The sequence below is a fragment of the Rhizobium sp. YJ-22 genome (assembly GCF_029601685.1).
Taxonomy (GTDB): Bacteria; Pseudomonadota; Alphaproteobacteria; order Rhizobiales; family Rhizobiaceae; genus Metarhizobium.
Genome location: NZ_JARRIR010000008.1, coordinates 1 through 52,601 on the forward strand (window position 1 = coordinate 1; position 52,601 = coordinate 52,601).

Annotated in this window: 69 protein-coding genes, 1 tRNA gene and 3 pseudogenes (1 of these 73 running past the window's edge); 42 read left to right on the plus strand and 31 right to left on the minus strand. The window is 60.3% G+C overall.

Features of this window, described 5'->3' with window-relative positions; genetic code table 11:
* The 5 genes and pseudogenes from P7F60_RS18300 to P7F60_RS18320 all read right to left on the minus strand — a co-directional run.
* Nucleotides 1-830: pseudogene (locus P7F60_RS18300) on the minus strand (IS3 family transposase); the annotation flags it as partial.
* 393 nt (nt 831-1,223) lie between these two features.
* Entirely contained in the window at nt 1,224-1,376 is a 153-nt protein-coding gene (locus P7F60_RS18305) for a hypothetical protein (protein ID WP_277919199.1), read from the minus strand.
* 87 nt (nt 1,377-1,463) lie between these two features.
* A tRNA-Ser gene (locus tag P7F60_RS18310) sits at nt 1,464-1,553 on the minus strand.
* 77 nt (nt 1,554-1,630) lie between these two features.
* Nucleotides 1,631-2,785 carry a site-specific integrase gene (locus P7F60_RS18315; RefSeq protein WP_277919200.1) on the minus strand — a complete coding sequence of 385 codons (1,155 nt, stop codon included), beginning with the start codon at nt 2,783-2,785 and terminating at the stop codon, nt 1,631-1,633.
* Nucleotides 2,782-3,108, minus strand: coding sequence for a hypothetical protein (locus P7F60_RS18320; RefSeq protein WP_277919201.1), 327 nt, complete (start codon nt 3,106-3,108; stop codon nt 2,782-2,784). The genes P7F60_RS18315 and P7F60_RS18320 overlap by 4 nt, the downstream gene beginning before the upstream one ends.
* Before the next feature lie 277 nt (nt 3,109-3,385).
* On the opposite strand from P7F60_RS18320, the gene P7F60_RS18325 reads away from it, so the two are divergent.
* The 16 genes and pseudogenes from P7F60_RS18325 (at nt 3,386) to P7F60_RS18400 (ending at nt 13,280) form a co-directional block, all read left to right on the plus strand.
* The gene (locus P7F60_RS18325; protein WP_166096734.1) at nt 3,386-3,592 is read left to right on the plus strand and encodes a DNA-binding protein; all 207 of its coding nucleotides are present in this window, start codon (nt 3,386-3,388) and stop codon (nt 3,590-3,592) included.
* Nucleotides 3,589-3,825 (plus strand): hypothetical protein, encoded by a 237-nt coding sequence (locus tag P7F60_RS18330; protein ID WP_166096732.1) that lies wholly within the window; start codon nt 3,589-3,591, stop codon nt 3,823-3,825. The genes P7F60_RS18325 and P7F60_RS18330 overlap by 4 nt, the downstream gene beginning before the upstream one ends.
* A gap of 182 nt (nt 3,826-4,007) precedes the next feature.
* A complete protein-coding gene (locus tag P7F60_RS18335) occupies nt 4,008-4,301 on the plus strand; it encodes a hypothetical protein (RefSeq protein WP_166096731.1) in 294 nt (97 codons plus the stop codon).
* Entirely contained in the window at nt 4,298-4,492 is a 195-nt protein-coding gene (locus tag P7F60_RS18340; RefSeq protein WP_277919202.1) for a hypothetical protein, read from the plus strand. The genes P7F60_RS18335 and P7F60_RS18340 overlap by 4 nt, the downstream gene beginning before the upstream one ends.
* A gap of 175 nt (nt 4,493-4,667) precedes the next feature.
* A complete protein-coding gene (locus P7F60_RS18345; RefSeq protein ID WP_277919203.1) occupies nt 4,668-5,723 on the plus strand; it encodes a hypothetical protein in 1,056 nt (351 codons plus the stop codon).
* Complete coding sequence (locus P7F60_RS18350) at nt 5,710-5,892, plus strand: hypothetical protein (RefSeq protein WP_166096728.1); 183 nt, start codon at nt 5,710-5,712, stop codon at nt 5,890-5,892. Before P7F60_RS18345 ends, P7F60_RS18350 begins: the two co-directional genes overlap by 14 nt.
* 94 nt (nt 5,893-5,986) lie before the next feature.
* Entirely contained in the window at nt 5,987-6,574 is a 588-nt protein-coding gene (locus P7F60_RS18355; protein ID WP_277919204.1) for a hypothetical protein, read from the plus strand.
* Nucleotides 6,571-6,858: a DUF6074 family protein gene (locus tag P7F60_RS18360; RefSeq protein WP_166096724.1), complete on the plus strand. Its 288-nt coding sequence runs from the start codon at nt 6,571-6,573 to the stop codon at nt 6,856-6,858. The genes P7F60_RS18355 and P7F60_RS18360 overlap by 4 nt, the downstream gene beginning before the upstream one ends.
* Nucleotides 6,859-6,998: 140 nt before the next feature.
* Nucleotides 6,999-7,151: pseudogene (locus tag P7F60_RS18365) on the plus strand (ClpX C4-type zinc finger protein); the annotation flags it as partial.
* On the plus strand, nt 7,151-7,330 hold the full coding sequence (locus tag P7F60_RS18370) for a hypothetical protein (protein WP_277919205.1): 180 nt from the start codon (nt 7,151-7,153) through the stop codon (nt 7,328-7,330). The pseudogene P7F60_RS18365 and the gene P7F60_RS18370, both read left to right, overlap by 1 nt.
* Complete coding sequence (locus P7F60_RS18375; RefSeq protein WP_166096721.1) at nt 7,327-8,037, plus strand: hypothetical protein; 711 nt, start codon at nt 7,327-7,329, stop codon at nt 8,035-8,037. The genes P7F60_RS18370 and P7F60_RS18375 overlap by 4 nt, the downstream gene beginning before the upstream one ends.
* Nucleotides 8,038-8,047: 10 nt before the next feature.
* Nucleotides 8,048-9,112 carry a winged helix-turn-helix domain-containing protein gene (locus P7F60_RS18380; RefSeq protein ID WP_166096720.1) on the plus strand — a complete coding sequence of 355 codons (1,065 nt, stop codon included), beginning with the start codon at nt 8,048-8,050 and terminating at the stop codon, nt 9,110-9,112.
* Nucleotides 9,109-9,387: a hypothetical protein gene (locus tag P7F60_RS18385; RefSeq protein ID WP_166096719.1), complete on the plus strand. Its 279-nt coding sequence runs from the start codon at nt 9,109-9,111 to the stop codon at nt 9,385-9,387. The genes P7F60_RS18380 and P7F60_RS18385 overlap by 4 nt, the downstream gene beginning before the upstream one ends.
* Nucleotides 9,388-9,484: 97 nt before the next feature.
* Nucleotides 9,485-9,718, plus strand: a complete 234-nt coding sequence (locus P7F60_RS18390; protein WP_277919206.1) for a hypothetical protein — start codon at nt 9,485-9,487, stop codon at nt 9,716-9,718.
* Nucleotides 9,715-11,523: a hypothetical protein gene (locus P7F60_RS18395; protein WP_277919207.1), complete on the plus strand. Its 1,809-nt coding sequence runs from the start codon at nt 9,715-9,717 to the stop codon at nt 11,521-11,523. The genes P7F60_RS18390 and P7F60_RS18395 overlap by 4 nt, the downstream gene beginning before the upstream one ends.
* The gene (locus tag P7F60_RS18400) at nt 11,523-13,280 is read left to right on the plus strand and encodes a hypothetical protein (RefSeq protein ID WP_166096713.1); all 1,758 of its coding nucleotides are present in this window, start codon (nt 11,523-11,525) and stop codon (nt 13,278-13,280) included. Before P7F60_RS18395 ends, P7F60_RS18400 begins: the two co-directional genes overlap by 1 nt.
* Here P7F60_RS18400 and P7F60_RS18405 read toward each other — a convergent pair.
* The 3 genes from P7F60_RS18405 to P7F60_RS18415 all read right to left on the minus strand — a co-directional run bounded on the left by P7F60_RS18405 (nt 13,245) and on the right by P7F60_RS18415 (nt 15,568).
* Nucleotides 13,245-13,541 (minus strand): hypothetical protein, encoded by a 297-nt coding sequence (locus P7F60_RS18405; protein ID WP_277919208.1) that lies wholly within the window; start codon nt 13,539-13,541, stop codon nt 13,245-13,247. The two genes, P7F60_RS18400 and P7F60_RS18405, sit on opposite strands and share 36 nt — an antisense overlap.
* A gap of 21 nt (nt 13,542-13,562) precedes the next feature.
* Nucleotides 13,563-13,988: a hypothetical protein gene (locus P7F60_RS18410; protein WP_166096711.1), complete on the minus strand. Its 426-nt coding sequence runs from the start codon at nt 13,986-13,988 to the stop codon at nt 13,563-13,565.
* Nucleotides 13,989-14,737: 749 nt separating this feature from the next.
* Nucleotides 14,738-15,568 carry a hypothetical protein gene (locus tag P7F60_RS18415; RefSeq protein WP_166096710.1) on the minus strand — a complete coding sequence of 277 codons (831 nt, stop codon included), beginning with the start codon at nt 15,566-15,568 and terminating at the stop codon, nt 14,738-14,740.
* 743 nt (nt 15,569-16,311) lie between these two features.
* Between P7F60_RS18415 and P7F60_RS18420 the strand changes: the two genes are divergently transcribed.
* The gene (locus P7F60_RS18420; protein WP_277919209.1) at nt 16,312-16,545 is read left to right on the plus strand and encodes a hypothetical protein; all 234 of its coding nucleotides are present in this window, start codon (nt 16,312-16,314) and stop codon (nt 16,543-16,545) included.
* Nucleotides 16,545-16,835: a hypothetical protein gene (locus tag P7F60_RS18425; protein ID WP_166096707.1), complete on the plus strand. Its 291-nt coding sequence runs from the start codon at nt 16,545-16,547 to the stop codon at nt 16,833-16,835. Before P7F60_RS18420 ends, P7F60_RS18425 begins: the two co-directional genes overlap by 1 nt.
* Before the next feature lie 26 nt (nt 16,836-16,861).
* On the opposite strand, the gene P7F60_RS30830 is transcribed toward P7F60_RS18425, so the two are convergent.
* Nucleotides 16,862-17,092, minus strand: a complete 231-nt coding sequence (locus P7F60_RS30830) for an AlpA family transcriptional regulator (RefSeq protein WP_166096706.1) — start codon at nt 17,090-17,092, stop codon at nt 16,862-16,864.
* 178 nt (nt 17,093-17,270) lie between these two features.
* Between P7F60_RS30830 and P7F60_RS18430 the strand changes: the two genes are divergently transcribed.
* The 4 genes from P7F60_RS18430 (at nt 17,271) to P7F60_RS18445 (ending at nt 20,492) form a co-directional block, all read left to right on the plus strand.
* Complete coding sequence (locus P7F60_RS18430) at nt 17,271-18,065, plus strand: DUF3800 domain-containing protein (RefSeq protein WP_277919210.1); 795 nt, start codon at nt 17,271-17,273, stop codon at nt 18,063-18,065.
* Between the two features lie 911 nt (nt 18,066-18,976).
* Nucleotides 18,977-19,504 carry a thermonuclease family protein gene (locus P7F60_RS18435; protein ID WP_235914656.1) on the plus strand — a complete coding sequence of 176 codons (528 nt, stop codon included), beginning with the start codon at nt 18,977-18,979 and terminating at the stop codon, nt 19,502-19,504.
* Between the two features lie 166 nt (nt 19,505-19,670).
* Nucleotides 19,671-19,967, plus strand: coding sequence for a hypothetical protein (locus tag P7F60_RS18440; RefSeq protein WP_166096703.1), 297 nt, complete (start codon nt 19,671-19,673; stop codon nt 19,965-19,967).
* Nucleotides 19,968-20,219: 252 nt separating this feature from the next.
* On the plus strand, nt 20,220-20,492 hold the full coding sequence (locus P7F60_RS18445) for a hypothetical protein (protein ID WP_166096702.1): 273 nt from the start codon (nt 20,220-20,222) through the stop codon (nt 20,490-20,492).
* A gap of 18 nt (nt 20,493-20,510) precedes the next feature.
* Here P7F60_RS18445 and P7F60_RS18450 read toward each other — a convergent pair whose 3' ends face one another.
* The 3 genes from P7F60_RS18450 to P7F60_RS18460 all read right to left on the minus strand — a co-directional run bounded on the left by P7F60_RS18450 (nt 20,511) and on the right by P7F60_RS18460 (nt 21,874).
* Nucleotides 20,511-20,879: a response regulator gene (locus P7F60_RS18450; protein ID WP_166096701.1), complete on the minus strand. Its 369-nt coding sequence runs from the start codon at nt 20,877-20,879 to the stop codon at nt 20,511-20,513.
* Nucleotides 20,880-21,140: 261 nt separating this feature from the next.
* Entirely contained in the window at nt 21,141-21,620 is a 480-nt protein-coding gene (locus P7F60_RS18455) for a hypothetical protein (protein WP_166096700.1), read from the minus strand.
* On the minus strand, nt 21,617-21,874 hold the full coding sequence (locus P7F60_RS18460; RefSeq protein WP_166096698.1) for a helix-turn-helix domain-containing protein: 258 nt from the start codon (nt 21,872-21,874) through the stop codon (nt 21,617-21,619). The genes P7F60_RS18455 and P7F60_RS18460 overlap by 4 nt, the downstream gene beginning before the upstream one ends.
* A gap of 95 nt (nt 21,875-21,969) precedes the next feature.
* Between P7F60_RS18460 and P7F60_RS18465 the strand changes: the two genes are divergently transcribed.
* The 8 genes from P7F60_RS18465 to P7F60_RS18500 all read left to right on the plus strand — a co-directional run bounded on the left by P7F60_RS18465 (nt 21,970) and on the right by P7F60_RS18500 (nt 24,835).
* On the plus strand, nt 21,970-22,317 hold the full coding sequence (locus tag P7F60_RS18465; RefSeq protein WP_166096697.1) for a hypothetical protein: 348 nt from the start codon (nt 21,970-21,972) through the stop codon (nt 22,315-22,317).
* A gap of 50 nt (nt 22,318-22,367) precedes the next feature.
* On the plus strand, nt 22,368-22,859 hold the full coding sequence (locus P7F60_RS18470; RefSeq protein WP_277919211.1) for a hypothetical protein: 492 nt from the start codon (nt 22,368-22,370) through the stop codon (nt 22,857-22,859).
* 133 nt (nt 22,860-22,992) lie between these two features.
* A complete protein-coding gene (locus P7F60_RS18475) occupies nt 22,993-23,313 on the plus strand; it encodes a hypothetical protein (protein WP_166096694.1) in 321 nt (106 codons plus the stop codon).
* Complete coding sequence (locus tag P7F60_RS18480; RefSeq protein WP_166096693.1) at nt 23,310-23,525, plus strand: hypothetical protein; 216 nt, start codon at nt 23,310-23,312, stop codon at nt 23,523-23,525. The genes P7F60_RS18475 and P7F60_RS18480 overlap by 4 nt, the downstream gene beginning before the upstream one ends.
* The gene (locus tag P7F60_RS18485; RefSeq protein ID WP_166096691.1) at nt 23,522-23,740 is read left to right on the plus strand and encodes a hypothetical protein; all 219 of its coding nucleotides are present in this window, start codon (nt 23,522-23,524) and stop codon (nt 23,738-23,740) included. The genes P7F60_RS18480 and P7F60_RS18485 overlap by 4 nt, the downstream gene beginning before the upstream one ends.
* Nucleotides 23,733-24,071, plus strand: coding sequence for a hypothetical protein (locus P7F60_RS18490; protein ID WP_166096690.1), 339 nt, complete (start codon nt 23,733-23,735; stop codon nt 24,069-24,071). Before P7F60_RS18485 ends, P7F60_RS18490 begins: the two co-directional genes overlap by 8 nt.
* Nucleotides 24,068-24,316, plus strand: a complete 249-nt coding sequence (locus P7F60_RS18495) for a hypothetical protein (RefSeq protein ID WP_166096689.1) — start codon at nt 24,068-24,070, stop codon at nt 24,314-24,316. The genes P7F60_RS18490 and P7F60_RS18495 overlap by 4 nt, the downstream gene beginning before the upstream one ends.
* Nucleotides 24,317-24,385: 69 nt before the next feature.
* Nucleotides 24,386-24,835 (plus strand): hypothetical protein, encoded by a 450-nt coding sequence (locus P7F60_RS18500; RefSeq protein ID WP_277919212.1) that lies wholly within the window; start codon nt 24,386-24,388, stop codon nt 24,833-24,835.
* A gap of 301 nt (nt 24,836-25,136) precedes the next feature.
* Here the strand turns inward: P7F60_RS18500 and P7F60_RS18505 are convergent, their stop codons facing one another.
* Nucleotides 25,137-25,379 (minus strand): hypothetical protein, encoded by a 243-nt coding sequence (locus P7F60_RS18505; RefSeq protein WP_166096686.1) that lies wholly within the window; start codon nt 25,377-25,379, stop codon nt 25,137-25,139.
* Nucleotides 25,380-25,581: 202 nt separating this feature from the next.
* Between P7F60_RS18505 and P7F60_RS18510 the strand changes: the two genes are divergently transcribed.
* From P7F60_RS18510 to P7F60_RS18540, 7 genes are all read left to right on the plus strand, one after another.
* A complete protein-coding gene (locus P7F60_RS18510; protein WP_166096738.1) occupies nt 25,582-25,872 on the plus strand; it encodes a hypothetical protein in 291 nt (96 codons plus the stop codon).
* Nucleotides 25,850-26,182 carry a DUF5681 domain-containing protein gene (locus tag P7F60_RS18515; protein ID WP_166096685.1) on the plus strand — a complete coding sequence of 111 codons (333 nt, stop codon included), beginning with the start codon at nt 25,850-25,852 and terminating at the stop codon, nt 26,180-26,182. Before P7F60_RS18510 ends, P7F60_RS18515 begins: the two co-directional genes overlap by 23 nt.
* A 7-nt stretch (nt 26,183-26,189) precedes the next feature.
* A complete protein-coding gene (locus P7F60_RS18520) occupies nt 26,190-26,645 on the plus strand; it encodes a terminase small subunit protein (RefSeq protein WP_197738779.1) in 456 nt (151 codons plus the stop codon).
* A 68-nt stretch (nt 26,646-26,713) separates the two neighbouring features.
* A complete protein-coding gene (ligD, locus tag P7F60_RS18525) occupies nt 26,714-27,766 on the plus strand; it encodes a non-homologous end-joining DNA ligase (protein WP_166096684.1) in 1,053 nt (350 codons plus the stop codon).
* Nucleotides 27,767-28,153: 387 nt separating this feature from the next.
* On the plus strand, nt 28,154-28,990 hold the full coding sequence (locus tag P7F60_RS18530; RefSeq protein ID WP_166096682.1) for a hypothetical protein: 837 nt from the start codon (nt 28,154-28,156) through the stop codon (nt 28,988-28,990).
* Nucleotides 28,991-29,148: 158 nt separating this feature from the next.
* On the plus strand, nt 29,149-29,901 hold the full coding sequence (locus P7F60_RS18535) for a hypothetical protein (RefSeq protein ID WP_277919213.1): 753 nt from the start codon (nt 29,149-29,151) through the stop codon (nt 29,899-29,901).
* 1,371 nt (nt 29,902-31,272) lie between these two features.
* The gene (locus tag P7F60_RS18540; protein ID WP_277919486.1) at nt 31,273-31,572 is read left to right on the plus strand and encodes a DUF305 domain-containing protein; all 300 of its coding nucleotides are present in this window, start codon (nt 31,273-31,275) and stop codon (nt 31,570-31,572) included.
* Between the two features lie 57 nt (nt 31,573-31,629).
* Here P7F60_RS18540 and sthA read toward each other — a convergent pair whose 3' ends face one another.
* From sthA to P7F60_RS18555, 3 genes and pseudogenes are all read right to left on the minus strand, one after another.
* Nucleotides 31,630-33,036 carry a Si-specific NAD(P)(+) transhydrogenase gene (gene sthA, locus P7F60_RS18545; RefSeq protein ID WP_277919214.1) on the minus strand — a complete coding sequence of 469 codons (1,407 nt, stop codon included), beginning with the start codon at nt 33,034-33,036 and terminating at the stop codon, nt 31,630-31,632.
* A 110-nt stretch (nt 33,037-33,146) separates the two neighbouring features.
* Nucleotides 33,147-33,311 (minus strand): annotated as a pseudogene (locus P7F60_RS18550) (JAB domain-containing protein); the annotation flags it as partial.
* 233 nt (nt 33,312-33,544) lie between these two features.
* A complete protein-coding gene (locus tag P7F60_RS18555) occupies nt 33,545-34,174 on the minus strand; it encodes a DeoR family transcriptional regulator (protein ID WP_277919215.1) in 630 nt (209 codons plus the stop codon).
* Nucleotides 34,175-34,292: 118 nt separating this feature from the next.
* On the opposite strand from P7F60_RS18555, the gene P7F60_RS18560 reads away from it, so the two are divergent.
* The 3 genes from P7F60_RS18560 to P7F60_RS18570 are packed head-to-tail and all read left to right on the plus strand — an operon-like array spanning nt 34,293 to nt 37,691.
* Nucleotides 34,293-35,861: a recombinase family protein gene (locus P7F60_RS18560; RefSeq protein ID WP_277919216.1), complete on the plus strand. Its 1,569-nt coding sequence runs from the start codon at nt 34,293-34,295 to the stop codon at nt 35,859-35,861.
* On the plus strand, nt 35,861-36,763 hold the full coding sequence (locus tag P7F60_RS18565) for a plasmid partitioning protein RepB C-terminal domain-containing protein (RefSeq protein ID WP_277919217.1): 903 nt from the start codon (nt 35,861-35,863) through the stop codon (nt 36,761-36,763). The genes P7F60_RS18560 and P7F60_RS18565 overlap by 1 nt, the downstream gene beginning before the upstream one ends.
* Nucleotides 36,756-37,691: a plasmid partitioning protein RepB C-terminal domain-containing protein gene (locus tag P7F60_RS18570; RefSeq protein WP_277919218.1), complete on the plus strand. Its 936-nt coding sequence runs from the start codon at nt 36,756-36,758 to the stop codon at nt 37,689-37,691. Before P7F60_RS18565 ends, P7F60_RS18570 begins: the two co-directional genes overlap by 8 nt.
* A 228-nt stretch (nt 37,692-37,919) precedes the next feature.
* Here P7F60_RS18570 and P7F60_RS18575 read toward each other — a convergent pair whose 3' ends face one another.
* A complete protein-coding gene (locus P7F60_RS18575) occupies nt 37,920-38,150 on the minus strand; it encodes a helix-turn-helix domain-containing protein (RefSeq protein WP_020818588.1) in 231 nt (76 codons plus the stop codon).
* A gap of 533 nt (nt 38,151-38,683) precedes the next feature.
* Between P7F60_RS18575 and P7F60_RS18580 the strand changes: the two genes are divergently transcribed.
* Nucleotides 38,684-39,940: a tyrosine-type recombinase/integrase gene (locus P7F60_RS18580; protein WP_254692669.1), complete on the plus strand. Its 1,257-nt coding sequence runs from the start codon at nt 38,684-38,686 to the stop codon at nt 39,938-39,940.
* Here P7F60_RS18580 and P7F60_RS18585 read toward each other — a convergent pair.
* The 4 genes from P7F60_RS18585 to trbG all read right to left on the minus strand — a co-directional run bounded on the left by P7F60_RS18585 (nt 39,930) and on the right by trbG (nt 42,685).
* Nucleotides 39,930-40,202, minus strand: a complete 273-nt coding sequence (locus tag P7F60_RS18585; protein ID WP_100652463.1) for an AlpA family phage regulatory protein — start codon at nt 40,200-40,202, stop codon at nt 39,930-39,932. The two genes, P7F60_RS18580 and P7F60_RS18585, sit on opposite strands and share 11 nt — an antisense overlap.
* A gap of 144 nt (nt 40,203-40,346) precedes the next feature.
* The gene (locus P7F60_RS18590) at nt 40,347-40,559 is read right to left on the minus strand and encodes a DUF2274 domain-containing protein (RefSeq protein WP_277919487.1); all 213 of its coding nucleotides are present in this window, start codon (nt 40,557-40,559) and stop codon (nt 40,347-40,349) included.
* 12 nt (nt 40,560-40,571) lie between these two features.
* Entirely contained in the window at nt 40,572-41,699 is a 1,128-nt protein-coding gene (locus P7F60_RS18595; RefSeq protein ID WP_277919219.1) for a TrbI/VirB10 family protein, read from the minus strand.
* Entirely contained in the window at nt 41,696-42,685 is a 990-nt protein-coding gene (trbG, locus tag P7F60_RS18600; protein ID WP_277919488.1) for a P-type conjugative transfer protein TrbG, read from the minus strand. The genes P7F60_RS18595 and trbG overlap by 4 nt, the downstream gene beginning before the upstream one ends.
* A 24-nt stretch (nt 42,686-42,709) precedes the next feature.
* Here trbG and P7F60_RS18605 point away from each other — a divergent pair, with 24 nt between their 5' ends.
* On the plus strand, nt 42,710-43,087 hold the full coding sequence (locus P7F60_RS18605; RefSeq protein WP_277919220.1) for a nuclear transport factor 2 family protein: 378 nt from the start codon (nt 42,710-42,712) through the stop codon (nt 43,085-43,087).
* A 5-nt stretch (nt 43,088-43,092) separates the two neighbouring features.
* On the opposite strand, the gene trbF is transcribed toward P7F60_RS18605, so the two are convergent.
* The 10 genes from trbF to P7F60_RS18655 all read right to left on the minus strand — a co-directional run.
* Complete coding sequence (gene trbF, locus P7F60_RS18610) at nt 43,093-43,782, minus strand: conjugal transfer protein TrbF (RefSeq protein WP_277919221.1); 690 nt, start codon at nt 43,780-43,782, stop codon at nt 43,093-43,095.
* Entirely contained in the window at nt 43,779-45,137 is a 1,359-nt protein-coding gene (gene trbL, locus P7F60_RS18615) for a P-type conjugative transfer protein TrbL (protein ID WP_277919222.1), read from the minus strand. Before trbL ends, trbF begins: the two co-directional genes overlap by 4 nt.
* A gap of 2 nt (nt 45,138-45,139) precedes the next feature.
* Nucleotides 45,140-45,406, minus strand: coding sequence for a putative entry exclusion protein TrbK-alt (gene trbK-alt / locus P7F60_RS18620; RefSeq protein ID WP_277919223.1), 267 nt, complete (start codon nt 45,404-45,406; stop codon nt 45,140-45,142).
* A 14-nt stretch (nt 45,407-45,420) separates the two neighbouring features.
* Complete coding sequence (gene trbJ / locus P7F60_RS18625; RefSeq protein ID WP_277919224.1) at nt 45,421-46,194, minus strand: P-type conjugative transfer protein TrbJ; 774 nt, start codon at nt 46,192-46,194, stop codon at nt 45,421-45,423.
* Entirely contained in the window at nt 46,191-48,683 is a 2,493-nt protein-coding gene (trbE, locus tag P7F60_RS18630) for a conjugal transfer protein TrbE (protein WP_277919225.1), read from the minus strand. Before trbE ends, trbJ begins: the two co-directional genes overlap by 4 nt.
* Nucleotides 48,684-48,693: 10 nt before the next feature.
* A complete protein-coding gene (locus tag P7F60_RS18635) occupies nt 48,694-48,975 on the minus strand; it encodes a VirB3 family type IV secretion system protein (RefSeq protein ID WP_277919226.1) in 282 nt (93 codons plus the stop codon).
* Complete coding sequence (locus P7F60_RS18640; RefSeq protein WP_024353498.1) at nt 48,975-49,307, minus strand: TrbC/VirB2 family protein; 333 nt, start codon at nt 49,305-49,307, stop codon at nt 48,975-48,977. The genes P7F60_RS18635 and P7F60_RS18640 overlap by 1 nt, the downstream gene beginning before the upstream one ends.
* Nucleotides 49,304-50,299, minus strand: a complete 996-nt coding sequence (gene trbB, locus P7F60_RS18645; protein WP_277919227.1) for a P-type conjugative transfer ATPase TrbB — start codon at nt 50,297-50,299, stop codon at nt 49,304-49,306. The genes P7F60_RS18640 and trbB overlap by 4 nt, the downstream gene beginning before the upstream one ends.
* 147 nt (nt 50,300-50,446) lie before the next feature.
* The gene (locus P7F60_RS18650; protein WP_277919228.1) at nt 50,447-50,926 is read right to left on the minus strand and encodes a CopG family transcriptional regulator; all 480 of its coding nucleotides are present in this window, start codon (nt 50,924-50,926) and stop codon (nt 50,447-50,449) included.
* A gap of 10 nt (nt 50,927-50,936) precedes the next feature.
* Nucleotides 50,937-52,601: the 3' portion of a conjugal transfer protein TraG gene (locus P7F60_RS18655; protein ID WP_277919229.1), read on the minus strand. 324 nt of this gene lie beyond the right edge of the window; only the last 1,665 of its 1,989 coding nucleotides appear in the window; the start codon falls outside the window, past its right edge; the stop codon is at nt 50,937-50,939.

The following is a 52,601-nucleotide window of genomic DNA, read 5'->3' on the forward strand; positions in this document are numbered from 1 at the left end:
GATTTCCGGCCTGCCATGACGGGCAAGTGCCTCCTCCACCGCCTCGATGCAGAAGGCTGCTTCCATCGTGATCGACAACCGCCATGACAAGACCTTCCGGCTGAACCAGTCCACGACGGCGCACAGATAGACAAATCCCCGCGCCATGGGGATGTAGGTCAGGTCCATTGCCCACACCTGATTGGGCCGGGTGACTGCCAGCTTTCGTAGGAGGTAGGGATAAATTTTGTGCCCTGGCGCTGGTTTCGAGGTGTTCGGGCGGCGGTAGATCGCCTCGATGCCCATCTTCTTCATCAGCGTGGCGACGTGTCGCCGCCCGGTCTCCAGACCTTCTCCTCTCAAGAGCCCTTGCAACATCCGACTTCCGGCAAAGGGGTAGTCGAGATGCAATTCGTCAATCCGGCGCATAAGGGCCAGATCGCCGTCAGACACCGGAAAAGGCAGATAGTAGACGCTGCCACGGCTGAAGCCGAGAAGCTTCGCCTGGCGCACGACGGATAGCTTGTGCTCGCGGTCGATCATTTCTTTCCGCCCAGCAATCCCGCCTTGCCGAGCGCACCGGATAAAAAATCGTTCTCCAGTGTCAGTTCGCCGATTTTCGCGTGCAGCGTTTTGACATCGATGGTCGGACCCGACGGCTCCGCTTTCGTTTCATCGCCGAACACACCTGTCGCCCCCTCAAGGAGCTGGTCTTTCCATTGCTTGATCTGGTTGGCGTGCACATCGAACTGCTGGGACAACTCCACCAGCGTCTGCTCACCTCGGATGGCGGCAAGTGCCACCTTCGCCTTGAAAGCCGGGCTATGGTTCCGGCGCGGTCGTCTCGTCATGGTCTCTCCTGTTCCCGGCATCTAAGCCGAAGTCAGGCAGAAACTCCACTTATCCCCGCTGTGCAGATTTCCCGAGCCAGCTCTGACCTAGATTCCGTTGTGCTTGAGCAAGTTCGAGACCAAGTACTCTCCCAAAATCGTTTGATTGAGCTCCTAACTCGGCTGCGCGATAGGGAACTTATTGCAAGAGAACAGGAAAGTGCATTGGTGCCCCAACTCCGGGCGCGTATCACCGCTGCAGAAACAGCACTGAGCGGATTGTTCGCGGTCGCCAAGCAAGTACCATCGATTAGCGAGCAGCGCCCATATCAAGAAGACGTTGCCGCGGTATCTGTCGAGCTGAGGACTGCGAATCAGATGCTTGCTGATTTGCTTCGGCGTACTTACGATCACTCAGGCGGCATCACGCCGGAAGCCATTGATCTCTTTCGCAATGATATGATCGAGTTGCTTTTTGGGGAAAATCGAGCCACTGCGAAAATCTACCTCAGCACGATTGTGGCTGTAGTGATTGTTGGAAAAAACAACATCGATATCCAGGGGCACATATCTGACTTAGCCTTAGGGGTTGATCAGGCTAGGCAAAGCCAGCTCGATTTTTCTGTCTCAGGGGTTCGTAGATATGAACGCAGATGGCGGAAGAGGTGGGATTCGAACCCACGGTACGGTCTCCCGCACGCCGGTTTTCAAGACCGGTTCCTTAAACCACTCGGACACTCTTCCATGCGATTGATTTGGTTTGCTTTTCCGGGTTATCCGGTAGGCGAGAAATCAGCGTTTGCTACCGATTTGCTACCCAATCATTCAACGGCTGGTTTTTTAGCAGCTTTGATTGCCGCGTCAACCTGTTCGGCTGCATTAGCCTGCATCCCCGGCATAACGTGAGAATAGAGGTCGAGAGTAATACCGACTGTCGAGTGCCCGAGGCGTTCGCTGGCAATCTTGGGATGGACGCCGGCCGCCAGGAGCTGCGTGGCGTGCGAGTGCCGCAGGTCGTGGAAACGGATATGGGGCAGGGAGGTCTTGCTGATGAGCCGGGTCCACTCGTGGGTCAACGAAGTGGGCTTCAGCGGGCGTCCATCGATCTGCGCGACAACGAAGGCATTTTCATCCGGCCGGATGCCAAGCTTCAGTTGCTCCTCACCTTGATTCGCCCGGTGCTTTCTGAGTTCTGCAACTACAGTCGTGGATAATGCGACCGTCCGCGACTTGCCCGACTTCGGCTCTTTGTAACGAACCTCCCTCCCGACCTGCTCAGCGCTGTATCGCACCGAAATGCTCGCAGCGGCCAAATCGACGTCCCGCCAGCGCAAGGCAAGGATTTCCCCTCGGCGAAGGCCGCATAGCGAGGCCAGGAGAGCAGGGACGAACATTCGGGTGTCCCGCAGTTCGTCGAGCATCTGGCCCATCTGCAATGCGCCATAAGCCTCCATCGACGCACGCTCGACCTTAGGCGGTCGCGTCGCTGCTACCGGGTTCTTCTTGAGCAAATCCCATTTTACGGCCTGATCCATCGCCGTCAGCATCACGCGGCGGCAATGATGCACGGTGCGCGGAGAGAGGCCGCCCTTGCCGTTCCGTTTCCCGCTTTCGAGAAGCTGGCCCCATGTAGCATCGATCCGCGCCGCCGACAGCTTGTTGAGGGTAACGCTGCCGAGGATCGGCGCGACGTTCTTCAGGAGAAGTTCCTCATACCGCTGGTGGGTTTTAGGGGAGACATTGGCTTTCTCGTGCTTAAGCCAGTGCTCGAAATATTCGCGGACTGTCGTCTTTGCCGGCTCTACATAGCTGCCGCCGTCGAGTTCCGCGATTAGCCTGGCGCATTCGACTTGCGCTTGCCGCTTTGTGCCGTGGAATGTGTGCCACTTCCGGCGGCGCCTGCCGGTCTCAGGATTCGGTACATCAAGGATGATAGCCCACTTGCCGGGACTGCGCTCGCGGATGTGTCCTTTCATTCAGTCCCCTCCGTGTTTTTCTTTAGCAGAAGGTCATCGTCCATAATCGGGTTTAGGTGCCTAAGCTCTTCAATCTTGCTGTTCCAAACTTCGTTTCTGATGTGCTTCGCCGCGGCTAGCGCTTCCTCCATGTCCCCGCTTTCTCGGAGCACCGCGGCAACCCGCGTCACCGTCAGAACATCAAGCCAAGCAAACATCAAAGCACGGTAGACGACTTTACCTCCCCGACTTTCAAAATCGCCGTCTTGAAGGTGCTCGATGTATGTGGTGAGCGCATCATCGATGCTGACTTCCGATTGTTTGATCCAGTCGTCCGTTGCCATCCCGATTTTCGCGAGGCGACGGATTGCATCGGACCTAGTGGCTATTCTGTTGGCGAACCGCCAATCGTCAATTCCTTGAAGCTCCTCGTCTGACATCATTATCGGAACTCGATTTTCTCTCGGTTTGACCACGACCGCACACCTTTCAGCACATCTTAGCATCTTCCTTAAAAAATCGGCACAAAAAGCACAAGCAGGCTTGATCTAAAACACGGTATCGTTAAATATAAAAAAACGGCACAACAAGCGCCGTAAGTGCTGATTTTTGGAGAAGCTGATGACGCTCGAAGAAGCCCTCTCACGACCCACAATTCCGGTACCTGAGGCTGGTAAGTTGTTTTTTGGCCTTGGCAGAAACGCGGCGTATGAGGCTGCGAAACGTGGGGATTTCCAAACCATCAAAGTCGGCGGCAAGGTTGTCGTGCCCGTCGTGCCGCTTGCGGCGATGCTTGGATTGCAGGCAACAGTTGGGAAGGCGGCATGATTCAGGTCGTCAAAGTCGATTGGAGCAGCAAAGACGTCACGGGTGAAGACTATAGCGTCCATGCCGTGCCGGAGGCAGTGGTCCGTGGCTTCATGATCAACGTTCCGACGCTCATCCAATACCCGAATGGGAAGATTAAGACGGGCAATCAGGTCAAAGTCACACCTGCCGGCCTCGATTATCTCAAGCGACAGATGCCAGTCGAGATGCGCGCGCCAGAGGGCCAAGCATGAGGGCAGGGGTCGACGCGGGGTTTTGGAGCCGTTGCCAGCAGCATCAAGCAAGTGAGGCCCGGCCGCGCTGGCGGGCGCGTTACCGGGCGCAAGACGTGCGACAATTCAACAAGGATGCCACCAAGATATCCACCACGGGGTCAGATATCAACGTGGGTCCGCATTCCTAGACGAGGTAGGCAATGCGTAAGACCGATTTCCTCAAGTTCCGTATCGCTCATGAAGATCATGAACGGGTTGTTTCTGGCCGGCAGGCTTGGTGCCTCCGCCAACTACTGAAGGCAGGAGAGCGCGGGTTCACCACTGTAGACGATCCGGCCCCCCGCACATCCGACTATGTACATAGCCTGCGAAAGGCCGGGCTTAATATCACGACGACACGCGAACGCCACACAGGCCAGTATCCGGGCCAGCACGGGCGGTATCGGCTCGTGGACGAGATCATTGTACTTCACGACCCGGAGGCGCGCCATTGAGCGAAACCACGTCTCCGTCCCTGCAGAGCGCCGTGGTCGCAGAGGCCGCTTCTTGGCTCGCTGATCAGAAGGAGCCGCCCCACGCCGCGGTTCCCGCTCTTAAACAGCGCTTCGGCCTCAGCGCCGTCCAAGCCTGCGAGGCGATCAAATTAGCATCGATTGCGCGCCAGCACGGAACGGAAAAGGGCTAACTTTCCATGGTAGCTTCCGAAGCCCTAGAAGTGATTGGCGATAGCATTGCGGCCGACTCCGACCTCGGGCCGATGCATCACCCCAAACTCTCAGACGTCCTTACCGGCGAAATGTCTCGCCTTCATAAACGCGGGCTTTTGGCTGGTGCCGTTGGGACTTAACCGGAAACCGCTGGTGCTCCTGACGAAGAAGGACGGGACGCCCACTCGTCGCCTTCCTCTGTCTGCGGTGATAGAGAAGATGGCTGGTGCCGGCAGCTCGAACTATGGCATCCGACTACCTGGCCTTCTCGTCGTGGATATCGACACTGATACGCCAGAGGCCCACGCATATGTCGAACGGCGGTTCGGGGCTTCGTCGGTGCAGGTGAAAAGCCCAAAGGGTGTACATCACTACTACAGGTTCTCCGGCCGACGTCCGAAAAACGTCAAGCTCCCTGGGATCGTGATTGATTTCAAGCTGGGGTGCCAGGAGCACATCGCGGGTCCATTCGCGGAGCGTGAAGATGGTGGCCAATATCTGCCTTTAAGGGGCCGCCTGACAAACGCGAACGCCCTACCGGTATTCGAAGATAAAGAGCCCACAGCCGTTGCCGCGCCGACCGCCGTCCGGGTGTCCTTAGAAAACGCCGAGCGACAAGAACGCATCCCCACAGGCGCACGCAACAACATGCTGTGCAAGGCTGCAATCCGATTTGTGTCCGTTTCGGATACAAAGGACGAGCTTCTTGCTGATCTGCTTCAGTACCGTAACATCCATTTCGAAGAGCCCTCTTCAGTGTCAGATGCCGAGGTGGCGGCGGTCGCCGATTGGGCATTCCAACTGATGCTCGACGGCAAGGTTTACCAAGGGAGGAAATCGGGCGTGCTGATCCCCAGAGAGTCCATTGATAAGCTGGCGGCTCGTGGCGAGGGCACCGCGTTGCTGCTCTATTCAATCATTCAGGCCGACCTTGGGCACAAGCCGAACTATGAGTTCTCCATCGTCCCCGATGCCCTCAAGAAATCGGGAAAACTCAAAGCAGGTCGTCGGCAAATCTACGAAGCTATCGACATCCTCGTCGACGAAAAGCTGATCGATGTGTCGTTCTATTCGAGCATTCCGAAAGTCCCCCATCGCTACAGGCTACCAGGGGGGGGAGAGGAGAGAGGGTTTAATACTTACATTGATATCCCAATCGGACACAAAGGGATCACGGTCTATGAAGGTGAAGTCGATGCGTCAGCTTGATCTCTTCGAATGGGCGAAAAGCCGCCCGACTGCGAAAATCCTCGATTGGAACCAGCCATTCGCAAAGCGTGTGATGGCACGCCTTCACGAGTTCGATGACGACTTCCCCAAGCCCTATTACCCGGAAAGCGTGGTGTCGTTCCCGGAGCGAAAGCGAGGTGTCGCATGATCGTGAGGCCGAAACCCGATGCCACATGGGGCATCTATCGCGAGCCACACGGTAAGGTCGCCATCGCTGGGACTTGTGCGACGAAAGCCGAGGCTTGGCGGTGGATCAACCAGCGCAACGGTTCCCCGAAATCGAAGTCCGAACACAGGGCCGAACGGCTGTTCGGAAAGCGCGCCGAAGGACAACACCAATGACCGACAAAATCGAAAAGCTCGCGACCGCGCTCTACGAGGCGTCTGGCGAATTCGACTGGATCGATGCCGCCGACCAGGCCAAAGAGGATATGCGCCGCCGGGCGGCCGAACTCCTGCGGGAGATGGGACTTGATGACCGGCCCGCTAACCTGCCGGCCGTTGCCGTCGCCAACGAAGGCATTTCCGATAGGGCGCTCATCCGCGAAATTGCCATGGACATCGGCAAGTCCACCGTCGAATTCCTTGAGGTGATGTATCCAGCGTCGCTGGAGGCCGTAGCAAAGATTGCCCGGCTTGGTATCCGCAACCATATCCACAACGAGATCATGTCGGCGCTCGACACGACCGACGCCGAGGCGATCCGAGCCCGGCTCTCAGAACGAAAACGCGACCGTCGCCGCCGGCTGGCTATCTATCGGCGTATCAGGGCCGAGGATAGGCATGGGCGGCGAAACGCTGCCGCCGAAACCATTGGAGGTGAAGCATGAACGCATCGGCGCAAGCTTCTATTGCGGTGTTCCCGACCGCCAGCCGAACCGGCAGGATCCGGGAAGTTGCGCGAAACCTCCTCGACCTCCCGGCCGACCCCCAATCGGATAGCTATCGCTGCCAGGTAACGCGCGGGATCGAGGCGCAATTGTCACGGATCGGGATGCCGGCCGACCAGCAACGCGACGAGGTGACCACGTTCTGGCAGGCGGTGCGCGACGAGATGGGCCGACAGGTTATCGACCGGCTCAAGGGCGAGATTGATCCGAAGGGGGCGGCATGACCTGGGGCTTTTCGTTCAAAAACTATCGAGCCTTGTTCGAGGTGGAGCAGCAGCGCCACGCCGACGAGAGGCAGCGCGCCGACCACTGGCAGGCCAGAGCCTTGGAGGAAAGCGCCCGCGCTAATCGAGCCGAAGCGGAGGTGACACGCCTCAGAGAATGGCCGACGCTCTTTTGCTCGTTCTGTGACAAGAGCCAGCACCAAGTCAAAAGGCTGATCGCCGGCCAGGCTCGTGTCTTCATCTGCGACGAATGCGCCTGCCTAGCGGCTGATATCGTCAAGGAGGCCACCCGTTGATCCTGCTCGACCTCATCAAGCTTAGGCTCCGTCTTCGCTCGCAGCGCCGCCAAGATGCCTTCCGCCATCAAATCGCGGCAAGGGAGCGCGCCGCCTTCAAAAACGCGCGTGCTGGCCTCCTACGGGGCGAGGAATCCACATCAAAATCACAAGCAGGGAAGGACGACCGCCGATGAAGGAAGAAATGAAACGCCTGTTCGAAGACTGCTCGTCGGTAACAGAAGCCTGCGAAATTCATATCGAGGCGGCAAGAGAGGGATTTGCGAACACATGGCCTGCACAGGAACAGTGGGATGGTGAATTGCCGTACCGCTCCCTAGATGAAGCAATTGCGGACATGCGTGCCACCTTTGACCGGTGCATTTCTTTCGGCCGGGCATATGGCGACATGCTATCCCAGCGCGCCGACATAGCTTCGATTTCGGATGACGAGATTTTCCGGGTGCTGACCGGGCTGCTTTCCAGCGATATGCCAGAACTGGAAGCGGCTCAGATGCCAGAGGAAACCGCCCATCTGGCGCGCACCATCGTTCGCATGGCCCTCAATGAACGGCTTGCCGAAATTCGACTTGAGGCCATCGCTCGAAGAACGCCAGCGCGCGCTTGGTGGAAGAACTCCGACGATCCTATAGGCGATGCTGGTCGTCTTCTTGGCGAGATGCAGGCCTTGCGCGCACCTCACCGCGTTGATGTTTTCAGCGACGAGAAAATGTTGCAAAGCGTGAAGGACGAGGCCGCCGATTTGTTGCCTGAGTTACGCAAGATGAATGTCGAAGCTGCAGAAAGCCTCCTAGAGGTCGTCCTTGGCATCGCAGCGGGCCGGTTGGCGGAAATTCGAGCCTCTCACACGCCATCCGCATCTAGCAATAAGCGGCCCAACTGAAGGGCGGCCGATGACGGCAACAGCAGCAAAGTTTGACACTGACAAATTCCGTAAGGTCGCGGCGCTGATTACCGGCGGCGCGACAGAAGGCGAGCGCGCATCGGCAAAGGCAAGGGCGGAAGCGATAGCCGGTCGGGCGGGAATGACGCTGAAACAGGCGATGGCAAAGATTGACAGCAAGCCCGCGCCGAAATCCGCCAATTTCTTCGAAGGATTCGACGATTGGATGGAGAAGCGGGAGCCGGGCCACAAGGCTCGGCAGGCGCAGAAGAATGCCGACCGCCAAAGCCGCAAGGCAATGAGGCGTGCTGAAATCCTGAAGACGTTCGGCACAATGAAAGCTTTCTTCGACGCAACGCCAATGGAGGAGGCGCTGATCCAGGCGGCCAAACCCTTTGCAAGGCGTGAAGTCCACGAGGATTGGTGCGGCACGCGTAGAAACTTCACAGTTGAACTAGGCGGATGCTCGGACGATATCTGGATGGTCGAGAACACGAGCGGCGAGGCAAAGGCGGCGATCCGAAATGCCGTTCCTTTCCCGGCCACCATTCGCGGCCTCTTGGACGAATACCGCATGTGGGAGGCATTGCGGCGAGACAGGCAGGCTTTCATTGACGGTGAATATTATCCCCGCCGAGAGGCCGAATTGCGCTCGCGTCTGGTGCAGGAGGAATTGAAGACTAGGCCCGTTGCGTCCTGGGATGACATGCAGGCCCGCTTCGATTTCAAGCGCTTCGAATGGGAAAGCCAATGGCTGGACCCGCAGGAGCGCAAGGACGAAGAGGCCGACCGGCTGGAGGCAGACTTTGCAATTCTTCGCGACCTCTATGTCAAACATTGCCAGCCGGCCGAACACCCGGCCCAAAATCCAGACGATGAAAAGGGCCTCCACAGTATGGAGGCCCCCACCGCCGGCTACCGTACCAACGCCGACCGCAAGTCCGCAGTGCTCTCCGCGCTCCGCGACAACCCCGGTCTGTCGGATCGGGAAATAGCGCGCATTGCCGGCGTGTCACACCAGACCGTGAGCAACTGGCGGCGACGGCTTCAGGCAGTAAAGGATGCTGCTGCTTGAGCTTCCCCATCCCTGTCCCGATGCGGCCCGAGGAGGTCATTTCCGTCAAGGAGGCGGCGCACGTCGCGGCGATGCAAGAGCGCATTATCCGTCGATGGTCGCGGGATTATGGTATCGGTCGGCAGGCGGAACCGGGGAGCCCGCTGCAAATATCGGTGGTGGCCTTGGAGATGCGGCTGTGCGGAGATGACGAGGCGCTGGAGCTTCTTCGCCTCAATCGCAGGACGGAACCGAAGGTCTGTTTCTATCTCGAACGGCTCGGATTTACGGCTTGATGTGCATAGACCGCCAAACGATGTAACATCCGGTATATCAACACAGAATCCCGATTGTGAGAAAATGCTTCCGTATCAAACCACGGAGGCATTTTTTATGACCGACGCAAAGACCACGAGGAAGGAACCTGCCGTTCCTGTCGCCCTTCGCGGGGCGAACGTGATGAAGACATTTCGGGACGCTCTATTCGATGAGAGCAACCGCTGCGGCATGAGCCCGAACGAGTTTTGCCTTTGGGCGACATTCGAGAAGCTGCAGCGATCCGGCCGCAATATTTCTGGCCTGTTCTGGAAAGGCGATCATGACGGCAATGGGGGGCTTGCTGCATGACGAGCATCCTTCGGTATGCGAACCAAGGCGCGATCCGCAATCAGCCCCTTGTCCCAGGCCTCGCCAGCAACCTTGAACGCGCCGTCACTGCCGTCTACGGCCCCGGTGCGTACCTCCAGGTCTACAGCGGCGGTCAGCCCGGTAAAGGCGAAGACGGCGCGCGCACCGGATCGATCCGGCACGATCATGGCCGCGCGGCTGATATCCGCGTGTTTGGAGCCGATGGCAAACAGATCAGCGGCGATGGCTTGGCTCCATTGGGCCAATTCTGGCGCGCAAACAATCTCGGCGGTGTCGGCATGGAAATGCACGGCGGCGGAATCCATCTCGACGATTGGACGAAGCCTCCGCCGGGCGGCGGCATGAACTGGAACTACGCGAACCAGGGCGGCACCTATACCGATGCCATGGCCTCAGCAATCGCGGCTGGCAACAAGGGCGTGATGCCCACGCTTTTCGGCGGCGAAACCCCATCCCCCACGACAATGACCGCGGGCGCTTCTGATGCGCTACAGAACACAGGAGACGCGCCAACCATGGCCTATAATGCCCAGCAAAAACCTTCCCCGGCGTTCGCCGCGATTGACCAGCAAACGACCGGCTCGACACAGCCCGCCATGGCCTCGGCAGCGCCGGAGCCGAAGAAGCGCAGTGGTCTATTTGGCGGCCTTATCGGCGAAGGCGGTCTGATCGACCCCACCAGCGAACAGTTCTTGCTCGCCGCAACCCTGATTGCGAACGGCATGAAGCCACCGGGCCAGATGATGGACGGCATTCCGGAAGCATTGCTGGCGGGGCGGAGAATGAGCGATGCCAGAGAGCAGAAGGCCAAAGACGAGAAGATTCTGAACGAAACAACGCGGTGGCTTCGCGAGCGAGACCCCGACCTCGCTTCCCTCGTCGAAAACCGTATCCTTCCGGGCGGCGATGCTGTGACGCAATTCTATGCGCGTCAGAAGGAGGCGAAGGAGGAGCAAACGTGGCGAGACCGCGTGAAGTACCAGGCGGAAGTCCAGCAAAGCGACCCGAAGTACCAGCTTGATCTTCAGAACGCGCGCACCGAAGCCGACCAGCGGAACCAGACCGCCCAATGGCTGAATGACAACGAACCGGAAATCGGAAGCCTTGTGAAGGCGGGGATGCCGGTGGCTGACGGATACAAGCTCGCCTATGAGAAGCGCTATCCCAAACCGGACCGACAGTGGGTGCAGCTCCAGAACGGTGATTTCGGATGGGCTGATAAGAAAAGCGGTCAGTTTGAAAAACTCGGCAGCGCACCGAAGGTTGGCGGAGATAACGGCGCGGAACTCCCGGCGGAAATGGGCGCGCGTATCGGGCTCGGGGACAAGTTCCTGGCTCAGGTGCCGGCAATCCGCAAGCGGATCGAAAACGGCGATGCAAGCGGGCTTTGGGATAAAACGATGCTTGCCACCGGCAGCGGCGGTGCGGGTCAATTGTGGCGTCAGATCGAAACCGGCCGTGATGCTCTTGTGCGAAATTTGACCGGCGCTGGTATGCCGGAGTCGGAAGCGCAGAACCAAGCGGCGCGCTATCAGATCGGCGTGACAGACAGTGTCGAAACCATGCTCGACAAACTCACCAATCTTGAGGCCGACCTGCGCGCCACCCGATCCGGCGCTATCGGCGCAAAGACGGGCAAACTTTCTCTCACCCCGGCTCCCGGCAGCGGTAGTGATCCGGCAGGAGCTTTGGATGAGGCTCGGACGGCTATCGCTAAGGGTGCTCCGCGTGAGGCAATCATTCAACGACTTACGCAAATGGGCATCAGCCCGGAGGGTCTGTGATGGCTGGATTGTTCGATGATTTGATCCCCGCAACGGGGAGCGGCGCGCCTGCCATTATGGCTCCGCCTTCCGGCAACGAAGCTCGCGTGCCCGTGACCGCCTTCAAGCCGGGAGCGTTTGACGACCTCATCCCGGCAGCGCCGGAAGAACAGCCAACGACCGTAACCGGCACGCTCGATGCTTTCGGCCGTGGTGTTGCCAAGGGCGCGGGATTCGGATGGGCAGACGAGGCCGGTGCCGCTGCCCGATATCTCGGCGGCAAGGTTTTCCCGTGGCAACCGGAAGTCACCTATGACGAGGCGTTGCGAGAGGTGCGCGGCGAAGACAAGGCCGTTGCCGATGCGAACCCGACCGCTGATATTGCCGGCCAGGTGACGGGCGTCGTCGGTTCCGCTGCGGCACTGCCGCGGATGGGGCTTTCCGCCACTGCGAAGGCCATCGATAGCGGGGCGAAGCTTGGCAAAGTCGCCCGTGCCTCTGCACTGGATACCGGCGTCATGGGCGCGGTAGCTGGCGCTGGCGATGCTGAAGGCGGGTTGGAAGAGCGTGCGAGAGGAGCAGTCGAGGGCGGCGTAGGTGGTGTGGTGCTAGGAGCAATCGCGCCGGCTGCATTGTCTGTTGCTGGAAGCGCCGCGCGAAAGGCTATCTCGCCGTTCATGTCCTCGCCGGAACGAATGAAGGCTGTCGAAACGCTCGCCCGCGAAGGCGTCGAGACCACGGCCGGCCAGCGCACGGGGAATAACACCCTGCGATTTGCCGAGAGCGAGCTTGGCGGTCAGCGCGCGGCCGATCTGATGGAGCGGCAGGGCGAGCAATTCACGGCAGCGGCATTGAAGCGCGCCGGTATCGATGCGGAGCGGGCAACGCCGGAAGTCGTCGATCAGGCCTTCAGCCGCATCGGCAAACAGTTCGATGACCTCGCCGCGCGCAACAAGATTTTGCCGGATCAGAAGATGGCGAAAGACCTTGGCGCATCGGTCCAGGATTATTTCGCTATGGTGCCGCCATCGCAGCGCGCGCCCGTGGTGATGGACACGGTGATGGATATCGGCAACGCTCTGAAGGCTGGCCCGCTCGATGGCGCGGCCTATCAATCGCTCCGCTCCCGGCTCGACCGGCTGGCGCGCGGCACGGCTGACCCGCAGCTAAAGGACGTGCTGTTCAACATCCGCAACACGCTTGATGACGGTATGGAAAGGAGCATGAAGTTATTCAACCCGAAAGACGTTGATCTGTGGAAAGAAGCCCGCAATCAGTACCGGAACATGATCGTGCTGGAAAAGGCATCGACCGCAGCAGGCGAGAACGCCGCAAACGGTATCATCTCCCCTTCGTCGCTCCGCAACGCCACGGTATCCGGCCATGGCCGCCGAAACTATGCGCGAGGCAAGGGCGACTTCGCGGAACTGGCACGCGCCGGGGAAGCTGTGATGAAGCCGCTGCCGAATTCGGGAACTGCCGGGCGGCTCAATGCGCAGAGCCTTGGACTTGGTGTCGCCGGCCTCTTGGGCGGCGGCGCGGGCTATGCGAGCGGTGGTGATCCGTCGAGCATGATCGGCGGTGCCGCTGCCGGCTTCCTCGCTCCTCGCATCGCCGGAAACCTGTTGATGCAGCCGGCCATCCAAGGCTTGCTCTCCAATCAGCTTGGCCGAACGATGACCGCGCCGCCGCCTGTCCGCTCGTTGCTCCACGCATTGGTGAACAGGAGTTCGGCGGAAGAATCAGCGCCGGTCGGCGGGCTTCTTCTTGGACGGTGAGAAAATGTAGCGGTTATCGGTGATGTCCGTAGCCCAATATGCGAACATCGCGCCTGTTGCGAACCCTAGTCCGATATCGAGCCACCGGGGCGAATTCAGCCACAGGAAGCCGACCCATAGTGCGCCCACGAAGATCCACGCCTTAATCCAAGGCCAAGGCCCTTCCGGGCGCACTTCGTTTTCGTTGTGGTCGATAATCGGCGGTTCGCTCATGCGCACGAAGATGACCATGCCCCGGCCGGCTGTCAACGATGCCGGCACGCGCGTCGCCTCGGTAAATGCCTAACGGTAGACCGAGCCTCTCGGCACCGTCGCGAGGAACTGGCACGGAACATTGGTCTTGAGCTTCCATTGAGGCACCCCGAGGCCAGGAGGCCATTTCAAATCCTTTCCGTCCCACTCCTTGCCGCCGGGCAGGTGGGTATAGGCTCCCAACAGGTCGAAGTCGGTCGCCTCGATGTCCCGCGTGAAGGTGAACACGTCGAAGCCATGCGCGAGGTAGCCCACCTGAAAGCCAAGCACCCGCTCCAATTCTTCCGGCATTCTTCCCAGAATGGCGCCTTCGGTGCCGAACCAGCCGGTTATCTCTTTCGTCAACAGCGGGTTTCGCCGCGGATCATGTGGCACGACCTTTACGGGACGGTAGGGCTTCTTCCGATTGATCTTGGATAACGCCAGCGCCTTGAGCGTCTTTTCGTTGAACTCCATAGGCCTCCTCCATGGTTGCGCGGGTCGCAAGCAGGGGAACACGCTAACCTTGAAGGCGATGGGCGCGCCAGTAAGGCATTCGGGTAAAGCCCGGTCGGGCTATACAATTGGCGCCCCACCGCATGGCGATATTCAATCGGGTGGGCCGGCATCCCGAGGTTCGCTCGCTGGCGTTTAATAATGCCGAAATACTGCCATGCTCCGGGCAATGACGTGGGCAATCTCGAACCGGAAAATTCCCGGTTCGGCGGTTCTCGACGTGGCGTTGATAATCGTCCCCGATTACAAACAGCATTGTCTGATAATACAGCCGGGAAACAGCCGAGAAGGGTTTTGCGAGAGACCGGACCGCCTATGCCATTTGCGCGGGCCTAGAACGGCCTCTGAGCGCGACGAAGGGCTTTCGCCTGATACAATGCCGGTCAGACCTTCTTGCGCCTCAGCAGGCCGAAAATGGCAGGGCGTTCGCTCCGGCCGGGCAAGCAGAAGTAAGCAATCCGGCGTCGATCTGTATAATCTTCAAACGGTATGCGGATGCCGCGGTGATGTTGAGAAATGTTGAGGTCGCGTTGGCGATTTCGGTCGAAGCTTTCCGGCTCCCGCCAAGCAATAGAGGCGGGCTGACGAGAACGCGCGGCCAAGGGTAGGGTAGGCCGCCCGGACAGCGCTTCGAATTCTCAGGCGGGGTAAGGCCCGGTATGGAGGAGAGGAAGGGTGTCGCTTTAACCGACACCCTGAATACCGATCGGTCAACCCCTTCGTCCTCGCTCCCGGCCGCCGCCCATGCCTCCGCCAGAGCTTCCGGCGCTGCCGCTCGACCGGCCGCCCGAGTTGCTATCTCTACCGCCGGGACCAGCGCCGCCGAGACCGTCACCGCGAGAGCCGCCGATCATTCCGAGCAGTCCGCCAAGAGGGCCACCGGTGCCGCCGGCCGGCATACCGCGGCCAGCAATCCGGTTACCGGCGAGCGCGCCAAGGATGCCGCCGATAGGGCCAGCTAAAGCAGTCCCTAGCAACCCGCCGAACACAGCTCCCGCCTTCGGGCTCACACGACCGTTGAACGATGGCGACGTAGTATCGCGCGCGTTCAGCTCTGCAGGCGAAAGACCGACGTTGCCGCCAGCGTTCGGACCATAAGATGGAGCCGCAGGACCGTTGTACGAGACGCCGGGGTGACCGGCCATTTGATTGCCGATTGCTGTTTGTGCGGGAGAAGGCGCGGCGGTCGGAGCATAGGACGTTGCCGTTGGTGGAGCCATGTTCACGGCATAGCCAGGAGGGGCTGTACCGATGACGCCGCCGATCAGATCGTAGCCTTGCTGGTTCAGGTCATTCACTGTCGTGCCGGGAGTAATGGAAATCCCCCGCGCCGCAGCCAATGCCGCCTGATTGGCTCTCTCGACGGCAGCGGCATATTGGGCGCGCTGCATCGATGACAAGTTCGCATATTTCTCCATGTCCGAGATGCCGGGGTTGACGACGTTGTCGGTTCTGAAGGAATTGTTGAACCGATCTCCGAACCCTTCGCTTGCACCACGCGGCCCACCACTATAGGGGCCGCCATATGTCGAATAGGGCATGTGATCCTCCCTGTTTCCACCGACATCATGTCGGCCCTGGTTGACGAGCCGGAGTATACGGGAAACGGCGAATCCGGTCCATTCAAGGCGGTCACTCTCGATCTGGAACAGAGAGCTTTCCTATGGAGTTGGGCGCTCCTTTTCATGCGATTGTTGAGCTGGGCGTTTTCCCGTAAATACGGGGAAAATACGGGAAAGCCGATTTCGAAATCCGACCCCTTTTAGGGCCTGACAAAACCAGACCTCGCGGACGTGGTTTGTGGGGATCGAAGACAAGTCCCGCTGAGTTTCCGTACGCCGTAAAAAGGCGGGAAGCATGCTAAGGAATGCTAAGGCGCCGGCCGCTTTCTCATCGAGCCGATGCGCGCCGATTTGAATTTTGCGACCAGTACGCGCACACGCGCGAAAGGCCGCCAGAACGGAACGCCGCTTTCCTGATAATACACCGCGGAAACACGGCGCTACCCGCCTTCAAAAAGGGAAGCGGGCCGGTTCGGCACCGAGGCCCATAACAAGGGCGGTATGCTGTCAAATGCTGTCATTTGCCCCTGTTGTTACAGGGTGGAAACAGGCCGGGGCGAACTTAGAAAACTTCAGGTCCGAGGATATTTTCGGACCAGTACGCGCGGGCGCGCGCGCGAGGCTTGCCGAAACGATTGTTCAGCGATAAATCGATGGTAGTGAAAGATTGTTCGATAATTGCGAATAGTCGTTCCACCATCGGTTTGATTGCGAGGCACCCCATGCTCAAGGAAATCGAAATCGAGGATATCGGAACCTACCGCCTGCCGAACATGTGGCAGCATTCGAGGATCCGGGTAATCAGAGGCCCTAACCAGCATCTTGCAATCCTTGCCTTCGGGCTTGGGATGACGCTGAAGCAGTTCAAGAAGCTGCCCACCGAAAAGCAGGACGAGGTACACCGCGCTTGGTGCCGGCTGGTGAAGTCTTCGAACATGCCGCGGATGGCCGCCTAATGGCCGTCTATCGCGCTGGGAAGAAATGCCTGCGGGACTGGATCGTCGGCACCGATGACGCCGCCAAGGCAATCCACGTTTCGCTCCACCAGTTCCGTTTGCTTGTCGAAGAGGGCTTTATCCGGCCGACGGCGCGCAAGGGCTTCTATCGCCTTGGATGCCTCATAGACGGTCATGCGGAGGCTGTCAGGCTTGGTCGGATCAAAGCCCCGCATGAGCGTCCGCAGAACCGCGCCGTGCATCTAGCCGCTGTTGTGGGCCAACCAACGGTGCGCGATATCGCGGCATAAATTGCCCAGGTCCAATTGACCACCGATTATGCGCTCGTACCACAGGCTCGGATACCTGTAGCCGGCAGGTTGATAATCCACCTATCAACCTCAGACTCAAGCCATCTGACGCACGCTGGACCAAGCTGACGAGGTCGCGGGAAGGTGCCCGCGTCCATGTAACGATAGATCGTCGAGCTTCCAAGCGATGTGCGAACCATCACGTCTTTGAGGCGGAGCAAGCGGTCAGCTTTGCTCGTATCGATAATTCCAGCCATATCGTAAACTCCGTTAGCTCGCCGGTCTTCGGCACGAAGCGGAGGGTAGCCCGTTAGCTATGAACTAATATTCAAGCGAAGCAATGTGACGCCAACTCCTGCTCTGACAATTTGAAGGAATGATACGGACGCTGAAGATCATGCTAGATCGTAAGTAAGTCATCAGGTATGCGGGAAAATGCCAGTGATTTCCTATAGACACGAAAATTGGGGGCTTTTGATGCACCTGTGTTTCATTGACGAGAGCGGAACGCCGCCTTCGAAACCAGACGAAAGGCATCCTTACTTTACGCTTGGCGCCGTGATAATCAAAGACGCCGACTGGCATGGCATTTCCAACGCAGTCAGAGGATTCTGCACCAGGCACAAGCTGTTTGGAGAGCTGAAGTGGCGCTTTTTTTCTCCCCACAATTCCTCAGCTGAAAACCCGATGCTTGGGAAAAATGTTCAAGAGAGGAAAGCTTTGAGCTTGGAATTTGCGCGGCTTATCAGCGACAGCCCGCTAACGATAATTTCATGCGTGACGGATATCCAGGCTGCCTTCGATTACGCGTCGGTCACAAATCAGCAGGAATTATACCACTTCGCGTACAAGCCATTGACCGAGAGGTTCCAATACTTCCTACAAGATCAAAAGAGTCTTGGAATTGTTATCGCTGACCACCGCGGGCGTGATAGCGACCGACTGTTTCGAGCTCACCATGAAGCGCTTCTAGCAAAGAAGAGCAAAGCAGTGTCGATGTATGGTAATTTTCTAGAGGGCTTGTTTTTGCAGGACTCTTGTCATTCCGTCGGAATACAGCTGGCTGATTTCGTGGCCGGCGCCATACACCGTGCTTACTCAACGAAAGATGCTGAGTTGGCAACAATCCTGAAGCCTCGGTTCAGGAAAAAGTCTGACGGAACGATTCAGGGCCACGGGGTGGTTCATCACCCTCGAGACCGCTTCAATAACTCTTTGGTAAGAAAATAGACGCCGGGCTAGGCCGTAGCCTAGACGCCATAGATGTCAGGCTCCCGAGCGCATGGTTTATATAGCACTTGGCAGCGCTGATTCCCACGTTGTCAAGCGGAATGGTTTTCTAAACTTTATGCGAAAGTCATTAGAATGGTCCTGTGGAGACCACCCAATCCTGTCGCCCTGTCGGCGACCAAGCAGCATCCGCGCCGATACCGAGTGTCAGGCCGAACATCACTATTTCGCGATTTCGCACTTCTCCGAACAAGCTCATCTAACGAGAAATCCCGAAACGGCGCTGGCTTGCGCGAGAAAACTTTGCCGAACGGCAAGAGTTTAGCGGCATGCCCTCGCGAGGGAATGAGAGGTTTCGACCGGCGGCGCGGCCTTGTCTCGCAGGGATGGACCGTGCGAGCGGCGTTCTCCTCGCTCTCACGGCCCGCGCGAGCGATCCTATCGCCGGTTTGCGCCACGCGCGCAGCTTCTCGGAGGGTCTGGCCTACCGACAATGCAAAAGCCGCCGCCTCCTATTTCCAAATTCAGAGGCGACGGCCCGGCTTCCTTGCTTGCAAATTGGGGAAGCCACCAGCAAAGGCACCGCGGCGAACTTCTTCTGAACACAATCGCCGAATACACATCCACAATCGGCATTGCTGATGAGCACTGAAATCAATTCGCCGCTCGCAATCGCCGCGCTGCTTCACGCTTTTGTCCACGGATGTACTGGCACGAGTAGGTAAGCGATGATGAGGAAGGTCGGTGCGGTTTCGCCCGGCCTTTTTTGTTGGCCGGGTTCGTGCGACTGTGGCTTCTTCTGGTCACACTGCTAAGTCTGTAGGACTTGACCATCAACTGCCCCGCTACACGCATAAACGGCCAGTGGAGATCCATCAGGATCGGCTCTGCCATAACCCTGGGCAAATCAAGTGAGTACAAAAACCACCGCTGCAATGCTGCTTGCTGGAGCGTTGCTTGCCGCCGCGCCCGCGCTTGCCGGCGAGCAAATCTCCGGCCGCGCCTCGGTCCTCGATGGTAACACAATCGAAATCGATGGCACAAAGCTCAGGCTGGACGGCATCATCGCGCCTGAAAGCGCGCAGCAATGCAGAGGACGAAGCGGAGGCGACTATCCCTGCGGTGAAGAAGCGGCCTATGCGCTGGACCTCTATCTGTCCGAATCCGATCCCACCACCTGCGATGTCGTCGGGCGTGATCGGTATGACCGATCCCTCGCCAACTGCCTTCGTTCGGACGGAAGCAGTGTAAACGGATGGATGGTTGCCATGGGCTGGGCCGTGGATTGGCAGAGGGGTGAGGCCGGGCGCTTTACGGCAGAGCAGCAATCGGCGAAAAGCAGGCAACTTGGCGTTTGGCAAGGCCAATTTTCATTGCCGTGTGCCTCAGCCGCCCGGGGAGAAGATGTCGCCTTGGCTTGCCCTCGAACGGCCCCTTAGAAAGCCGCCTGCGGTTACCTTCTTACGGCTATCGCTTTTTTCTCTAAGATAACGCCCCTTGCTATCTGTTCAAAGGCAGTCCATGTTGCGCGCTTCAGCAGCCATCTTTTCGGGCGCTGCTGGGGAGGGTCGTGTTGGCCCTGGCCCCAAGTGAAAGGAGGACATCATGTCTTCCGAGAATTCCAAAACCTACATCAACAGCGAACAACTTCACGCAATCGAGCGCACTTTGAGCGACGCGGGATTTAACAAATCCTCGCCGCAGTTCGCCGGTTACGCTGCATTCCTTATTGCCAAGGTTGAAGGCAGTACGATCAAGCAGAGCGAGCTTGCGCAAACGCTTCAGCGTCATCATGGCGCAACTCAGTTTAAGTTGTGCCATGGCTTGGCGACACGATTTCACAAGTATGCAATACAGGGCCTCACAAACGTCAGGTGCACAATCCCGCTGACCAAAAACTGATGAGGTGCACCGGATGGGCTCTTAGCTAGCGCCATCGCAAATGGACAGTCGCGCAGTTCATTAGGTGTCCCAAAGTTCCTCAGTTGATCAAGACAACCGGAAAGCGGGCGTCTCGTTTTCAAAACGTATCGTCCGCTTTTCAGCATTGTGCACCGCTACCAAACCCCCACTAAAATCGTCTTGCGTCGACCCCGCAATTGAGGACAATCCTGAGCGCCGCAAAGTTCTCGGCGGAAGGCTTGGGAGTTAAGAATGCCAATCGGCTTTATCTTGGGGCAATTGTCTCGTGGCAAAGTAGACCTGGAAAAAAATGCCGCTTCGTTCGAGGCCAATGTCCGCCAGCTAAGGCACCTACTGTTCGAGCACAAGCTGCTTTCACCGGCCGCGCGCGAGGTGATGACGGAAGTCGAAGACGCGGCGCGCGTCATCCTCCGGCACCGGTACGAAATGGTCCTAACATCAGAAGATGTCGAAAGCTTCTACAACGCAATTGATCGGCTGAAAGTGACGCTCGACCGCTCCTAATCGGCTGGGTTGCCGGAGCTAGTGCAAGGTCGCGAAGCGGTTCAGTGTGCGCGTGATCTGTTCATCGCGGTAGGGCTTGGCGAAAAAGGCGCTCCCCAATGGCATGGGAGCATCTGCTGGTGATGCGTCTCCTGAGACAATGATGATTTGCACGCAAGGATATCGTTCGCTGACAAACCGCGCCAGTTGCAAGCCATTCGTGTTGCCGGGCATCCTGACATCCGTGAACAGGATTGAGATATCGGCTCTGTTCTCCAAGACCTGCAGAGCTTCATCCCCGCTTTTTGCTTCTAAAGCTGTGAAGCCCGCGGCTTCAACGAGGTCTACCGCAAGCAAACGTTGAAAAACATCGTCCTCGACGACCAGGACCACAATCTTATTCCCCACCGGATTTTCCCTTCGATCAAAACGGAGAAAAGGCTGGTTCCCGGTAGTCTGAGAGGGCCCTATAGTCGGAACCGCGTCACTGGCGTTTAGTTCCTGAGGCTGTCGAAGATTTTCGCCTTCACTGAACTGGCCCGAAGATATCGGGGGAGTTCGGCCAACGAGGCAATCCGATATCGTCGGGATGGCCACCGGAACCCTGAGTTTTCAGGGCGCGTTTGAAAAACAATCAACGGAAATCAAAGCAGCGGGTAGGGCGCTGGATCATCCATTGGCCTTGTCGGTGCCGCGGGCTGCAATCTGACCGGCAACTCGTTTCCGATACCATTCGTCGAAGGCAACCATCTCAATCGTGATGTATTCGAGCGGCAGCTTGCGAGTTGCCCGGAAGACGGCGAACGATGCAGTGTCTAAGTCAAACGTTATCTCGGCAGGAATCTTTTCAACGTCCGTCTGATGCTTCAGCCAGTTTCGTTCGAGGTTGACTATCTCCGTCCATTTGTAGGGCGGCGGCACCTCTTGGGTCGGGTTCTTCAAAAGCTGTGTCGTAACCTCGATGTCAGGATCGCCCGGCAGCATCCCTTCCGCAGCGCCCGCCAGCGTTATCGCCGCATCGTAATCCCCGGCATGGAGAGCACCCAGGGCGAAGTACGTTTGCCGAGCGGCACCTTGAGCTTTTGTCAGATGCAAGGGCCTGTCGAGGGGTTCGAATGGCGGAAGGTCGAAAGGCGCGTCGCCCGTCATTCGTCGTCAGCCTTCTTCGCCAAGCGAACACCAGGGCCGCCGTCGACCAGCACGCCGCTTTCGAGGAAGACGACGCCGGCCGCCTCAAGAGCAGATTTCAATGCGTCCACCGTTCGTTCCTGTGCCGCCAGGTCTCCCGGCTGTGTTTCGAGGCGTTTTATAGAGGGCAACGACACCCCAGAATGTGTTGCGAGGTCTTTTTGCTCCCAACGGAGGAGGGACCGAGCTGCGCGCACTTGCTCGCTGGTAATCATAAACAATTCCCTAATATGATACCTGAGGTATTGACGATGCTCTGAGTATCAGATAATACTCTAAGCATCAGTTAACGCAAGTGGATGAAGTCACCATGTCGAACCTCACCGTTCCGGCAACCGCCGAAGGCATGCCCAAATTCGACCGCGCCGCAGTCATGCGTCTGGCTTGGGAAATCTATCGCAAGCGTTTCGGTGGCGAAAATCGCGATGCCGCAAGCCGCCGTTGGGCCTTCTCGCTCTCGCTCAAGTCCGCATGGATGACGGTAAAGTGGGAGGCCAAGGAAGCGGCCAAGAGCGCCGAGCAGAAGCGCGCCAGCGAGATTGAAGCGCTCCGGTTGGAGGTGCTGCGGATCGAAGCCACGCCCTTCCGTATGCGTCTCGACAACGACCGCTACGACCGCCTTCAGCAGCAGATTTCCGCCCTCCAGCGGGCGGCATAACGAACGCGCCGTAGAGCGCCGATAACAATCGTGAAAACATGGAGACAATCATGCCGAACGCTGTTCCGGCAGCAGGCCACCGTTTGCCTGCTCCTTCCTCCCTTATCTGCTACCAGACACTTCCGCCGGGATGCATCGCCTTCTTGGTCAAGGATGACTACAGCGCGCCTTACATACGGGCAGGCGAATGGGTTGTCGTCGACACGACCGACCGCACCGCCCGCGTCGGCGACGTTTACGTCATCCATTGGGATAGCGGAGGCCGCAACCTCTGCCAGGCCCGGCATAGTTCGAAGATGTGGCAACCGGACGGGAAAACGCCATGCTGGCATGTCGGCTCTCTGAAGACTTCCAGCAAGGAAGAATTCGATGCATGGCTGAAGCAGACCGAAGAAGCCCGAGCCCACGGAGCGATTCCGACTTGGCGTGGCGGTTGGACGGAAGGCCCGCTGAACCTCGATCACCTCGAAAGCAAGCTCGTGGGCGCGGTAATCGGTCTCTATCAGCCGACGTTCGACAGCCCCCTGAGGATTGCTGGATAGGGAGACCGTGCATGGAAATGGCCGCGCGGTCATTCCATCGCGGCCCTGCTGTCGCCTCCGCCCTGAGGCAGCAAAACGAACCCGCGCCACTGTAGGCGCAATCAAACTCTAATCAAACTTTGAGGACACCCCCATGACGCCGAACCCCGTTCCGGCCGCTGGCGAAGCCATGCCGAAAATCAGAGCGACCGATGAACAGGTCGCAGATGCGATGCGAACCTTAGACAGTTCAATCCATGCCTTGGTGCATATGACCGATATCACGGCGGAGGCCTACGACCGGCTTTTTGCCCCGGTGAGGGACATCGCATCGGATGCCACGGACTATAAAGTTTTCCGACTGACGGCCCATGAGTTTGAGCAATTCGGATTTCTGCTCAATGACGTCGCTAACCGCTGCGCTAGGCTGAGAGAGGCCTACAGTGCGGCGTACTACGGGGAGCAAATCCAATGACCCGCGCCCCTGACCACGTCCTACAACTCAACGACATCGACGATATCCTGGCCAGCGTCCAGTACCTGGGCGATGCCCTGTACATGGCCTCCGCCGATAGCTGCTTCAGCGGGGATGCTCGCAACGTGGCTCAAACGCTCGCCGATGCCATGAATGCAAAGGTCTCGACTGTCCGCGAACTTCTGGAAGAAATGAAGGGGCGGCGGTCATGACCAACCCTAGCACACGCGTTCGCCCGCTCGTCGCCTCCCAGGTCGCCACAGCAAAGCTTCTGACGATCCAGATCGAAGTTGCCGCCAGGCGCCTTGCGCGGCTGATGGACGAACTGCACGGCGAGGAATTCAAATTCAGTATTAACCACGTCGCCGGGGCTGAGTTCATCCTCATCAGCGTTGGCATGTACGAGGGAGGGTCGAGCCGTGGCTGATACAGTCGAAAGGGCAGGGCGCCAGCGGGAAAAATGCGGTGCCGCCACCATAACCAAATCCCATACCGATGCCGTATATGACGCCGTCGAAATGATGCGGCTGGCTTCTGACATTCTGCTTGATGGCAACCTGAGCGAAAAGGAATGCCATCGACTTTCCTGGCTCCTCGGCGGCCACGCGCGCCGGCTCTCGAATATCATCGAGACCATGGAGCATGTTGAGGAATACCAGCCGCAATGCCCGTCCGACCTCCTATCGATCAGTGACGAAGTCGAAGCGCTGGAGGCTCGCTTGGCCTCTATCAGGCGCGATGCGGAGCGGCCGGCATGAAGAACGCCCCGAAACGTGAAACGCGCCCTGATATGGCCCCAGAAGGCGGGAAGGGCGTCCACGGCACAGAACGGGGGATGGCGATGCTGTTATCCTCCATACGCTCTGTCGAAGGCGCGGTCTCGGAAATTGAGGCCGCTGCCGAATATCTTGCCGACCTGTTGCGCGCCGCCCATGGCGGCACCTGGAACACCAGCATAAACCACAACACCTGTTTCGTCGTCGTGTCGCGCGACCTCGATTGACGCTGAGCCCGGTTGAGCACCACCCCAGGCAATCGCAGAACACCACCTTTTCAGGACTGGAGAACCATCATGCAGCGTCAAACTTTGACGAACGGCGAAGCTATGCCGAAAATCAGCAACGCTCTTGCCGGTATCAGCTTCGCCGGTAGCAGCACGCCAATAGCCACCACCACCCATCCCGCCGACGCGCTGTCGTTCGTTCGCCGCCGGCAGGAGAGCGGACATATCGACTGGTGGGCCGTCGAGGACGGATCGAATTTCCGCGCCGATTTCGCCATGGGCGAGAGCATGGGCCAGGAATACCTCGACTTCATCGGGCGATATCCTACCTATGGGCATTGCCTGCTGCTCGGGCATATCGTCGCCGGCATGGCCCACACCATCGACGAGCGCGGCCGGCTCGGCGCATCGGCAACCGGCTTCCTTCGCGTCGTCAACGAACACGCGATGGCATCGGCCACCATCCTTTCGATGCCGGAATTGTCGAGCGCGAAAGCGGCACTCAGCATGGGCGTGTAGCGCGATGGTCTTGCCCTATCCCCGCCTATTGCTGGCAATTGGCCTGCTTCACGCCGCCCGAGGTTTATTGTTCCTGTCGCGCGGTCTGCGGATCGTGGCGACGGCAATCTATGACGTCTGATTGGAGCGTTGCCCCCCGGTGCGACTGAAAAGCCCCTGCCGTTACCCTCGTATCAGCAGCAGGGGCTTCACCATCGGCGTCAAGCACGAACACCGACGCAGTGAGGCATATTGGACCGGGTGCCGCTTCTCAATCAACTTTGACATGTTGATTCTCTCGGCCAGAAAGTAGGCTGCGTTTCTATTCGAGGTCCGGTATCTCGCCGGCCTGAAACAGCACAACCGGCGGCCCATATTCTCCGATCATCGGATCGGCCTCCCGGCTCCAGGCGACAACGCCGGCATATTTATCGGCCATCATCCGGGCCTCGCGTTTTGCTCGCTCCTCCGTGTCCACCTGGCGCGGATCGAAGGCCGGCACCAAATCCCCGTCATCGTTCTTGTTGAACGCTGCCAGTACGATCAGCTTGCCTTTGCTTGTCATGAACCTTCTCCCAAAAGGTGAGCACGCGCTCTTTGCGCTGCCGGATAATTCAGGCCGACGACAGCACAATTCAAGTAGGTGTTTCCGCTTGGCGAACCCTACTCGGCAAAGGCTCCCCAAGAGGCTGCAGGATTTGGATATTTGCCGGTTTTGTTATAGTGTAACGCCGACGATTTTGAAAAAGAATTGGCAGGATATCAAGATGCACGGCGGCAAGAGACAACGAGCAGGAAGGCCACCAGGCTCCCGGAACAAGGCGACGATTGATCGCCAGCGGGAGGTTGAGGAGAGCGGCGTCACGCCTTTGAATTTCCTCCTCAGCGTCATGCGAGACGAGGACGCTGACATGGATAGGCGGATGGATGCGGCAAAAGCTGTCGCGCCCTATGTGCATCCGAAGCTCTCCTCCATCCAGCATGGCGGCAACATCGGTTACCTTTCCCACGAAGAAGCTCTGGATCAATTGGACCATGCACGACAGCAACGACGATAACCGCGGCCGCTTCCCGGCTGGCAAATCTGGAAACCCCACCGGCAGGCCCAAGGGTGCCCGCAGCAAGCTTGGGGAGGACTTTCTGGCTGACATGTACGCCGATTGGCAGGATCACGGCCGGGCAGTTATTGAGCGTGTCCGCGAGACCAAGCCGGAGCAATATCTGAAGGTGGTGGCCTCGCTCCTGCCCAAGGACATCAATCTGAACGTCGAGAACTATCAGGAATGGACCGATGACCAGCTTATGGCGCGCATCCTCGACCTGAACAAACAGATTGGGTTCGCCCCCCTGGCTAACAAGAAGCATTGAGGTGACGATGGGAAGACCTTCAGCATATAGCGGCGACATTGCCGCCATCATCTGCGAGCGGATTGCGGATGGGAACAGCCTCCGCACGATTTGCGCCGAGGACGGGATGCCGAACAAGGCTACCGTGTTGAGGTGGATTTCCAGCAACGATGCGTTTCGCGACCAATACGCGCGCGCGAGGGAAGCTCAGGCGGACGCGCTCTTCGACGAAATCCTCGCCATTGCAGACGCGCCCTTGATCGGGGAGAAGATCAAAATCGACAAAGACGGCAACAAAGAAATCACCCGTGGCGACATGATCGAGCATCGCCGGCTTCAGGTGGACACACGCAAATGGATGGCGTCTAAACTCCTCTCGAAGAAGTACGGCGACAAGCAGCAGCTTGAGCATTCCGGCGTTGATGGTGCGCCGCTCGTGCCGATCATCAATCTTTCGCTCAGTGGAGCAAAGCCCACGACCTGATAATACAGGTGGAAACAGGTTTGGCGCTTATAGGCCTTCTTTAAGCTTTCGCTGCTGCAATGGGGCTTATGACCAAGCGCCCCCGGAAGCCTTCGAAGCCCCTCCTGTCGCCAGATACCCAGGCATTGCAGAGCCGGCCGGTTCGCAAGCGCGATCCGAGGCAGCCGCGCCTTGCCCTCGACCCGATGCCAGACCGCATTGAGCCATGCCTAGCGTTGCTCAAGAGCAAGCCGCCCAAGGGACCGGAATGGGCTTTCGAGGTCAAATGGGATGGCTATCGCCTCGCTATCCATGTCGAGCCGAATGGCGTTCGCATCCTCACCCGTGGCGGCAGTGATTGGACATCGCGTTTCCCGGCCATCGCAGAAGCCGCCCGCCAGATCGGCACCACGGCTATTCTCGACGGTGAGGCGGTCGTTCTTGACGATGAAGGCCGGCCTAGCTTCAGCGCCTTGCAGAAGGCTCTCGGTGGCCGTGGCGGCAAACGCAGCGCCGATGAGGCAATCCTGTACGCTTTCGATATCCTCTATTTCGACGGCCACGACCTGACGCGCATGGACCTGCAGGAGCGCCGGCACATCTTGGAACCGCTGTTCGGCAGCGAAGGAAAAATCCGCCTATCGGAAGAGATTGAAGCCGATGGCGCTGAATTCCTTGCCAGCGCCTGCGCTCTCGGCTTGGAAGGCATCATTGCCAAGCACCGGCACCGGCCGTACTCGCCGGGCCGCACTGGCGACTGGCTAAAGATCAAGTGCGTCCAGAGCGAGAGCTTTATGATTGTCGGCTATGAGCCGTCATCGGTGGCCTATGGCGGTATCGGCAGCCTGTTGCTCGCCGCCTATTATGGCACGGCCTGGCAGTATGTCGGATCGGTCGGAACGGGCTTCGGTGCCGATGAGGCCCTGGAGTTGCGCGCAACGCTCGACACGCTGAAGACGAAACGGCCGGCCGTCGATGTCAAAGGCAAGGGCATCGTCTTCGTGCAGCCGACGCTCATTGCGGAAATCGAATTCCGGGGCTGGACGGATGAGCAGAAACTCCGCCACGCCTCTTACAAAGGATTGCGCGACGTGCAAGACAATGCTGCCGTGTTCAAGATGCCGGAGGGGGAACTGTCTTAATGGAAACGCCCGAGATGGATCGATTGTTATGGCCCGCAGACCTCGTCAGCCTGAATGCCTAGCATATGGCATAACACCACGGTTAATCTCGCCTCAGGCCGCGGCATCCTATTGTGGCATGTCCGATGACGATTTCGTCAACTTTTATCGGGGGCGCTCTATCCGTTCCAGATCAGGCAAAGTGCTCTATGACATCCGTTTACTCGACGACTGGCTTGATCAGCTAGGAAGGCGAGGTACGCACGCTGCGGACCCGGCCAAATTGCTTGAGAATTTGGGACGGGGCAATCGATAGTACAGTGGCCACTTCGGTTGGTAATAGGAATTAATAGACTCGCCTTCTGCGGGAAAAACCGGTCTTATCGGTTCAGTCGACGGGGGGAAGGAATGATTCAGAACAGCTTGACAACCTCGGCAGCCAGCTTGATGGCGATTGAGGCGGTAACCGTATTGCCTGGCGCAACACCGTTTAAGGAAGAAGTGGCCGGAAACTTTAATGACACGTTTCGCGGGCAGGTCCTAACTCGAGGCGGGGAAACACGGTTTGCCATAATAAAAGACCTGTATTCAAAGGAGCTTGCCAACGAACTTCTTGTCGCCGTGATTGGAAGGGCGCTGGGGTTAGCGATGCCGGACAGCTATCTTGGCTTAGCGGAAGCAGACGTTCTAACTTTAACCAAAGGTCCTCAGATGGCAGGCGGGCGTTTGGTTTTCGTCAGTTGCGACGTTGGGTTCCCGAATCTTTTCACCAAGCTCAACAACAAAATTTTTCAAAAAGCTGCTCTTCGAAAAATTGTCGAGATTCTATGTAAGAACAATCTTAGCGCGCTGTACGAATTCGACACCTGGAGCGCGAACATTGATCGTCACCCCGGTAACCTTCTGTTGGGCGGCGATGGCAAAATTTGGTTGATTGATCACGGCTGGTGCTTTACCGGACCGACTTGGGAAGCGGCTGATTTAGCGCCATCGGAAGCCTATCCGAACAAGTTGGATTTGTGGGTCGCTCCTAACTTAAGCGATGAGGAAATTGCTACCGTCTCTGCTTCTGTTGGCATTTTATCCGAACAACTGCGTGCCTTGGACCTGCCTCGCGCTGCAGAATTGAGTTTTGCGCGAAGCCTTTTGAGTTCTGGTGACCTAAATGCACTTCTGCAGTTTCTCGTTGACCGACTGGACGCCACGCCACGGATTACCGCTAACTCATTAGGGAGGCTCATTTGATTATGTTTGACCGGAGCATGTTCCCTAGCAGAGCTGGCTTGATTCCCGCGCGACGGGCTCCTCTCTATTTTCGGCCGATAAATGGGTCGAATGAACAACTCGTCGTCGGTGTCCTTGTCTTGGGACCGCAGGGTATTCACCTGGAAAGGGCAAATCGCTTGGACCGGCTCGTCTGCTTTTATGGTAACTCTTCAGTTGGGGTAATTTCCGCTATCGAACTCAGCCTTGATGATCTTGAGGACAGTTTTGACGAGCTTGAGAGCGATGGCTTCAAGAGCTTCCGTCCTCTATCATCAGGATTGTGGATCGGTGAATTGGAGCCCGCCGAAGGCGCAAGCCTTAAAAGTATTGGGGCAGCATGGATGAGAAGCATGTCGTCCTTGTACGCAGAGGATTCGACGGCGCTCGTCGTAGAGGCGGCGAGCAGCGTCCTCCAAACCGTGAATGTTGATGAGCCCGCTCAATCGCGCCTGGGCAATCTGTTGCTGAGCTACATTGAAAAACGGAATCCAGTGGTCGCGAGCGCTTTCAGTTCGGATATTCGCAACCAAAGGCGGGCAAATCGTGCTCACGGGGTAATCATTGATTTTTCGGGGCACAAAGTGGTCGCAAACTTCGGGGTCATATCAGTATCCCAATATACGCGATCTATCGACTCAATTAAGCGGCGTATGTGGGACCTGAAAGTTTCAGAGAACCGCGAAAGCTCCGCCTTGTTGCGACGGAATCATGAACTGCTCGCTCAGCACCCGGCGTTTGATGACCCGCAGCTCACGATAAAACAGGCAGACAAAGTGATGGACGGCCTGAAAGAGCTCGAAACGGAAGCGGATCAGCTCGAAATTCGCTTCATGCCGATGACGACCGTGCAAGCAATTGGCGATCATATCCTGGATCTCGAGGCTGCGTAGACTTCTGAGCTACGCCTTCTGTTTATTGCCCTTCGGTCTGACTTAGGGGAGGATGATTGTGGAGTATAACCGAGCGGAAGTGCGAAGAGCCGTGTTAAAAGCCTGCGACGCTCTGTTGTTTCATTCGCCTCTCAACCCGAGAAACACGGTAGAAAAGACCGTGCTGCGAAAGCTACTGAATGAACTAGTCTGGCGCTATACTGAGGCTCATGAATTCCGAGGCAAATACCGGGGATGCGCTTGGTGGTCGGTCGAGGCTTTAGGGCTTTATGACACCCCTAAATCGGATTGGCGGAAGGGCGTGGCTTTAGAACATGTCATTGGTCGCAAGGAGCTAATCGACGCGCTTTTGAAGGCGTCGTCGATTGACGAGGTTTCGGCTGTTTTGGAGCGAGGCGAAACATGTGTGCTTTTACGAGAGCAACATAAACATTTGCCAAAGGGACAAGGATGGGAGCGATATGCGAACCTGCGGATCGTTCCCGGCCCGCTAGTCCGCGAGCACCAGCGCCGCTCAGGATTGCCAAGTTCCACTAACAGAACAAGCGAAGAACGGGTTGCTACCATTCTGCTACCCAACTCGGTAGCACACCCGATCAAAGACGGGGACGGCTTAACACCGTCGCCCGCCAAATCCCATTAAATCTCGGTAGTTCTCGGTATTGGCCAGTACAGGCCGGGATGGCGGAAACCGAATTTCAAGACCGGTTCCTTAAACCACTCGGACACTCTTCCTGCTCGACAGCAAGGCTGATGTCGGCTTTACAGTGTTTCGGCCTGAAACGTCAATCGAAACGATGGATGCCGGTTCGCGGAATTGTGTGCGGGCAGGGAAGGCGAGGGGCTTGCAATTGGGGGCTTGGGAGCTACCTTCCGGACATGCGAGCTTGGGTTTCGATTCTGATGGTTCTTGCTTGGTTGGGCTACGGCTTGATGCCGGCCCTGGCCGGGCAGACGCGTCAGGTGATCATGCTCTCTGACACCGGCGCACAGCAGGCGATGGGGATGATCGCCCATGAAACTCATCGGGCTGGCACCGCCCGGGCGATGCCGGTGGGCGGGTGTGATCATTGTCCTGGCATGAGCCATGCGGCATCCTGCCCGGGCTGTCTGGCGACTTTGCCGGATATGCCGACATCGGACCTTACAATCCTGTTCCGCTATCCGGCGCCGTGGCGTGGCGAGCGGTTGACGGCGTTAGCGCCTGTGCCACCGACGCCGCCTCCACGCGGCTGACAGGATGAGTGCGCCGCCTTGCGGGCGGCGCCTGTGAACCTGTCAATTTCATGGAGAAAACCGATGTTTATCAGACACGCGGCCGCCGCTGTATGGATGAGCTTATGCCTGCCCGCCTTTGCCGGGGCGGAAGAAATGAAGCATGACCACAAGGCGATGCAGCAGCAGGCGGCATCCGACAACCCCTCATCCCGGGCCTATGAGAATGCCAGTGCGAAAATGCATCGCGACATGGCGGTTTCGCTGAGCGGTGATGCCGATGTCGATTTCGTGCGCGGTATGATCCCGCATCACCAAGGCGCAATCGACATGGCGAAGGTCGAACTGCAATACGGCAAGGACCCCGAAATCCGCAAGATGGCCGAGGGCGTCATCGCCGCGCAAAAAGCGGAGATCGCCGAGATGAAGCGTTGGCTGGAAAAGCACCTCAAATAAGCCGTGGAAAGGCGGAATGCCGGGTTTTGCGGCCCGGCATTCCGCAGAAACAAGGGCTTATTTAGGCCCCGGAATTTCGCCCATGCGGTTCCAGGCGTCGAGGCCGGCGATCTTGTAGGCTTCGGCAAGTGTCGGATAGTTGAAGGTGTTTTCGACGAAATATTCGACCGTGCCTTTGAGGTTCAGCACTGCTTGGCCGATATGCACCAGTTCCGTCGCGCCTTCGCCGATGACATGGACGCCGAGCAGGCGACGGGTCTTCAGTGAGAAGATCATCTTCAAGAGACCGGTATCGAGGCCCATGATATGGCCGCGCGAGGTCTCGCGAAACCGGGCGACGCCGCATTCGTAGGGAATGTTGCGCTGCTTGACCTCTTCCTCTGTCAGGCCGCAAGTGGAGATTTCCGGCACGGCATAGATGCCGTAGGGGAAGTATTTCTGTGGCTCTTTGGCGATGGCACCGGAGGCGACACGCGCGGCGATGCGTCCCTGTTCCATCGAGGTCGAGGCCAGGCTCGGGAAGCCGACGACGTCGCCGGCGGCAAAAATGTTCGGCACCGAGGTCTCGAACGTCTCGGGATTGACTTTCAACCGGCCACGGCTATCGGCTTCCAGTCCGGCGGCGGCAAGGTTCAGCGTGTCGGTGGCGCCCATACGGCCAGCGGCGAACAGCACCATTTCGGTGGTGATGCGGCGGCCGGTGTCGAGCGTGACTTCCACCTTTCCGTCCGGCAATCTCTCCACCTTCGTCGCCTTGTTGCCGAGATGCAGTTTCATGTTGCGATCGCGCAACTGATAGATGAAGTCCTCGACGATTTCCTTGTCGATGAAATCGAGGATGGTCGCCTTGGGGTCGATGACCGAGACCTGTGTGTCGAGCGCGTTGAAGATCGTCGCATATTCGATGCCGATGACGCCGGCGCCGATGACCACCATTGAGCGCGGCAGCTCGGCGATATCCAGCAATTCGTCGCTATCGATGACGGACTTGCCGTCGAAAGGGATGTAATCGGGACGGAAGGGTTTCGTGCCCACCGCAAGAAGAATGCTTTTCGCCTCTATATGCAGCACTTCGCCATCCTCCTTGAGGATCGCCAGTGTGTCGGGCGCCACGAAACTCGCCTTGCCGCGGATGAGATGCACGCGGTTGCGGGCGAACTGGTGTTCCAGCACCTCGACCTCGTGGTCGAGGGTGATCAGCAGGCGACGGCGCAGGTCGTCGGCGCTGATCTCCTGCTTGACGCGATAGGCGCGGCCGTAAAAACCACGTTCGCGCCAGCCGGAAAGGTTCAGCGCCGTCTCGCGCAGCGTCTTGGAGGGGATGGTGCCGGTATGCACGGACACGCCGCCGACGCGCTTGCCCTGCTCGACGACGAGGACTTTCCTGCCGAGCTTGGCGGCCTGGATGGCGGCACGACGCCCGGCCGGCCCGCTGCCGACGACGACGAGATCATACTGATTCATGGGGGAACCCGCTCCTGGATCGAATCATGCTGCAGTGCGACAAGCTTCGCGCGCTTACGCTTAACAGATCAATATCACCGTTTCGTTAGCGCACAGTCGCGACTGCGACATCAGATCAGCCGCAAACCCTTCAGGCTGGCATGACCCTTCTTGCCGATGATGATGTGGTCGTGCACCGTGATCCCAAGCGGCTTGGCGGTGGAGATGATCAGGTGGGTCATGTCGATGTCGGCGCGTGACGGCGTCGGGTCGCCGGAAGGATGGTTGTGGATCATCCCACGATGTTCGTTATCATTTTGATATTCAACGAATTTTTTGAATAAACCCTGAAGGTGGTGCCGGGGTTTGGGAGCTGCAATTAGTGCGCTATCGTGATCGTCACGGGCGATCATAACCGCGCTCAGCGAGTTCACGTCATGCACGGCACCGAACTTCACCCTTTCCGCCTCACAATTCAAGCCCACCGATTCGGCGGAGCCCTCGGGGCATCCACGAGCTGGCATTCCGGCTATCCAGTTGTCTTGCGATACCGCCCTTTCCTTGGTGATCCAAAATAGCAAATGAGACCTGCCGCCTTGAGTGCGGCGATGTCCCGTCGCGCGGTTTTCAGACTGACGTCCCAAACAGCCGCGATCTCCCTGGCGTCGCATCGACCCTCGACGACTCGGCCCAGAAACCAGCGTTGTCGCTCATTGATCTCTGCCCGATCAGGGACATTTATAGGGTCACGTTCAGGGACACGTTTAGGGTCATATTCCCGCGCACCCGTTTCTGAACGTCCGCCAGCGGCTTCGCCGGCCGCATAGGCTTCACGAGCTCTGGCGAGCGATATGCGATCCGCCGGGCCGGTCAACGGGATCGCCGCCGGGCCTTCGAGCAAGCCGAGAACGAAGGCCCTGATGACGGGCGACGAAACCACCAGGCGCAGGAAATACACCGTATCCGGCCCGTGCTGCGCTGAGAGCCAATGCTTCACGGTCCTCTCGCTTGCATCCGTTTGACGCATGAGCTGCTTGATCGCGCGGCGGCTGTCGCCATGCTCTTTGCGCAGCAGTTCCGCGATGGTTCGCGCGTAGATTTCACGCCCGCCGAGGACGCCTGTCCATTGGGGTAATTTCCTGCCCGTTTTCGGCAACATCTTCCGTTTTCTCCGCAGTTAGACTGGTTTCATTGCGGAGTGGCGGCACAGGCCCGTCATGCGCTGCGGCGGTAGGTCGCCCGGACCGCCGCAGCCGATTTCAGGAGGGCGTCATGTGATGAGCCGGAGAGTTTACGATGATGACCGGTCAGGGCAGCTTGAACGTCCACTTCGGGCTGCCGAATACGTCCGCATGTCGACGGATCATCAGAAGTATTCGACCGAAAACCAATCCGACGCGATCAAGCAATATGCTGAGGCGCGTGGAATCGAGATCGTGCGAACCTATGAAGACGCTGGAAAAAGCGGGTTAAAGATCGAGGGACGCGACGCGCTCAGGCAACTCATCGAGGACGTGCAATCGGGCAGCACCGATTTCACTCTGGTTCTCGTTTATGATGTCAGCCGCTGGGGGCGCTTCCAGGACGCCGACGAAAGCGCCTACTACGAGTATATTTGTCGGCGTGCCGGCATCGCCGTCGAATATTGTGCCGAGCAATTCGACAATGACGGCAGCCCGATCTCGACCATCGTCAAGGGTGTCAAACGCGCGATGGCTGGCGAATACAGCCGCGAGCTTTCAACCAAGGTGTTCGCCGGCCAGGGCCGACTGATCGAGAAAGGCTACCGCCAGGGCGGGCCTGCCGGCTTCGGCCTGCGTCGGACGCTGATTGACGAGCATGGCGTCATCAAGGGGCTTCTCGAACGGGGCGAGCACAAGAGCATTCAGACAGATCGGGTGATCCTGACGCTGGGCCCTGCCGAAGAGGTCGATCTGGTCCGCTGCATCTACCGGGCTTTCGTCCATCAGGGATATAGCGAGCGGGAGATTGCGGACGATCTCAATCAACGCGGCGTTCCGACCGATCTTGGGCGTCCCTGGACCCGGGGCACGGTCCACCAGATTCTGATCAACGAGAAATATGTCGGCGACAACGTCTGGAATCGTCGCTCCTTCAAGCTCAAGAAGAAGCGCGTCGCCAATGAGCCCGAGATGTGGATCAGGGCGCAGGACGTGTTTCAGGCCGTCGTCGAGCGCGAGCTGTTCGAGGCGGCGAGAACCATCATCAACGCGCGCTCGTTTCGTTTGAGCGACGAGGAGATGCTGCGATCCCTGCACAAGCTCTACCAGCAAAAGGGCCTGCTGTCGGGCATCGTGATCGACGAATGCGACGGCCTCCCATCGAGCAGCGCCTATAGCTCTCGCTTTGGCAGTCTGCTGCGCGCCTATCGCCTCATCGGCTTTACGCCGGATCGCGACTATCGCTACGTTCAGGTCAATCGCGATCTGCGAAAGCTCCATCCCGAAATCCTGCGCCAGGTGCTCGACGGCTTGAAAGCCACGGGCAGCGATGCCTGGCAGGACCTCCAGACCGACCGGGTGATCGTCAACAACGAGTTCAGCCTCGGCGTGGTGGTGGCGCGATGCGTCGAGGCGCCGACCGGACTTCTGCGCTGGCAGTTGCGCTTCGACACCTCGCTTGCCCCCGACATCACCATCGTGGTGCGCATGGACAGCGCCAATCGGGCGCCGCTCGATTACTATCTGTTCCCGCGGATCGACATGTTCTCCGAGAAGCTGCGCTTGGCGGAGGACAATGCCTTGGGGCTCGACGCCTACCGCTTCGACGATCTCGATCTTCTTTATGAAATCGCAAAGCCCGTTCCTCTCGCGGAGGCGATCTGATGCCGGCCGTCCGTCCCAACCAGATCGAAATGATCCCCATCTCGCGGATCACTGTCCTCAATCCCCGCGCCCGCAACAAGCGTCAGCATCGGGAGATCGTGAACAATATTGAGGCCATTGGTCTCAAGCGCCCGATCACGGTAAGCCGCCGCGTCGGGGCCGGCGGTCCCCGATATGATCTGGTTTGCGGGGAAGGCCGGCTGGAGGCCTTCCAGATGCTGGGGCAGACCGAGATCCCGGCGGTGGTTATCGAGGCCAGCGAGAGCGAATGCCTCGTGATGAGCCTGGTTGAAAATATCGCGCGGCGCACCCCGCGTCCCATCGATCTGATGCGCGAGATCGGCGCCCTTCGCTCGCGCGGCTATAGTGATGCAACCATCGGAGAAAAGATCGGCGTCGGGGCGTCCTGGGTCAACATGATCGGCTCGCTCCTCGAGCGCGGCGAGGAGCGGTTGGTTTCCGCGGTCGAAACGGGGCTCATTCCGATCACCCTGGCGATGGAAATCTCCAAGGCCGAGACGGAGGAGGCGCAGAATCTGCTCCTCGACGCCTACGAGACCGGCAAGCTCAGGGGCAAGCGGCTGGCCGCTGTTCGTCGCCTGCTCGAAATGCGGTTGCAGAGCCAGCGCAAGGGCGGATTGCCGACCGGGCGCTTGGGGCGCAAAGCCAGTAGCCGGCGGATGACGGCGGCCGATCTCATGCAGGTCTACCAGCGCGAGGCGGAACGCCAGCGCCTGCTCGTCAAGAAATCGGATTTCACCCAGGTTCGTTTGTTGTTCGTGGTCGAGGCGCTGAAAGACCTGCTCGCCAATGACGGCTTCATCAATCTGCTGCGCGCCGAAGGGCTGGCGACCATGCCGCGGGCACTCAAGGCTCGCGTATCGGGGGACGATCATGGCTGATGAACCGAAAGACCGGGCGGACGGCCATATTCATCTCGCTTTTGACCGAGACTTCCTGACGATCCCCTTGGCGGGAATCGTGCCGCTCAAGACGCTGCCGGACGGCGCCAGGGCGAGCCGCTCCTATGCGCAGGTTCTGAGCTCCATCAGGGCGATCGGCTTGATTGAAGCGCCCGTCGTGATGGCCGACACAAAGAATCCCGGAACCTGGTTTCTCCTCGATGGCCATCTTCGGCTGGAGGCGTTGAAGGAACTCGGCGTCGTCGAGGTCGAATGCCTGCTCGCTACCGATGACGACACCTATACTTACAACAAGCGCGTCAATCGCATACCGCCGATCCAGGAACACCGGATGATCGCGCGTGCAATGGACCGGGGTGTGTCGTCGGCTGACATCGCCGCCGCCTTGAATCTTCAGGTCGAGTCGGTGCTGCGGCGTTTTCGGTTGCTGGAAGGGATCAGCCCCGAGGCGGCCGAGATGCTGAAGGACACGCCCTGTTCGATGAAGGTGTTCGACATTCTGCGCCAGATGACGTCGGTCAGGCAGATTGAAGCCGCCGACCTAATGATCGGTCAGAACAATTTCACCGTCATGTTTGCGCGTGCGTTGCGCGCGGCGACCTCTGAAAACCAGCTTGCCACTGCCCGCAAGGGAAAGGGCGGCGGCAAGCCGACGCCTTCAGGCCAGCAGATCGCCCGGATGGAGCGCGAATTGGCGGCGCTCCAGACCCAGGTGAAGTCGGTTGAGGAGACTTACGGTATCGACAATCTGCATCTGACCGTCGCGCGCGGATACATCGCCAAGCTGTTGGCGAACAATCGGGTGGTTCGTTGGTTAGCGACTCATCAGCAGGACTATCTCAGCGAGTTTCAGAAGATCGCCGAGATCGACACGCTCGGCCCGATCGCGGAAACGCCGAGCGCCTGAGGCAGGTATATGGGGACCCGGACCCGATAAGCGCGGGGACCATGGGAGAAGCCGCACCGTGGGGCGGATCAATCATGGTGGTGGGAATGGCGGCGAACCCGCATGAGGCCCACTAGGTTGGCCGTCATATGGTCCAGCCGCATGAGGGGTGGTTTGCCTCGCATGAACTGAAGGTGGGCGGGCGCGTCGGAAGCGCCGACCGGCGCGTCCGCCATTTGTGCTGAGCGATCAAGCACTATCCATGGCGCTTTGTTCAACTCGCTTTGGGGCGCGGCACTGCACACGATTCCTGTCGTCCCACGCCTCAAGCTCATCGACCCGGTAGAGGACCGCTTTGCCGATTTTTACGAACGATGGCCCGATCTTCATCGCACGCCAGTTCCGAAGGGTGCCAACGGAAACGCTGCCGCGATAGCGTTCGGCTACCTCTTCCGGCGTGAGAAATGTGGTCTCTGGCATAATCCCTCCTTCGGCAGAAGACCTGCCGTTGATGGTCGAGCGCGATGCGCATTTCGGGATGTGTCGGTCATTCAGAGGCACCGGCACGCTGGCCGAGCTTTGATGGCGCACGCTCCTGCATAACCAAACATGAGCGCGCGGAAGTGGTCAGGGAAGTATCAATCGTCAGGCGTAGGGAACGCGGATAGTCGAGGATACAAATAGGCGGGAATAATTCGGGCCTATCCGAACGCCGCCGATTACCGCCGATCCCCGCACATAAATAACTGAAATCATTATATAATTTTGTCACCATCTATCGCGGTCTATTGTCGTGTAAGCCTCGCAAATGACGGTATAGGTGACGGTATGGCGAAACTTGTCACATTCGGAAATCACATATACCGTCAGGGGCAAGAGAGCTTCTGACGGTATATTTTTTGACCTTATTCCATTGAGAATAAAGGTGAATTTACCGATCAGGAAGGCTGATTTTGGCCTGACGGTATAATTGGCTGCTCTCTGACGTTTTTGGACGGTCTTGGAGGGTCAAAATGCTGACTGACGCGGGCATCAAAGCTCTGAAACCAAAGGATAAATTGTATAAGGTCGCTGACCGTGACGGTATGTATGTCGCGGTCAATCCCTCGGGGGCGGTCGTGTTTCGGTATGACTACCGCCTCAATGGGCGGCGGGAAACGTTGACGCTGGGTCGATACGGTGCAGCCGGCCTATCTCTGGCGCGGGCGCGCGAGCAGTTGATCGATGCGCAGCGGGCTATCGCGGAAGGGCGGTCGCCCGCGCGCGAGAAGCAACGTGAGAAGCGCCGTATCAAGGAGGCAAAGAGCTTCGGCGAGTTCGGCGAACGCTGGTTGCAGGAGGCGCGGATGGCGGACAGCACCCGTGCGATGCGTCGCTCGATCTATGAGCGGGACATTCTGCCGACCTTTCGGAACCGGCTGCTGACGGAAATCAGCTCCGACGATCTGCGCGCGATGTGTGCAAAGGTGAAGGGGCGTGGAGCACCGGCCACCGCCGTTCACGTCCGCGACATTGTGAAGCTCGTTTATGCCTTCGCAATCCTGCACGGGGAAAAGGTGGCAAATCCGGCCGATGAGGTCGGGCCTGCATCTATCGCAACCTTTGTTCCCAAAGACCGCTCACTATCGCCTGCTGAAATCCGGGTCATGTTGGGCCAGCTTGAGCATGTGCCAACGCTGCCGACAATCCGGCTCGGAATGAAGCTGTTCCTGCTCACCATGGTCAGAAAGAGCGAGTTGCAGGACGCGACTTGGGATGAGGTCGATTTCGAGAACGCAGTCTGGTCGATCCCGAAGGAGCGGATGAAGCGATCCAAAGCGCACAACGTCTATCTCGCGCAGCAAGCAATCGACATTCTCATTGCGCTCAAGACCTGCGCCGGCAATTCCAAATATCTGCTGCCATCGCGCTACGATGCGGATGCTCCCATGTCGAGGGCGACCTTCAACCGTATAACCACCGCTGTCGTGGCGCGGGCGAAGAAGGAGGGCTTGCCGCTCGAACCTTTCACTGTTCACGATCTGCGCCGAACAGGCTCTACGCTCCTGAACGAGCTGGGCTTCAATAGTGACTGGATCGAAAAGTGTTTGGCACATGAGGATGGCCGCTCGTCCCGTGGCATCTACAACAAGGCGGAATACGAGCACCAGCGCCGCCATATGATGCAGGAATGGGCGAACCTTGTGGACGCTTGGGTGGCGGGCCAGAAATACGCGCCGACGCTGTATCCGCCGTCAATGGACCTGTTGGTGCCTGAACCTAGCGTTTGACGGGCCGGAATTTCCTGAGCTTCACATCGGGCGACGGCGCGCGCCTGATAGCTTTCTCTCTGGAAGCTTGGCGACGTTCTTCAAGCCAAGCCTCCACTTCGGCGAGGTCCCAAACCACACACCGGGCCGTCAAATAGAACCGCTGGGGAAATTCGCCCCGTTGCTCCATGTCGTAGATTGTCGTGTCGGCAAGGGGAACGAGTTCCCGAAGCTGATGCCTGCGAATCGTCCGTTTACCCAGCGCGTATGTCGGATCACTCATATTCATAACCTCGCTTGCCATGTTCGACGGGATTCCGGGCAACTGGAGGTCCCCGAAACTATGCGAACCATGGAGTGAGGTCGCCGGCCTGTAGCGTGCCGCATTTGCGCCTATGCGCTGGCGGCACCCCTGCCGGGATGGGATTCAGTTGGCGGCTCGCCGTGCCTTGGCGAAGCCGCGATCCGTGGCGATGAACCGCTCCAGCATGGGCACGATGAGCCTGACGGGATCGGCGACGGGCTGGCTGCTCTGGCGGGCCAGCACCTCGGCATAGGCGGCCAGATCGCGGTGGAGCGGCGCGGGCAGCTCCATGGTGATCTTCACGGGCTTGTCGTCGGGCAGCGGGCCGAGTTTCAGCTTTGGTCATGGTCAACCTCCTGCCGGCTCGAATACAAGGTCGCGGGTAACGATGATCCTGACCGGGAAGCCCGGCCGGATGGTCAGCGTGGGCGCGACCTGCAACTGACGCTGGACGATCTGCTGGCCCGCCTGATTGACGGTATCCTGCGCCCCGTCTCGGATAGCCCGGATAAGCCGGTCCTCGTCGCTGGTGGCAAGTTCGGTTCCGACCGCGAGCAGCGTGGACAGCCCTGCGGCCTTCATCAGATCCCACCAATGATAATCGACGCCATCCTCAAGCCCGGCGTAGCCGCTGGCGTCCGCACCCGGCAGGCGCTCAAGGACGATGGAACGGCCGCCCGGCAGGATCAGGCGATTCCACACCAGCAGGACGCGGCGCTGGCCGAAGGTCACGCCGTCATCATACTGGCCGATGATGCGCGTTCCCTGCGGGATCAGGAGCAGGCTGCCGGTGGGGCTGTCATAGACATTCTCCGTCACCTGCGCGGTGATCTGGCCCGGCAGGTCCGAGCGGATGCCGGTGATGAGCGCGGCCGGGATCACGGCTCCGGCTTGCAATATCCAGGGCGAGGCCGGTGGCGTCACCCGATCCGCCGCGACCGTCTGCCGGTCCACGGGTCCATTGAGGAAAGCCGTGTGCCGATCCTGCGTCGCGGGCTGTCCGCCGAGGCCGAGACTGGCAAGGCTGGGGATGGCCGTCCCTGCCGGCGCTCCCGTGCGCGGGCCGGATTGGAAGAACACATTGCTCAAGCGCGCGGCTTCTTCCTCGGCGCGGCGGCGTTCTTCCTCTGGATCGACGGCGGGCGTCGCCATGACGGGCGGCACGACTGGTTGTCCCCGGTTCTGCGCGTCGAGGATCGGGCGGCCGAGGTCGCCCGGCAATGCCGGCCCGAGGACCGGCCCGCTATAGTCGCTCGGCAGGCCCGCCAGCCCATCGGCAGTTTGCCGGTTGTTGGTCGAATAGAGTTCTTCGCCTCCCGGCCCTGCGTCGCGGGTCTGGAGCGCGTAGATCAGCGCCCCGCCGATGCCGAGAAGCGCGACAGCGCCAACGCCGGCCAGCATCTTGCGGGACAGGCGGGTGACGCGGGGCGGTTCGGCGCGCAAGCGCATGGGGGTGGCGGTATCCGTATCGCTCATGAGGACGATCCTCCCGTGGTCGTGCTGGCTGGTTCTGCTGCTGCCTGCGTCGGGTTGGTGCGGACGATCCTGACGACCTGCTGGCGGTTGCCGCTGCCAAGGCGCAGCTCGGCCGCGCCGAACAGGCGGTCCACGATCAGGACGTTCTGGTGGATGCGGGAATTGACGATTTGCGGCTCGCCGTTCGCGCCAAGCACGAAGATCGGCGGCATTTCGCCCTGCACGATCCCGGCCGGGAAGACGACATAGACGCGGCGGCCATCGTCGAAGACGGAGACGGGCCGCCACGGCGGGCTGTCGCCCTGCACCTGCAATCCGTAGCGATAGTTCCGCGCCGCCTCGGCCGGGATGATCGGCGCGGCCGGAACGGTCTGGCGCTGGCCCGGCGTTGCGGGATAGGCCCATGCCACGGCGGGCATGTAGAGCGATTCCCGCGCGCGCAGCTCGAGCATGTAGGTGCGCCGGTCGGTGGTGACGACAAGGTTGGTCGAAATGTCCGGCCGCGTCGGCTTCACGAGAATATGGACACGGCGGTTTGCGCCGCTGCCGCTCTCGGTGTCGCCGATGATCCAGCGGGCGGTGTCGCCCGCCGCAATCGGCCCCGCGCCTGTCAGGCTCTCGCCCGGCTCCAGCGCGATCGTCGTGATCTGCCCGACTGCGGCATAGACCTGATAGAGCGCGCCTTCCGACCACGGATAAATCTGGATGGCGTTGTAGTAACCTTCGCGGCGCGGCTCGACGCGAGCGGCTGCATTGGCGTTCTCGACGCGGCCGGTCGGCGTGCCGGCAGCCGTGCCGCCGCGTGCGACGGTCCATGCCGGTGGCGTATGCAACGGCCGGGGCGTGTTGTCGGCTGCTGCCGCCTGCACGGTCGGCAGCGGCGGCACGCTTGCATCGTAGCTGAATTGCGGCGTCCGGTTGGTGGCGCAGCCTGCCAAAGTAATTGCAAACGCCGTCGCAAAAATCGCATAGGTTAGCGACTTCAGGATCAGTAAGGAGGAATCGACAGAATGGATTCTGTGCCGACGATTATTGCCCGGTATATCGACGCCTACAACAGGATGAATGTTCAGGCGATGCTCGACTGCCTGTCGGGCGACGTTCGGTTTATCAACAGATCGAACGGAGAGACGACGAACGAAACGCACGGGATCGAGGCATTCCGCGCGCTGGCGGAACAGGGCGTCCAGTTGTTTGCTGAAAGAGAACAGACGATCCTCGACTGTATCGCGATAGACGACCGTGCAGCCGTGCGCATCGGCTATCGCGCCAAGGTCAAGACCGACCTGCCCAATGGCTGGAAGGCCGGGCAGGAGATCGAGATGACGGGCACCTCGTTTTTCATGATCTCCAAGGGAAAGATCAGCGAGGTGATTGATGCAAGCTGACGTTTTCATTGGCTCATCTCCCGCGACCACGAAATTGCATTGACATAGATGCCCAACGGATTGACGCGTAGCCTCTCGGCTGTGCGCGGGGTCTGGATCACGATGGTCAGGATCGCGGTCCATCGCTCGGTCGTGGAAAGCTGGCCGTTCTCGAAATGGCGTTCCGTCCACGCCACGCGAAAGCTGTTGGGGGATGCGCGGATGACGCTCGACACCTCGACGGCGACCTGCTGGCGGCCGACCTTGGCGAAGGGATCGTTGGCGCGGGCGTAGTCATTGAGCGCCGCCGCGCCGCGATCCGTGGTCCATTCGTAGGCGCGAAGCCAGTTCTGGCGAACAATGATGGCGTCGGCCGGGATCGCGCGAACCTGCTCGATGAAGCGGCCGAGATGGAAAGCAATCTGCGGATCGGTCGGACGATAATCGGCTGTGGCGGGCGCGACGGTCTGCGCCTGACCGAGATTGTCCACCTGAACCACCCACGGCACCACGCTCCCGCGTGCCGACTGCCAGACCAGCGCCGAAGCGAAGCCGGACGAGAGGATCAGGCAACCGAAGGCCATGTAGCGCCAGTTCCTCGCCTGAACGCGGGCCGAGCCGATACGCTCGTCCCAAGCCTGCGCGGCCTTCTGATAGGGCGTCTCGGGTTCCGGCGATTTGCCGTAATGGGTTGCTGGTCGTTTGAAAATGCTCATGAGCGGTCACTTTCGGAAAGGTTGATGGAGGAACCGGAGCCGTGGCTGTCGCCGGAGCGCACCGCATGGGCGGCCATGGTCGTGCCGTGGTTCATGGCCTGCGAACGGCGCATCTGCTGCGCCCACGCGGGCGGGCTGCCGGCCGGTGCGGATGACGCGGCCGGGGCCGCGCTCGCTCCGCCGACCGTGCCCATGGAGGATGTGCCGCCGGCAGCGGCAAAGCCCGCGCGCGCGCCATCTGTGAAACTGGATTTGACGGATTCGGAAGCGCGCGCTGCGGCGCGTTTGAGGGGCGAGACAGCGGCCGATCCCGCGGCGCGCGCCACACCACCCATGCCGGAGGCAACGCCTGCCGCACCGCTCTGGCCGAGCGAACCGACGCTATAGGCTGCGGTCACCGCGCCCGCGGTGGCCGCACCGCCCCGGACGGCCGCGGCCCCGCCGGATAGGGCAGCAGCGCCGCCCTTCGCGGCGAGCATGGTCGCGCCGCCAGCGGCGACGGCCGCGCCGCCGACCGCAAGGCCGGTGCCCACGGCTGCGCCTGCGCCAAGCTGCGGGCCGCCCGAGACGATGCCGTTGGCGATGCCGGGGCCGAAGATGCCGAGGCCGAGCAGCGACAAGGCCGCCAGCACAATCGCCATGGCGTCATCGATGGTCGGGGTCGCCCCGCCGAAACCGGCCGTGAATTGCGAGAACAGGGTCGAGCCGATGCCGATGATGACCGCCAGCACTAGAACCTTGATGCCGGACGACACCACGTTGCCCAGGACCTTCTCGGCCATGAAGGCGGTCTTGCCGAACAGGCCGAAGGGGATGAGGACAAAACCGGCCAGCGTGGTCAGCTTGAACTCGATCAAGGTGACGAAAAGCTGGATCGCCAGAATGAAGAAGGCGAGGATGACCAGCGCCCAGGCAAAGAGAAGACAGACGATCTGGACCAGATTCTCGAAAACCGCGATCCAGCCCATCAGATCGGAAACGGCTTCGAGCAGCGGGCGGCCGGCGTCGAGGCCGGTCTGCGCGACGCGGCCCGGCCGCATCAGATCGGCGACCGAAAAGCCGGTCCCCGACGCCATGAGACCAAGGCCGGCGAAACTGTCGAAGACGATCTGCGCGAGGCTGTTCCAGCTGGAAATGATGTAGGCGAAGACCCCAACGAACAGGGTCTTCTTCACCAACCGGGCGATTATGTCGTCATCCGCGCCCCATGCCCAAAAGAGCGCGGCGAGCGTCACGTCGATGACGATCAGCGTCGTGGCGATGAAGGCGACCTCGCCGCCGAGCAGCCCGAAACCGCTGTCGATGTAGGACGTGAAAACCCCAAGGAAATTGTCGATAACGCCCGTGTTGCCCATGGTCAGCGCGCCTCGCTGCGGTCACGGCCGAGGAAACGGTCGCGGGATTCGGCCCAGACCGCGAGACAGCCGGCGTCGCTCGCGGCGGCCTCGCCGAGCTGCTGGCAGCGGCGCAGGCTTTCGCGAAGTGGATCGGCCGGGGGCTGGAGGACTGGCGCCGGGGGCGGCGCGGAAGGTTCATCCTTCCGCGCCATGTCGATTGCGGTCACTGTCAAGGCAATCGCAACGAACACCACGGCCCCGAGTCGGGCCAGCATCTTGCCGTCCATGGCGAGCCTCCCGGTCAGTTGTTGCCGTTGAACATCTGCGCATTGCCCGGCAGGTAGCCGGTGCCGGGTGTCAGGAACCGCTCGCGCTGGATGCGGCCCTGTTCAGCAGCGGTCGCGCGCTCGGCCTCGGTCAGCGCGTCGGCCCGGCCATTGGCCGAGATGACCGCGATCAGGTCGGAAAGCTGCTGCGACTGGAGGGCGAGAAGCTGGTTGCCGGCCTGCGTGGCTTGCAGCGCGCCGGTCGCGCCTTGGCTCTGGCCGACCAGCGCGGCCATTTCGGCGCGGTTGCTGTCGATATTGCCGACCGCTCCCGCCTGCACGCGCATGGCGTCCTGCAAGCTGCCGACCGTGTTCTCCCACCGGCTGCGCGCATCGGCGACAAGCTGGGCGTCGGTCGCCGAAAGCGAGACATTGCCATATTGCTTCTGGAATGCTTGGTCGATCTGGCCGACCTCGAAGGCGATGTTCTGTGCCTGCCCGAGAAGCTGCTGCGTGCGCTGGACGCTCTGCTGGAGCTGCTGGAGCGAGGAATATGGCAGGCTCGCCAGATTGCGGGCCTGATTGATGAGCATCTGCGCCTCGTTCTGGAGGCTCTGAATCTGGTTGTTGATCTGCTCCAGCGTGCGCGCGGCGGTAAGCAGGTTTTGCGCATAGTTGGTCGGGTCATAGACGATCCGGCCGAAGCCGAATTGTGCATGGGCCGGGCTTGCCAGCATGGGCGAAAGCGCGACGGGCATGGCGAGCGCCAGCGCGAGGGCCGAGGCCCCAACGATCTTGGGATAGGTCATGGAAGAATCTCCTGTGTGGGGTGGCTATCGAGCGGGGCCGGCGCGGCGGATTCCGGCCGGTCGGCAAGATTGGTGAGGTTCGGGATCAGGTCGGCCGCCCAATCGACGCCGCGATGTCGCAGCCATGCGGCGAGGAAGCCGTCGCGGCCGGCCTCAGTGACGATCTGCGCAATGAGGGTCTGGTCGGATTTGGCGGATGCGGCGCAGAGGGCGAGGCCGACTTCTGACAGGCCAAGCTCGAACAGGCGATTGCCGCGCCGTGACTGGCAGTAATAATCCCGCTTGGGCGTCGCCCGTGCGAGGATTTCGATCTGCCTGTCATTGAGGCCGAAGCGGCGATAGATGGCCGTGATCTGCGGCTCGATGGCGCGCTCGTTCGGCAGCAAGAGTCGCGTCGGGCAGCTCTCGATAATCGCGGGCGCGATGTTGCTGCCGTCGATGTCGGACAGGCTTTGCGTGGCGAAGATGACGCTGGCGTTCTTCTTGCGCAGCGTTTTCAGCCACTCACGGAGCTGGCCGGCGAAACCCTCGTCGTCCAGCGCAAGCCAGCCTTCATCTATGATGAGCAGCGTGGGGCGGCCATCGAGCCGGTCGCCGATACGATGGAACAGATAAGCAAGCACGGCAGGGGCCGCGCCGGTCCCGACAAGGCCCTCGATCTCGAACGCTTGCACGTCCGCCGATCCCAAATGCTCTGTCTCGGCGTCGAGCAGCCGGCCATAGGCACCGCCGACGCAGAACGGACGGAGCGCCTGTTTCAGATCGTTGGATTGCAACAGCACCGCAAGGCCGGTGATGGTCCGTTCCTCGACGGGCGCGGAAGCGAGCGAAGTCAGCGCCGTCCAAAGGTGTTCCTTGACCTCGGGCGTGATCGCCAGCCCCTCGCGCATGAGGATGGCCGCAATCCAGTCCGCCGCCCATGCGCGTTCATAGGTGTCGTGGATGCGGGCAAGTGGCTGGAGCGAAACGGACGCCTCATCTCCTTCCGTGAGACCACCGCCCAAATCGTGCCAATCCCCGCCCATGGCGAGCGCGGCGGCGCGGATGCTGCCGCCGAAGTCGAAGGCGAAAACCTGCGATCCCGCATAGCGCCGGAACTGCAAGGCCATGAGCGCCAGCAGCACGGATTTGCCCGCGCCGGTCGGGCCAACGACAAGGGTATGGCCTACGTCGCCGACATGGAGACTTAGCCGGAACGGGGTTGAGCCTTCAGTCTTTCCAAAGAGCAAAGGGGGTGCACCGAAATGCTCGTCCCGTTCCGGCCCCGCCCACACCGCTGAAAGCGGGATCATGTGGGCGAGATTCAAAGTGCTGATGGGCGGCTGGCGGACATTCGCGTAGGCATGTCCGGGCAGGCTGCCGAGCCATGCGTCAACCGCGTTGACGCTCTCGGGCATGGCGGTGAAGTCGCGTCCCTGAACGATCTTCTCGACCAGGCGCAGCTTCTCTTGCGCCACGCGCGGGTCGGCATCCCAAACGGTGACGGTGGCCGTGACGTAGGCCATGCCCGCCACGTCCGCCCCAAGCTCCTGCAACGCCATGTCGGCGTCGAGCGCCTTGTTGGCGGCGTCGGTGTCCACAAGGGCGGACGCCTCGTTCGTCATCACCTCTTTCAAGATCGCGGCGACGCTCTTGCGCTTGGCGAACCATTGGCGGCGGATGCGGGTCAGCAGCCGGGTCGCATCGGTCTTGTCGAGCAGGATCGCGCGCGTGCTCCACCTGTAGGGGAACGGCAGCCGGTTCATTTCGTCGAGCAGGCCCGGCGTCGTCGCGGTCGGTAATCCCACGATGGTCAGGACGCGCAGATGCGCGTCGCCAAGGCGCGGCTCCAGTCCGCCGGTCAACGGCTGGTCGGCGAGCAGCGCGTCGAGGTGCATGGGCACCTCGGGCACGCGCACGCGATGGCGGTTGGTCGAGATGGTGGAATGGAGATAGGTCAGCGTCGCGCCGTCATCCATCCAACGGCACTCGGGCATGAAGCCGTCGAGCAAGGCCAGCACGCGGTCGGTGCGGTCGATGAAGCCGCGCAGCAGTTCCCACGGGTCCACGCCTGCTTTCTCGCGGCCCTCGTAAAGCCATGTCTCGGCGCGGGCGGCTTCCTCGGCCGGGGGCAGCCAGAGGAAGGTGAGGAAGTAGCCGGACACGAAATGCGCGCCCGCTTCCTCGAAACCGGCTTTGCGCTCGGCATCGACCAGCGCCGACGCGGGATCGGGAAAGGTGCTGTCGGGATAGGTGGCGGCTTCGCTGCGCTGCGCCTCGACGAAGATGCTCCAGCCGGAGCCGAGGCGGCGCACGGCATTGTTGATGCGGCCGGCGACGGCGACTAGCTCGGCCGCGACGGCGGAATCCAGATCGGGACCGCGAAACTTCGCCGTCCTCTGGAAACTGCCGTCCTTGTTGAGCACAACGCCCTGACCGACCAGCGCGGCCCATGGCAGATAATCAGAGAGGCGCGCGGCGGTGCGGCGGAATTCGGAAAGGTTCATCATGGCTGCACCCTCAAACCGCCAAATGACCGGGGATGCGGAGATGCCGCCGCCCGACCTCGACAAAGAGGGGATCGCGCTTTGCCGCCCATACGGCCGCGAAGTGGCCGATTGCCCAGATGGCGATGCCGACCAGCCAGAGGCGCAGGCCGAGGCCCACGGCTCCGGCCAGCGTTCCGTTCATGATGGCGACGGCGCGCGGAGCGCCGCCGAGCAGGATATGTTCGGTCAGCGCCCGGTGAACCGGGACCGTGAAGCCCGGCACGGCGTCCAGTTGCTCGAACGCGACGGCCATCAAACGAGCGCCCCGCCGCCGAACGAGAAGAACGACAGGAAGAAGCTCGACGCGGCGAAAGCAATCGACAGGCCGAACACGATCTGGATCAGACGGCGAAAGCCGCCGCTGGTGTCCCCGAACGCGAGGGTCAGGCCGGTGGCAATGATAATTATCACCGCGATAATTTTTGCGACGGGTCCCTCAATGGACTGAAGGATTTGCTGAAGCGGTTGCTCCCACGGCATCGACGATCCCGACGCATGGGCGGCCGGGGCGAGCATGAAGCTGATAGCAAGGGTGGATGCGGCGGTCGCGGCGAAGCGATAGCCGCGCGAAATCGTGCGGATCATGAAGATTCTCCTGTGCTGGTGGGGATTGCCAAAGGGATGGGATGCGTGATGCGGTAGTCGCCGTCCGGCCCCAGCCCTTCGACGCGGGCAAGCTCGGCAAGCCGGCGCGCGGAACCGCGCCCGGAAAGGACAGCAACAAGGTCGATTGTCTCGGCGATCAGGGCGCGCGGGACGGTGACGACAGCCTCTTGGATGAGCTGTTCAAGGCGACGGAGCGCACCGATGCCGGTGCCTGCATGGATGGTGCCGATGCCGCCGGGGTGTCCCGTTCCCCACGCTTTCAGGAGGTCGAGGGCTTCCGATCCGCGCACCTCGCCGATGGGGATGCGGTCGGGGCGCAGGCGCAGCGAGGAACGCACCAGATCGGAAAGCGTCGCCACGCCGTCTTTCGTCCGCATCGCCACTAGATTGGGCGCGGCGCATTGCAGCTCGCGCGTATCCTCGATGATGACGACGCGATCCGCCGTCTTCGCCACCTCGGCGAGCAGCGCATTGGTCAGCGTGGTCTTGCCGGTGCTGGTGCCGCCCGCCACGAGGATGTTTGCGCGGGAGGAAACGGCCGCGCGTAACGTCGCGGCCTGATCGGTGGACATGATCCCCGCCGCCACATAGTCGTCGAGGCTGAACACGGCGACGGCGGGCTTGCGGATGGCGAAGGTCGGGGCGGCGACCACGGGCGGCAGCAGGCCCTCGAATCTTTCGCCAGACTCCGGCAGCTCGGCCGAGATGCGCGGGCTGCGGGCATGAACCTCCGCGCCGACATGATGCGCGACCAGCCGAACGATGCGTTCGCCATCGGCGGCAGACAGCCGTTCGCCCGTGTCGGAAAGCCCTTCGGACAGCCGATCCACCCAAAGGCGGCCATCCGGGTTCAACATCACCTCGACCACGGCCGGGTCTTCGAGCAACCGGGCAATGGCGGGGCCGAGCGCGGTGCGCAACATGCGCGCGCCGCGCTGGATAGCTTCCTGTCTGTGGTGGTTGGTGGTCATGTCAGCCCCGGCTTCTGGCGAGGGCGCAACACACGGTCCCCGCAACGGGGTCGATTAAGAAAGCCCGGAATTGGGCCGGTTCAACAAGTATCTAAGCGGCGGCGGCAATCGGCGGCCATCGGCGGTAAATAGGACGGGTCCGAATACTTACTCTTGATCGCCGTTGCTCTCGGATTCGTCCGGCAACGGATCGTCGGGAAGTGAGTCGAGGTCGCGCGACAGCTCTTTGAGGAACCTGTCGCCGGTCGCCAGACGCCGGCCGAGATTCTGCATGAAGCCCTCGAACCGCTCCGCGCCTTTCGCGCCGGCAGCGGATTGTGCGGCTCCCGTAAGCGGCGGCGTGATGGTCATCCAGAAATGGATGAACTGCGCGACCGTCTCGCCGAGGACGGCGAGATCTAGGTCGAGCGTGTCGATCTGGCGGCCGAGTTTATCCAAGCGGCGAGACATGGCGGCTTCAAGCTGGTCGTCGGCATCGCCGGACAGGTAGGACATGACCGCCGCCTCCACGATGGCGGATTTCGAGACGTTGCGGCGCAGCGCCACCGAGCGGCGCAGCGCCATCGCCTCGATCTGCGGAATGAGCGCGGGGTCGAAATAGATATTCAGGCGGGTTCTGGTTGCCATCGGCGTGTCCTCAAAGGTCGATTCCGTCATCGGGGTTCATCGCCACCTGTCGCGCCACCATCCTCATGCGCTGGCGCATGGCGCGGGCCTTGGCCGCGTCAACGTCCGGCTCGTCGTCCAGAAACTCGAACTCCTGTTCGGGCGACGGCGGCGGGGCGCCGATTTCCTCTTGGCTTGGCAATTCCGGCTCGCGGCGGATGCCGGCATTGGCCGGATCGCCCTCGGCCCCGTCTGCGGCGGCCGGCGCGGAATGGCTTTCCGCCGCGACGACGCGGCCGGACCAATCATCGGCGGATGGGCTGGGCGCCAGCGGAGCGGCGACCAGATCGGGCGGGGTCAGGATGCGTTCCTGAAACCGTGCGTCCTCGTAGTATCGGGCCTTGGTCGCGCGGATCGGCGGCGTGCCCGCGACCATGACGATTTCATCGGTGGGCGGAAGCTGCATGATTTCGCCCGGCGTGAGCAGCGGCCGGGCGGTCTCCTGCCGGGACACCATCAAGTGACCTAACCACGGGGCTAGGCGGTGCCCTGCGTAGTTGGTGGAGTCGCGCAGCTCGGTCGCCGTGCCTAATGCGTCTGAAACACGCTTCGCCGTCCTTTCGTCGTTCGTGGCGAAGCTGACGCGGACGTGGCAGTTGTCGAGGATCGCGTTGTTCGGGCCATAGGCGCGCTCGATCTGGTTGAGGCTCTGCGCGATCAGGAAGCCTTTGATTCCGTAGCCCGCCATGAACGCGAGCGCCGATTCAAAGAAATCGAGCCGGCCGAGCGCCGGAAACTCGTCCAGCATCAATAGCAGCCGATGGCGCTTGCCGGAGGTGGTCAATTCCTCGGTCAACCGCCTGCCGATCTGGTTGAGGATCAGGCGGATAAGCGGCTTTGTGCGGTTTATGTCGGACGGCGGCACGACAAGGTAGAGCGTGACGGGCTGGCGGCTGCCGACCAGATCGGCAATGCGCCAGTCGCATCGCGCCGTCACCCGCGCCACCACGGGATCGCGGTAGAGGCCGAGAAACGACATGGCGGTGGAGAGCACGCCCGACCGTTCGTTCTCGGATTTGTTCAACAGCTCGCGGGCCGACGACGCGATGACGGGATGAACGCCCGCCTCGCCGAGATGCGGCGTATCCATCATGGCGCGCAAGGTCGCCTCGACCGGACGGCGGGGATCGGACAGGAAGTTGGCGACGCCCGCCAAGGTCTTGTCCTTCTCCGCATAGAGAACATGCAGGATCGCGCCGACCAGCAGCGAATGGCTGGTCTTTTCCCAATGGTTGCGCTTGTCGAGACTGCCTTCGGGATCGACCAGAATATCCGCGATGTTCTGCACGTCGCGGACTTCCCATTCCCCCTGCCGCACTTCGAGCAGCGGATTGTAGGCGGACGATCTGGCGTTCGTGGGATCGAACAGCAGGACGCGGCCATGCTGGGCGCGAAAGCCGGCCGTCAGAGTCCAGTTCTCGCCCTTGATGTCGTGGACAATGCAGCTTCCCGGCCATGTCAGCAGCGTCGGTACCACCAGCCCGACACCTTTGCCGCTGCGAGTCGGGGCGAAGCACAACACATGCTCCGGCCCGTCATGGCGCAGATAGTGCCGGTCGTATCTGCCGAGCACCACGCCATCGGGGCCGAGCAGACCGGCGGCGCGGATTTCGCGATCCTCCGCCCATCGCGCCGA

Excerpts from the sequence above, each read along its gene's own strand:
- sthA (WP_277919214.1), bottom strand. The coding sequence starts at position 33,036 with ATGAATCAGTATGATCTCGTCGTCGTCGGCAGCGGGCCGGCCGGGCGT.
- P7F60_RS18530 (WP_166096682.1), top strand. The coding sequence starts at position 28,154 with ATGATTCAGAACAGCTTGACAACCTCGGCAGCCAGCTTGATGGCGATT.
- P7F60_RS18555 (WP_277919215.1), bottom strand. The coding sequence starts at position 34,174 with ATGTTGCCGAAAACGGGCAGGAAATTACCCCAATGGACAGGCGTCCTC.
- P7F60_RS18320 (WP_277919201.1), bottom strand. The coding sequence starts at position 3,108 with ATGGCAACGGACGACTGGATCAAACAATCGGAAGTCAGCATCGATGAT.
- P7F60_RS18540 (WP_277919486.1), top strand. The coding sequence starts at position 31,273 with ATGAAGCATGACCACAAGGCGATGCAGCAGCAGGCGGCATCCGACAAC.
- trbE (WP_277919225.1), bottom strand. The coding sequence starts at position 48,683 with ATGATGAACCTTTCCGAATTCCGCCGCACCGCCGCGCGCCTCTCTGAT.
- P7F60_RS18400 (WP_166096713.1), top strand. The coding sequence starts at position 11,523 with ATGGCTGGATTGTTCGATGATTTGATCCCCGCAACGGGGAGCGGCGCG.
- trbJ (WP_277919224.1), bottom strand. The coding sequence starts at position 46,194 with ATGACCTATCCCAAGATCGTTGGGGCCTCGGCCCTCGCGCTGGCGCTC.
- P7F60_RS18335 (WP_166096731.1), top strand. The coding sequence starts at position 4,008 with ATGCGTAAGACCGATTTCCTCAAGTTCCGTATCGCTCATGAAGATCAT.
- P7F60_RS18515 (WP_166096685.1), top strand. The coding sequence starts at position 25,850 with ATGCACGACAGCAACGACGATAACCGCGGCCGCTTCCCGGCTGGCAAA.
- P7F60_RS18460 (WP_166096698.1), bottom strand. The coding sequence starts at position 21,874 with ATGATTACCAGCGAGCAAGTGCGCGCAGCTCGGTCCCTCCTCCGTTGG.
- P7F60_RS18410 (WP_166096711.1), bottom strand. The coding sequence starts at position 13,988 with ATGGAGTTCAACGAAAAGACGCTCAAGGCGCTGGCGTTATCCAAGATC.
- trbB (WP_277919227.1), bottom strand. The coding sequence starts at position 50,299 with ATGACCACCAACCACCACAGACAGGAAGCTATCCAGCGCGGCGCGCGC.
- ligD (WP_166096684.1), top strand. The coding sequence starts at position 26,714 with ATGACCAAGCGCCCCCGGAAGCCTTCGAAGCCCCTCCTGTCGCCAGAT.
- P7F60_RS18315 (WP_277919200.1), bottom strand. The coding sequence starts at position 2,785 with ATGAAAGGACACATCCGCGAGCGCAGTCCCGGCAAGTGGGCTATCATC.
- P7F60_RS18390 (WP_277919206.1), top strand. The coding sequence starts at position 9,485 with ATGACCGACGCAAAGACCACGAGGAAGGAACCTGCCGTTCCTGTCGCC.
- P7F60_RS18415 (WP_166096710.1), bottom strand. The coding sequence starts at position 15,568 with ATGCCCTATTCGACATATGGCGGCCCCTATAGTGGTGGGCCGCGTGGT.
- P7F60_RS18480 (WP_166096693.1), top strand. The coding sequence starts at position 23,310 with ATGACCCGCGCCCCTGACCACGTCCTACAACTCAACGACATCGACGAT.
- P7F60_RS18475 (WP_166096694.1), top strand. The coding sequence starts at position 22,993 with ATGACGCCGAACCCCGTTCCGGCCGCTGGCGAAGCCATGCCGAAAATC.
- P7F60_RS18485 (WP_166096691.1), top strand. The coding sequence starts at position 23,522 with ATGACCAACCCTAGCACACGCGTTCGCCCGCTCGTCGCCTCCCAGGTC.
- P7F60_RS18635 (WP_277919226.1), bottom strand. The coding sequence starts at position 48,975 with ATGGCCGTCGCGTTCGAGCAACTGGACGCCGTGCCGGGCTTCACGGTC.
- trbK-alt (WP_277919223.1), bottom strand. The coding sequence starts at position 45,406 with ATGGACGGCAAGATGCTGGCCCGACTCGGGGCCGTGGTGTTCGTTGCG.
- P7F60_RS18650 (WP_277919228.1), bottom strand. The coding sequence starts at position 50,926 with ATGGCAACCAGAACCCGCCTGAATATCTATTTCGACCCCGCGCTCATT.
- P7F60_RS18565 (WP_277919217.1), top strand. The coding sequence starts at position 35,861 with ATGCCGGCCGTCCGTCCCAACCAGATCGAAATGATCCCCATCTCGCGG.
- P7F60_RS18575 (WP_020818588.1), bottom strand. The coding sequence starts at position 38,150 with ATGCCAGAGACCACATTTCTCACGCCGGAAGAGGTAGCCGAACGCTAT.
- P7F60_RS18640 (WP_024353498.1), bottom strand. The coding sequence starts at position 49,307 with ATGATCCGCACGATTTCGCGCGGCTATCGCTTCGCCGCGACCGCCGCA.
- P7F60_RS18495 (WP_166096689.1), top strand. The coding sequence starts at position 24,068 with ATGAAGAACGCCCCGAAACGTGAAACGCGCCCTGATATGGCCCCAGAA.
- P7F60_RS18430 (WP_277919210.1), top strand. The coding sequence starts at position 17,271 with ATGCCAGTGATTTCCTATAGACACGAAAATTGGGGGCTTTTGATGCAC.
- P7F60_RS30830 (WP_166096706.1), bottom strand. The coding sequence starts at position 17,092 with ATGGCTGGAATTATCGATACGAGCAAAGCTGACCGCTTGCTCCGCCTC.
- P7F60_RS18420 (WP_277919209.1), top strand. The coding sequence starts at position 16,312 with ATGCTCAAGGAAATCGAAATCGAGGATATCGGAACCTACCGCCTGCCG.
- P7F60_RS18440 (WP_166096703.1), top strand. The coding sequence starts at position 19,671 with ATGTCTTCCGAGAATTCCAAAACCTACATCAACAGCGAACAACTTCAC.
- P7F60_RS18510 (WP_166096738.1), top strand. The coding sequence starts at position 25,582 with ATGCACGGCGGCAAGAGACAACGAGCAGGAAGGCCACCAGGCTCCCGG.
- P7F60_RS18325 (WP_166096734.1), top strand. The coding sequence starts at position 3,386 with ATGACGCTCGAAGAAGCCCTCTCACGACCCACAATTCCGGTACCTGAG.
- P7F60_RS18395 (WP_277919207.1), top strand. The coding sequence starts at position 9,715 with ATGACGAGCATCCTTCGGTATGCGAACCAAGGCGCGATCCGCAATCAG.
- P7F60_RS18360 (WP_166096724.1), top strand. The coding sequence starts at position 6,571 with ATGAACGCATCGGCGCAAGCTTCTATTGCGGTGTTCCCGACCGCCAGC.
- P7F60_RS18505 (WP_166096686.1), bottom strand. The coding sequence starts at position 25,379 with ATGACAAGCAAAGGCAAGCTGATCGTACTGGCAGCGTTCAACAAGAAC.
- P7F60_RS18570 (WP_277919218.1), top strand. The coding sequence starts at position 36,756 with ATGGCTGATGAACCGAAAGACCGGGCGGACGGCCATATTCATCTCGCT.
- P7F60_RS18380 (WP_166096720.1), top strand. The coding sequence starts at position 8,048 with ATGACGGCAACAGCAGCAAAGTTTGACACTGACAAATTCCGTAAGGTC.
- P7F60_RS18455 (WP_166096700.1), bottom strand. The coding sequence starts at position 21,620 with ATGACGGGCGACGCGCCTTTCGACCTTCCGCCATTCGAACCCCTCGAC.
- P7F60_RS18425 (WP_166096707.1), top strand. The coding sequence starts at position 16,545 with ATGGCCGTCTATCGCGCTGGGAAGAAATGCCTGCGGGACTGGATCGTC.
- P7F60_RS18560 (WP_277919216.1), top strand. The coding sequence starts at position 34,293 with ATGAGCCGGAGAGTTTACGATGATGACCGGTCAGGGCAGCTTGAACGT.
- P7F60_RS18350 (WP_166096728.1), top strand. The coding sequence starts at position 5,710 with ATGCGTCAGCTTGATCTCTTCGAATGGGCGAAAAGCCGCCCGACTGCG.
- P7F60_RS18330 (WP_166096732.1), top strand. The coding sequence starts at position 3,589 with ATGATTCAGGTCGTCAAAGTCGATTGGAGCAGCAAAGACGTCACGGGT.
- P7F60_RS18605 (WP_277919220.1), top strand. The coding sequence starts at position 42,710 with ATGGATTCTGTGCCGACGATTATTGCCCGGTATATCGACGCCTACAAC.
- trbL (WP_277919222.1), bottom strand. The coding sequence starts at position 45,137 with ATGGGCAACACGGGCGTTATCGACAATTTCCTTGGGGTTTTCACGTCC.
- P7F60_RS18595 (WP_277919219.1), bottom strand. The coding sequence starts at position 41,699 with ATGAGCGATACGGATACCGCCACCCCCATGCGCTTGCGCGCCGAACCG.
- P7F60_RS18580 (WP_254692669.1), top strand. The coding sequence starts at position 38,684 with ATGCTGACTGACGCGGGCATCAAAGCTCTGAAACCAAAGGATAAATTG.
- P7F60_RS18465 (WP_166096697.1), top strand. The coding sequence starts at position 21,970 with ATGTCGAACCTCACCGTTCCGGCAACCGCCGAAGGCATGCCCAAATTC.
- P7F60_RS18585 (WP_100652463.1), bottom strand. The coding sequence starts at position 40,202 with ATGAGTGATCCGACATACGCGCTGGGTAAACGGACGATTCGCAGGCAT.
- P7F60_RS18520 (WP_197738779.1), top strand. The coding sequence starts at position 26,190 with ATGGGAAGACCTTCAGCATATAGCGGCGACATTGCCGCCATCATCTGC.
- P7F60_RS18500 (WP_277919212.1), top strand. The coding sequence starts at position 24,386 with ATGCAGCGTCAAACTTTGACGAACGGCGAAGCTATGCCGAAAATCAGC.
- P7F60_RS18470 (WP_277919211.1), top strand. The coding sequence starts at position 22,368 with ATGCCGAACGCTGTTCCGGCAGCAGGCCACCGTTTGCCTGCTCCTTCC.
- trbF (WP_277919221.1), bottom strand. The coding sequence starts at position 43,782 with ATGAGCATTTTCAAACGACCAGCAACCCATTACGGCAAATCGCCGGAA.
- P7F60_RS18445 (WP_166096702.1), top strand. The coding sequence starts at position 20,220 with ATGCCAATCGGCTTTATCTTGGGGCAATTGTCTCGTGGCAAAGTAGAC.
- P7F60_RS18375 (WP_166096721.1), top strand. The coding sequence starts at position 7,327 with ATGAAGGAAGAAATGAAACGCCTGTTCGAAGACTGCTCGTCGGTAACA.